Origin of the sequence: Methylotuvimicrobium sp. KM1 (assembly GCF_044788715.1) — a bacterium.
Taxonomy (GTDB): Bacteria; Pseudomonadota; Gammaproteobacteria; order Methylococcales; family Methylomonadaceae; genus Methylotuvimicrobium.
Window position 1 is genome coordinate 749,006 of the sequence record NZ_CP173170.1, and the last position, 57,671, is coordinate 806,676.

Here is a 57,671-nt window from a genome sequence, read left to right on the forward strand (position 1 = left end):
CTTGTCCATGCCGGCGATTTCCGAAAGGAACAAGGTTCCGCCGTGAGCCTGTTCCAGCAACCCCGGCATCACTTTACTGTTTTCTTCCTTGCCGAAAAATTCGATTACCGAGTTTTCAGGGGAAAGACTACCGACCGCGACGTCGACAAACGGCCAGTCCCGTCGTACGCTGTTGTTATGTAGATAACGCGCATAGAGTTCTTTACCGACACCGGCATCGCCGACGAACAGGACGCGGGTATCGTGTTGCGCGAGACGCTTCAGTTGTTCTTTAATTCGGGCAACCGTTGCGCTTTTCCCGACCGGTTCGAAATCCAATGTTTGGTATGCCTTCGGAACAGGCAGTTCGGTTTGCAATTGACGCGATTCAAGTGCCCGCTCGACGATCAACAATAATTTGGCCAGAGACAACGGTTTTTCAAGATAGTCATAAGCGCCTAGTCGCGTGGCTTCAACGGCGGATTCGACTGATCCGTGACCGGACATCATCACCACCGGCGAGGCAAAACCGCCTTCGGCGATCCATTCCTTTAGGAGCGTTATCCCGTCTGTGTCGGGCATCCAGATATCCAGTAAGATCAAATCCGGGTTTTTTTCGTTCTTTAATCGCCTAGCTTGGCCTGCGTTTTCAGCGGTGCTGACTTCGTAGCCTTCGTCTTCCAGGATTTCATGAACCAGTCGACGAATATCCGGTTCGTCGTCGACCACTAAGATGTGTGCTGCTTTTGCATTCATAATTTAAGTAAGTAATAACGTTATACGGCTGGGAGTTGGATCACGAAGCCCGCCCCGGCTTTATAACCTGTATCGATCCAAATGGCTCCGCCGTGTTCCTCGATAATTTTTTTGACGATGGCGAGTCCTAAGCCGGTACCTTTTGCCTTGGTTGTCACATAAGGTTCGAATATTTTATCCAAATGTTCTTCTTTAATGCCTAGGCCGTCATCATGAAAAGCCATTTCGACGAACCGGGCATTATTTTTAAATCGGTTAGACACTGTGATTTTTACGTTGCCGTTTTTTTCAGTGGCTTCTAAGGCGTTTTTTATCAGGTTGTGCAGAACCTGTCGAATACTGATTCGGTCAGCGTTGATCATCATAATCTCTTCTTCGACCGAAGTGGTAAATTTCGCACCGCCCTGTGAGGCGTAAAGGGCTAGAACTTCCTGTATTAGCGACGGCAGGTTGATGTGCTCGGTTTGCTTTTTAGAGACTCTGGCATACTCGGAGAAATCATCCACCATTTCTTTCATCGCTTCGACTTGCTGGACGATGGTTTCGGTGGAGCGCTGTAATATCGCAAGCGATTTTGGTTGCAATTCATTGGCGAGCTTGTGTTGCAGGCGTTCGGCCGATAGTTGTATTGGCGTTAGCGGATTTTTGATTTCGTGAGCCAGGCGCCGGGCGACTTCACCCCACGCGGCATTTTTTTGCGCTTGTATTAGGTCGGTGACATCGTCGAACACGACGACAGCTCCTATGCTACGGCCTTCGGGCGAGTAGAGCGGGGTTCCTCTGCATAACAGTTCTTGCAGGCCGTTGGGACCCAGGAAGGCGATGCGTTGCTCCCAAATATCCTCGGCATTTTCAAGCAAATGTTGAATTTTTCGCAAAGGATCGGCTAAATCCGAGTGCTCTTTTGACAAGTCCAACAAAGTTTGCCCGTAAAATCCGCTGACTTGTAGATGAAAGATACGGTAGGCGGCCTGGTTGGCCGTGCGGATTCTAAAATCCTTGTCAAAACTTATCACGCCGGCCGTCAGGTTGGCTAGAATTGTTTCCAGATAAGCGCGTTGATTCTCCACTTCGATGCCGGCCAGACGGGTTTCGTCGCGGGCCTTGGCGATACGTTGGGCCATGTCGTTGAACGAGATAACCAGAAACCCCAAGTCGTCCTGGGTCAGAACCGGAAGCTGTTGGTTGTAATGGCCCGCTGCGATAGCTTGCGTACCTTTGACTAGCTCCTTGACCGGCGCGACGATGTTTCTGATGCTGATAAATGCGACCCAGATCGCTGCTAATAGACTCATCAACAATACCAGCGATAAGGCTAGCGAAAAGCTTAGTTTCAACGAATCCCGTAGAAAATTCATTTCCTGGTAGCGCACGAATGCGAATTCGACCGAATCGGCTAGGTCCATAATTCTAAGCGGGATCGGGTACAATGCCTGAAGATATTGAATGTCTTGAGTACTGACAGCGACGATGACGTGTACCCGCAGCTGTCCTTCCTTGGTCGAGTCGAGCGCGACATAATGGTCGTTGCGGCGCACGTTCAGCCAGGCATGTTCGTCGGGAAGATGAGGGATAATATCGCCGGGGTTGATGCTGCTCGAAGCAATGATGCGACCTTGCCTGGAAAACAAGGTCATTTCTGCTGCACCGGCTTGGGCGCGTATTTTTTCCAGGTCGTCCATGCGTTGCGTTTCGGACTTGGTTTCGTACAGTTGGTCGACGAGTTGCTGTGTCTGCCGTAAATGCCAGCGCATCCGTTGGTCAAGGGAGGCTTGGCTGAGTTCAAGCGAGTCTTCCATCGCCCGGTCGATTTCGACATTGAACCAACTATCGATACCCTGATGTAAAAATTGCATCGAAAAGAAGAAAACGATGCCGGCGGGCGCCAGCGCCAACAGTACGAACAGCGAGACCATGCGAATCGTTAGCTTAGACCCTGCTTCGCGTTTTTTGAGCTGTTGGGTAAGCGAGACGATGTTGACGCCAATCAACCCCAACAAGACGACCGAGCCCAGTGCATTGATAATCAGCAAAGATGAATACATCTCGTTGAGTTGCGAGGATTCTTGGGTTGCCGAACTCATTAATTGCAAAGACAGCAAAACCAATCCGAACAGCACCGCAATTAACGGGGCAAGGGGAAATCTCATTTTTGCACGGGCCATTGTAACCAATCGCTTGATAAATACCACTGCGGGTTGATGTATGCGGCGGGGCGTAGCGGCAAGGGTAGTGCTTCGCGGTCGAAACGAGTCTTGACGCCGACCTGATAGCTTTCGTCCTCAGCGATATCGCCTTCATTGAGTACGGCAATGTTACGAATTGTCGACATGCCGGCTAATGCCGCGGAAAGCGATGCATAACTCGTGCTGTCCGAGGAAGTGATATTAGTGACTCGGTAGTGGTTTAATAAGGCGTGATATTGAATGCGGTAACGAATTTTGAAATCGACCAGGGTTTTATTCCAAATCCAAGTACGTTCGCGAACCACTTTAATCAACACGTCCCAGTATAAAGGAATGCCTTTTTGCAGTGCTTCGCGAGCGGTTTGAGTCAATTGATAGTGGATATCTGCGGATAAGTAATATTGGCCGTCTCTCAATGCGAAGTCGATACTTCGGACTTCAATCTTCGAGTCGTCCGCGTGAAGAAAAGCCGGTCGAGCCAGCAGTCCGGCGAGTAGCGCGATCCATAAGCCTATCGAAAGTAGGCGGTTAGTGCTTACGAATACGCGCATAATAAAATCCGTCCATTGCCTGACTGCCGGTCAATATTTGCCTGCCATGAGGTCTTGCCATGCCCCAGTTACAATCAATAGGCCATTCCGTAGCATCTTGGTGATGATTTAAAAACCTTTGGATTTGCAGTTCATTCTCTTCCTTCAAAATCGAACACGTCGCATAAACCAGTAAGCCGCCCGGGGCTAACAAAGGCCATATGGCTTCGAGGATCTTTTGCTGGAGTTGTTGTAATGGGGCTATATCGCCGGGTTTGCGCAGTAATTTTATGTCCGGATGTCGGCGTATTACCCCAAGTGCTGAACACGGCGCATCGAGTAGAATGCGGTCGTACCGAACACCATCCCACCAGTCGTTAGGTTGGGAAGCGTCCGCGACAATGCATTCGGCATCGAGCCTCAAGCGCCCTAAAGTATCTCGGACTTTTTGCATGCGATTGGCATCGATGTCGATCGCCGTGAGCCCGAATAAATTCGTTTGCATTTCCAGAATATGTGCTGATTTGCCGCCGGGGGCAGCACAGACATCGAGCACTCGTTGGTTCGGTTTTAGGTCCAGTAATCCGGCCGAAAATTGCGCAGCGAGGTCTTGTACCGAAACTAAGCCTTCGGAAAATCCAGGCAATTGTTCGACCGGGACCGGCCGCTCAAGGATGAGCGCGGAAGGGCACTCGGAAGTCTCGATTGCACCGAGTTGGGCGGCGGCTAGTAGCTCTTTATACTCGGGTCGGCCGATGCGTGCTGAATTGACGCGCAGAGTCATTGGTGCCTGAAGGTTGTTTTCGACCAATAGGTGTCCGGCTTGTTCCGGCCAATTTGAGCCGATCGTGTCGATTAGCCACTGCGGATGATTGCTTGCCGCTACCGGGTCGTTGTCGGCCAGCGATTGTAATTCATCTCTGCGTCTTTGGTAGTTTCTCATGATGGCGTTGAGCAGCGGTTTTGCCCAAGCTTTTTTTCGAGGAGCGGCCGAAACCGTTTCGGAAACTGCGGCATGGGCTTTAACGCGCATGTATTCGAGCTGATAAAGACCGATAATGGCTAAGGCCTTGATCTCATCGTCTTTGATCGGTTTATTCAATAATTGTCCGAGCAGAAAATCGAGCCGGTAAAATTCACGAATGACACCATAGCATAGCGCTTGAACGAAAGCCTTGTCATTGGCGGATTCGATCGTGCCGGTCGATTGTTCGAGGGCTGCGGTTAGCGATTGGCCTTCCTTCAATACCCGGCTCACAATCCGGGCCGAGAGGTTTCTTAGGTTCACAGAGGATTAACCCAGGCTTTGCGCAGCTACATCGTGCGCATTTATAAAGGCGGAGGCGGATATGCGTTTGCCGCCGGGCAGTTGGACTTCAAGCAGGCGGAGCAATCCGTCGCCGGTGGCGACTTCAAGGTGTTTGCCGTTTTTGAGCAGCGTACCGGGTTCCGCATCGGTTCGACCGTCGAGCGGTTCGGCTAGCCAAATGCGTAAAACTTGATCTTTATAGTTCGTTTGAGCGACCGGCCACGGATTGAAGCCTCTGATTTTTAAATCCAATTGTTCGGCAGATTCGTTCCAGTCTAGATTCGCTTCGCTTTTTTCGAGCTTTGCGGCATAAGTGACTTGGCTTTCATCCTGTTTTACCGGACGCAGCGTATTATCTTCAATATTCGGTAATACTTTGCTCATGCCGAGTGCGCCTAGTTTAGCCAAGTTGTCATGCAGATCGCCCGCCGTGTCTTTGGGGGTAATACGATATTCTTCTTTATGTAGCATGTCGCCGGCATCCAACTTCAGTGCCATGCACATGATCGTGACGCCGGTTTTTTCGTCGCCAGCGATCAAGGCTCTTTGAATCGGCGCCGCGCCGCGCCAACGAGGTAGTAACGAAGCATGTACGTTGATGCAGCCGAATGTCGGCAAATCCAGCACCCTCTGCGGCAGAAGCATGCCGTAGGCGACCACGACCAGCAAATCCGGTTCGAACGCCGCCAGTCGTTGAAAGTGATGATCGGGTTTAAGAGATTCCGGCTGTAAAACCGGAATGCCGGATTGTATAGCCAGTTCCTTGACAGGGCTTGGTTTCAATTGCCGTCCGCGTCCTGCGGGGCGGTCGGGTTGGGTATACACCGCGCAAATTTGATGGCTCGAGGCAATCAGCATGCGTAGCGTAGGCACGGCAAATTCAGGGGTGCCGGCGAAAACGATTTTCATGAGGCTTTTTGTTCCAATCGATGAATTTTATTCAGTTTCTTTTTAATCATTTGGCGTTTCAGCGGCGAAATATAATCGACGAACAACTTGCCTTCTAAGTGATCCATTTCGTGTTGCACACAGACAGCTAACAGATCCTCGGCTTCGAATTCAAATGATTCGCCGTCGCGATTGAGGGCGCGTACTTTGATGTGTTCGGCGCGTTTGACTGTTTCGAAAAAACCGGGAACCGACAAACAACCTTCTTCGGTTTCTTCGATGCCGTCCTTGGCAAGGATTTCAGGATTGATTAGACACAGCGGAGATTTCTTCTCCTCGCTGACGTCAATTACAATGACTCGCTTGTGAACGTTGACTTGAGTCGCGGCCAAGCCGACGCCGCGAGCTTCGTACATGGTTTCGAACATATCGTCGACGAGTTTTCCGATATCGGCATCGACCGTTTCGACCGGAGTCGCCTTTTTACGCAAGCGCTCATCAGGGAACTCGAGTATAGTTAGAATGCTCAACAATTTCTCCACTATCATATTACAATTTTACAATGCTGGAATTTTATATGAATTCATCTAAACTTTGAATTCAGACAGCATATATTTCGCGCTGCCGCGTTTGCGGCTTTTATAGCAATGCGATTTTGTTCGGTAACAAGGCCTGAAAACAGACGTTAAGCTAAGCTATGTAACTGTTTTCGCAAAGTTTCCGTTCCGCTCCTGATCATGCCCGGTACCTACATTCAGTCGGTAACGTCGCTATCGGTCAATAGAGCGCTTCAGAAAACCGCAATTGCGACCGCGCGCAGTATATTTTCAGATTACCGGATCTCTAGTTTCAGGAACTCTCTATGGCTTTTCGACAAATTTTTGGACTGATCGTTTCGTTAGCAGTTAGCGTACCCGGTTGGTCGCAGGAAATAGAGGTCAATCCTTCTCACCCGGACCAATATACGGTAGTTAAGGGCGATACATTGTGGGATATTTCGGGAAGATTTTTGCGAAAACCTCATCAATGGCCTTTAATTTGGGAAGGTAATCCACAAATCGATAACCCGCATTTGATTTATCCGGGCGATACCATTTATTTTTCCGAAGTCGATGGTAAGCCCCGCTTAAGTTTGTCGCCGTCAGGATTTACCGGCGATTCAGGCTCGTCAAGAGAAGTTAAGCTCTATCCTCGTATTCGTGAAATGGATCTCGTCGACGCGATCGAGTTAATTCCTTCCGAAAAAATTGCCAAATATTTGGCCTCGCCGCGAGTAGTTGGGCAGGATGATTTGGAAAACTCGCCTTATGTCATCGATTTCGCAGGCGAACATCTAGTCGCGGGCCCGGGCGATCGTGTTTATGTTCGTGCGATCGAAAAGCCGGAAAGCTTGACCTATACGATTTATCGTAAAGGCGATACTTTCGTCAGTGCCGAGACCAAAGAAGTTCTGGGTTATGAAGCAAAGTTTGTTGCAAATACGACGCTACAAGAGCCCGGCGATCCTGCAACGCTGCTTGTTACGCGTTCGACTAGCGAGATTCGCATGGGCGACAGGCTAATGCCGCACCAAGAAGGCGATTTTACCCTGCATTACTTTCCTAAGTCGCCGGAAACCGAAATACAAGGTAGTATTATTAGTGTGCTGGATGGCGTTACTCAAATTGGGCGCTATAATGTCGTTGCTATCGATAAGGGTGCATCGGATGGCCTGAAAGTCGGGCATGTGCTCGATATTTACAAGAAAGGGAAGTCCGTTAGAGATCCTTTTAGTAAAATAAGGAACGATACGATTCAATTACCCAATGAGTTGGCCGGAACCTTGATGATTTTCCGAACCTTCGATCGGATTAGTTATGCGTTGGTAATGGATGCGCGTCAAGCGATTCACATATTAGATAAAGTTCAAACCCCCTGAAAAATTTTCAAATTTCCTCCGATATCAAATACTGGCTTGCCTTATTGCGCACGCCGGGTTTTGGCTGTCGGTCGTTTCTTAAAACGCTCGATAGCCATACTCCTCAGCAATTGTTTTCCGAGTCAAGCAGTGGATTGGCCGCTCTCGGGCTAAAGGATTCGGTCGTTCAAGCGATACGCAATCCCGATTGGACAACGGTAGAGCAAGATTTGCGTTGGTTGGAGCAACCTGGGCATTTGGCGGTGACTTTAGCCGACCCTTGTTATCCAACGCAGTTAAAGGAAATCGCCGATCCGCCGCCACTATTGTTTATTAGAGGAAATCCGGATATTTTGGCGCTTCCGCAAATCGCGATCGTAGGTAGTCGAAATCCTTCCCATTTAGGTGTCGAAACCGCCACCGAATTTGCTAAAGCCTTGGCAAGAGAAGGCTTTGTGATCACCAGCGGATTGGCTTTGGGTATCGATGCCGCCGGGCATCAAGGCGCCTTGCAAGCTCAAGGTTACACGATTGCCGTAGCGGGAACCGGCTTAGATAGAGTGTATCCGGCGCGTCATAGAGCATTGGCCACTGAAATTGTTAATCATGGCGCAATGATTTCAGAGTTTCCTCCCGGAACCGGGGCGAAAGCCGATCATTTCCCTAGGCGTAACCGGATTATCAGCGGTTTGTGTGTCGGACTACTGGTAGTGGAAGCAGCTAAGCAAAGCGGTTCTTTGATTACTGCGCGCATGGCTTTGGAGCAGAACCGAGAAGTGTTCGCGATTCCGGGCTCGATTCATAACCCCTTGGCAAGAGGATGTAATGCTTTGATCCGGGAGGGTGCAAAACTCGTTGAAACCGCGCGCGATATTCTTGAAGAATTAAATCAGTATAATCAGAAGGATGAAAATATTTTTACGGAATTGAGACAAACAACGCTTGACCTCGAGCAGCAAACATTATTGAATCTAATTATGTTCAGCCCCACTTCCATTGATAGTTTGGTGGAAAATACCGAATTACCGGTCGAAGTCATATCGTCGATGTTGCTGGTTTTGGAATTGCAAGGTTACGTAGAATCCGTTTCGGGAGGTTGTTATACCCGAATCAAATAAACGCCGAATGACGGCGCAGTACAGGGCGTGCTGCCGTTTTTTGCCGATACCGGCTTAGAAAACGGAGGAATCGGATCGATTCCAAAAAGGAACCCCCTCACGGAGTGAAGGGGTTCCGTATAGAAACTTTTTTAAAGAAGACCCGCTATGAAAGAAAATATTTTTGATGTAATTATGTATCTGTTTGAAAACTATATGGAAGATGAGATCGATATCTTACCGGATAACGAGTTGATAAAAACAGAGTTGGAAGAAGCGGGATTCGATCAAATCGAAGTGGTCAAGGCTTTTGATTGGCTCGAATCGCTTAGCCTGCAAGGGCAGATTACGCCGACGGTACCGACCGCATTTCGGATTTTTTCCAGTCAGGAACAAGAAAAACTGGATTTGGAATGCCGTAATTTTCTGATGTTCATTGAACACAGCGGCATCTTATCGCATGCCAACCGCGAAATCGTAATCGATCGCGCGATGGCATTAGAAAATGAAGAAATTTCACTGGAAAAATTGAAATGGATCGTACTGATGGTGTTGCTCAGTCAGCCTGACGAGGAAATCGCATTCTCAAGAATGGAGGACATTGTCTATGATCTCATCCCGGCTTACTTACACTAATCGTATTTTCCTAACTGAATGAGTAATAATCTCGTTATTGTAGAATCGCCTGCAAAAGCCAAAACCATTGAAAAATATCTCGGCAAGGACTTTCACGTGCTGGCCTCTTACGGACATGTTCGCGACCTGATCCCGAAAGAAGGTGCAGTCGATCCCGAGCATGACTTCGCGATGAAATATGAAATCATCGATCGGAATCAGCGCCATGTTCAAGCGATAACAAAGGCCATTAAGAACGCTCAGGCACTTTATCTTGCAACCGACCCGGACAGGGAAGGTGAGGCGATCTCCTGGCATTTATACGAATTGCTCAAGGATAAAAAACTGCTCAAGGATAAGCCGGTTCATCGCGTCGTGTTTCATGAGATTACCAAAAAAGCCGTTACCGAGGCTATTGCGCATCCGGCCGAGCTGTCGATCGATTTGATTAATGCGCAGCAAGCCCGTCGTGCCCTGGATTACTTGGTGGGATTTAATTTGTCGCCGCTGTTGTGGAAAAAAATCCGCAGAGGCCTTTCGGCCGGGCGCGTGCAAAGTCCCGCGTTGCGCTTGATCGTCGAGCGCGAATTGGAAATCGAAGCATTTAAAAGCCGCGAATATTGGACGATCGATGCCGAATTGAGTGCTGAGGAGCAAGCCTTCAAGGCTAAGTTGACTCATTTCGACGGTGAAAAAGTCGAGCAATTCACGATCGACAATGAGGAGCGTGCGCTACAGGTCAAGCAAACGTTGTTCGATGCTGCCGACGGCAAGTTGTTGGTCGCGAAGGTCGAAAAAAAGCAGCGTAAACGTAATCCCGCGCCGCCGTTCATTACGTCGACGTTACAGCAAGAAGCCGCGCGTAAACTCGGCTTTACGACCAAGCGCACGATGATGGTTGCGCAACAATTGTACGAAGGCATCGATATCGGGGGCGAGACGGTTGGTTTGATCACCTATATGCGTACCGATTCGGTTAATCTCGCTGCCGAAGCGATTGCCGAAATTCGCGAATTGATCGCTGAAAAATACGGGGCTAAGAATGTGCCGAAGAGCCCGCGCGAGTACAAGACTAAATCGAAAAACGCCCAAGAAGCGCACGAAGCGATACGTCCGACTTCGGCGAGACGCATTCCGGCCGAGCTGCAAAAATTTTTGAGCCCCGAACAATTCAAGCTTTACGACTTGATTTGGAAACGTACGATCTCGAGCCAAATGATTCATGCGACGATTAACACCGTAGCGGTAGATCTGCATTGCGGTAGCGAGCGTAATGTATTTCGGGCAACCGGTTCGACGATCGCGGATCCTGGCTTCATGGCTGTGTACCTGGAAGGCAAGGACGACACTGCCGAAGGTGATGACAAAGAGAATTTTTTGCCGTCATTGGAAGAGGGGCGTCCCGTGCCGCTCAACGATATCATCGCCGGTCAGCATTTTACCGAACCGCCGCCGCGCTACAGCGAAGCCAGTTTGGTCAAGGCGCTCGAAGAATTCGGTATCGGCCGACCTTCGACCTATGCATCGATTATATCGACATTACAAAACCGGGATTACGTCACGTTGGAAAGCAAGCGCTTTTATCCGACCGATGTGGGTCGTATCGTCAATAAATTTTTGACCGAGCATTTCAATAAATACGTCGACTATGATTTCACCGCGAACCTAGAAGATGAGCTCGATGCGGTTTCGCGAGGTGAAAAAGACTGGATTCCATTGATGCGCTCTTTCTGGGAGCCTTTCAATACGCTGATTCATGAAAAAGAAGAAAGCGTACAGCGCAAGGATGTCACGCAAGAGGCGATTGATGAAAAATGTCCGGAATGCGGCAGTCCTTTGTCGATTAGGCTGGGAAGGAATGGGCGCTTTATCGGTTGCACCAATTATCCCGAATGTTCCTATACGCGCAACTTGAACGAAGACGCCAGTAAATCGTCCGAGCCGGAAGTCGTCGAAGGGCGCGTTTGTCCGAAGTGTGAGTCGCCGTTGGTAATTAAAACCGGACGTTACGGTAAATTTATTGGCTGCAGTGCTTACCCTAAATGCAAACACATCGAGCCGCTCGAAAAGCCGGTCGATACCGGCGTCGAGTGCCCGCAATGCAAAAAAGGCAATTTGCTTAAGCGTAAATCCAGAAACGGCAAGATTTTTTATTCCTGTTCAGAGTATCCGAAATGCAGTTATGCAATATGGAATGCCCCGGTTCAAGAAAATTGCCCGGAATGTAATTGGCCTATTTTGACACTAAAAACCACCAAGCGCCGGGGTACCGAAAAAGTGTGCCCGCAAAAGGAATGTAGTTATGCCACGCCTTATGAGGGCGATCCCGATGATGTTTTAGGGCCTAAAGGATAGTGCCGCAAAGCATTTTCCGATTACGGATTTGAGTTATACCCACATATCGTCATTGTAGGTCACCCCGGCGTCTCCTTAAACACTGCCGAAATTTGAAGTGTGAAAGGTATAACTCCTGATCATATTTTCTAAACCTTAATCAGCCCGGGTACTTTCATTACCCGAAGTGTTGAGAGTATCCACATGATCATTAGGTATGTGGTATGTTTGACGAGAATGTTGGCAAACATACCACTGATCTTTTGATTATCAGCCGTTTTTTCAATCAAAAAGGAAGCAGCCCGAAGATTAAGACGAACGTGTCGAGTTCTTTTTCAACAGGCTTCTAGCCAAAATAATCAAATAAATACAATACGAAGATGAGCGAATTACCAAATTGTCCGCAGTGCAACTCTGAATACACTTATATCGATGGAAGCATGTACATTTGTCCGGAGTGCGGACATGAATGGTCGCAAGACTCGGAGGACAGTAGCGGAAACGAAGACCGGATAATCAAAGACGCCAATGGCAATATATTGCAAGATGGCGATACGATTTCGGTGATCAAGGACCTCAAGGTAAAAGGTTCGTCTCTTGTCGTTAAAGTCGGCACAAAGGTCAAAAATATCCGGTTGGTCGAAGGCGATCACGACATCGATTGTAAAATCGACGGCATAGGCGCGATGAAATTGAAATCGGAATTTGTAAAAAAGGTTTGATTGAGTTTATGAATCGAAGGCCGGATTAGCGTAAGCCGACATCCTCGCCTCCAGGAAATTAGACGCTTTTTCGATCAGATTAGGAGTAGTTGGTTATGTTTGAATCACGGCTTAAAGCCGCATAATGTAAAGCTAATCGGGCGACCTGGAAAGATTGCAAAAGGCAGGCAATGTGCTAAATTTTCAGTATGAAGCACTTTGTTTGGAATGTCGAAAAGAACGCTCAGCTGATTGCAGAGCGGGGAATGTCATTCGAACGAGTCGTTCATCAAGGGTGTTTTGGATGTGATCAAACATCCGAATCCTTCAAAATACCCTAACCAGCGCATGTTCATCATAAATATTGAAAATTACGCATATTTGATTCCATTCGTTGAAGATGAAAAACAGATATTTTTGAAAACCATAATCCCAAGTCGTAAAGCTACAAAACAGTATCTTGAGGTGAATAATGGCTAGCAAACTCGATCAAGAAGAGAAAGATCTGCTTGAATCATATGAAAATGATGAATGGGTTTCAGTTATGAATCCATCAGATATTGCAGAATATACAGCAGCAGCAAAAAACATATTCAGAAAAGACAAGCGTGTAAATATACGAATGACGGAAATGGATCTTGAGCTTTTACAAGAAAGGGCATAAATTGAGAGATTGCCTTATCAAGTTCTTATGTCAAGTATTCTACACAAATATGTAACCGGTCGTTTGGTTGAAAAAGGTGCATAACAAAATCGTAAACTCGACCGGCGCGCCTTTCGCTATGCTACAGACAAGCCGCATTGGTCACCTGTGTTTCTTTGATATTCAAAAAGTCCTCAAGCCCCCCAGTATTGTTTGGAAAGCGGGGATCAAGTTTTTGATTTATGGATTTTATCGATTTCACTCGCGTTAGAAATTTACGATCCTATAAAGCGCTTTTCTTCTTCAAGTTAAAACCGCTATGGAAAAGAGGGCGGATTACCTTTTACGGTTAATGATAGCCGATAAGAAAAGTAACCAAGCGTCCTTTTCACTTTAGAGAGTAGCAAATGTATAGTGAAATAATCGGAAATGGATGGGGTAAATGTCAAATGTAAGGCTTGACTCCGATCCCTCTTTTACAGTCGTTGGTAAAGTTATCAGAGCGGCTAGATCAAAAAGAAAGCTATGAGTCTAGACCTGACCCCGTTGGTGCGGCAGGCTAATGGGTGGCCCCGTTTTTTCTAAAATCAATCTAAGTTTCATCGTGAGCAAATCATATCTTTTAGCTTACAAGCCTCATTAAATAGTTCAATTTGCCAATCCCTATTACTCCCTATAGTTCTTCTTATTCTGATCCTGCCAGTACTGCAACGAATAGACCTGAGATCCATAATGTTTTTTTTAATCATTTTCTCAACTGTAGGTGTTCGTTTTTTTCTCTTTACAGAAAGATTTTTCACAGTTGAATACGCGTTTTCGCAAAAACTAACAATTCTATTTACGTCCAATTGTGAAGGGAGTTTTCTACCTTTATTATATGGGGTTAGAATTGAATAAGCATTTTTCTCAATCATCTCATTCCAGACAGCATCAGAATGACCGGTAATAGAGCCATGATGAGGGATTTTGAAAACATTAGCTTTTGCTAATGGCTTCTCATTAGATTCAACTATTACTGACCAACCAGTTTGTTGATCCTTAGTTTCTTCTAGGTCCGAACCAAGTAAAAAAATATGATCTTCTATTTTTATGTGAACAACTACTGACACATTATTTCTTGTTACGGACATTCTTCTTGAATATTCGTGCTCGATTGGAATAATATTTTTTATTTCTTGTAAAAAAAGATCTATTTCTTTGTCAGAAGGAGACAAAGACCAAATTTCACAATTGTGAGCATCTTCAGGTTTACTCTGATATATTCTCCTATTAGTAATGGCTCTAATTGGGTTAGCTTCTTTGGTAGCCAACTCAGTTAATATTTTTTTATATTCTTCGACCCCTGAAGAAAATACATATGGATTGTTCTCTTCAAATCTTGTTACATTTGCAATAAACTCATCACTTGTTAAGGCGGTAGAACAACAAAATTTTGCATTTTTGGATACTTTTACCAGCTCTGATAGCCCTTTTACATGATCATCATGCCAGTGAGAAGCAATAATCAAAACTATGTTATTAGGGTCAACATTAATACTTTTTAAATATTCAAGAGGAGAGCATTTTTTGCTGTCTATATCGATACATGAATCAATAATAACCCACTTATTACCCCCAATATGAATAACAACTGATTCGCCATAACCCGGCCCTAACAATGTAACTTCTATTTCATTTTTTGCGGGTGCCAAACTATGAATTCCATTCATTCCCAATTTATTTTCTTAAATTCTTCAGCTTTTTTGTTAGCGTTAGTTATATTTTGAGTTGTCCACCTGGCATTTCTTCTAAATACCACTTTAGACGAGTTCTTTTTTGAACCATTAGGAAAACGTTCATATCCTAATATCCATCTAAAAATCGCGCCCTCATGAATAAACAGTCTATCTTCATTTGGAATACTATTTATATCGAAATCAGCTTCTTCAGTTGGTATTGTCTCTTCTTCAGTTATGTCAATTAAAGCAGCGGTAAAGAAAGTTTCTTCTACTTGATTTATACAACCTTCCCATTCATATAGCTCTTGAAAAGAATGTATTTTCGTCTTTTTTGTTTCTTGGTAGTTGGGAATATTTATATACTCAATTATTCTATCTTTTATTGATAGAACAGTGCTATATTCAAATTCGCTATCTGTATCTGAAGAATTTTTTAATAATTCAATATTCTTGTTTATGTTTGAAACAACGTTATTTAGAAAAAGACTCTCTTTATCAATTTCTAAATCAGAAAAAACTGTATATTCAGTCATATTAGCTATTCCGTTAATGCCATTACTTGATCAATTATCCAATCAGAACGTTTTATAGATTTCTCAAAGTTATTTTTAACAATTGAAATTATTTTTTCGCAACCGATAACGTTATTACAATCTTCAACTTCGTAGTGATCATTAATATCTACAATTACACCATTTAGCATACTTTTAGATGGTTCAACCTTTGCTTGAATATGTCCTCTGTATCTATCATCTAAATTTCTTTGCTCCATGATTATCATCCTTAAACCACCGTGTTTATCACCGCTTGATGGCCCTTCTATTTGGTCGCCCCATTCCCCCCAAGCAGTTTGTGGCGCTAGAGACTTTCCAAGCCGGTCAATTTTAGATTGGTCGTCAAGTCTAAAATGAACGGATCTGTTAATGCCTACGCGACCAATTGGCGTATGATTTAGAAAATTTCCGAATGTATCAACAACAAAATCGCATACTCTGATCAAAGGTGGCATTGTTGATTCAGCAACAAATCGCTTTTTTTCAACACGCACTTTAACCCATTCCGTTTCAAATATTGCTATTTCGGGATGCATAATTTCCACTTCGGCTTTTTCGGCTTCATCCTGAGTTAATATCTTGTTGTTAGAAAACCATAAGGGATGAAAAATCTTTGGATTGAAATCACCAGTTAGGACAATACTTGCTGAACTGATTTCAGGAATAATACGCATTTTGGACATATTCAGCTTTCCCTTTCAAATAAGCACTACAGAAAAAAACTATGACTAGTTCATGTTAGTTAATCATGTAACAAAGCTTGCATTCAAGTCATTAAGTGCAATTGTAGACTTCATGCGGCTTTACGCTCTGACTGTACAAAAAATATTAAATAAAGATAAAAGAAAAAAACGAGGTCAAGACTTCGATTTATGGTTTTTTACCGATTCCACTCGCGTTAAAAAATGCAATCCAAAAAAATCGCCTATTTCAGGTCAAAGCGTCTAACGCCGGACGGGTTTTACAACACCTTCAGTACAATTGATTCACTTTTTAAATCGTTATCTCAAATTTAGGATACCAAGCGCCAGCCTCGGCTCGAGAGTCCACAGCCTTCTTCGGTTATCCGTATTCAACCTTCGGTTTGCCTTCCGATGATTCACACGTTCCTATCGAAAACGCTGTTTCGCCGGCTTCCGCTAAAATTCGCAGCGTTGCTGCCTCGTCTTCTTCCGCGACACAAACGACCATGCCGATGCCGCAATTGAAAGTGGTCAGCATGTCGGTATCGGAAACCTTGCCTTGTTGTTGCAGCCAATCGAAAACTTTCGGGCGTTTCCACGATCCTAATTTGATGTGTGCGGCTGTGTCTTCCGGTAGTACGCGCGGCAGATTTTCGGTGATGCCGCCGCCGGTGATGTGAGCCAGCGCATGAACCGGGACGGATTCCAGTAATTTCAACAGCGGTTTGACGTAGATGCGGGTCGGTTCCAACAGTGCTTCGCCGAGCGTTTTGTCGAGGAAAGGCTCCGATAGCGGCATATTGCCGTGCTGCAGAATTTTACGGACTAGCGAATAGCCGTTCGAATGCGGTCCGCTTGATGCGATGCCGATCAGCTTGTCTCCGGCTTTGACCTTGCTGCCGTCGATGATGTTGCTTTTTTCGACGATGCCGACGCAAAACCCTGCTAAATCGTATTCGCCGTCCGCGTACATGCCGGGCATTTCGGCGGTTTCGCCGCCAACCAGCGCGGCTCCTGCCAATTCGCAGCCTTTACCTATACCTTCGACGACTGTTGCTGCCGTGTCGACATCGAGTTTGCCGGTGGCGAAATAATCGAGAAAGAATAAAGGTTCCGCGCCTTGAACAATGATATCGTTGACGCACATTGCGACTAAGTCGATCCCGACCGTGTTATGGATGCCGAGATCGATCGCCAGTTTGAGCTTAGTGCCTACTCCGTCGGTCCCGGAAACCAGTATCGGTTGGCGGTAGCGGTCGAGAGGGAGTTCGAACATCGATCCGAAACCGCCGAGTCCCGCTAATACACCGGGTATACGGGTTCTGGCCGCGATCGGTTTGATCCGTTCGACCAGTGCATTGCCGGCTTCGATATCCACGCCGGCACTCTTATAATTCAAGCCGTCTTGATTTTGTGCGCTCAATGTGATGTTCTCTTAAAGTAAAAATTTTATTGACCGATATTGTACAAGACATCGTCGGATTTGTGTGAGGGATATGAAGTCACTATTTAGGGTTCTTGTGGTTATCGTTTATTTGTGCGGTTCGTTAAACTGGGCCGCCGAAGTCAAAGGCTTGTTCGAAACGGAGGTCATTGCAAAAAGCCAGCGACCGGAAGATATTGAGGCCGCGATCAAGGAAGCGATGACCATTGTTTTGCAACGGGTATTATCTGGCAGCGGTGTTCTCGATGACCCTGTTGCTAAGACAGCTTTAGCCCAGGCGCGTTTTTACGTCAAGCAGCACCAATATTCGTTGGTTGAGAAATCGAGTGATGCCTCCGGTCAGGCTCGAGTCATGCGGGTTTTGTTTGACGAGACGCGGCTACTGAATTTGCTCAGTACCGGACGATTGGGGATTTGGAGCGAGATTAGGCCGGAAACATTGCTTTGGTTAGTCGTCGACGAACACGGCAAGCGGCGTTTTTTCAAACCTGAATTGATGCCGTCTTTGGAGCATGCTATCAGCCGTGCCGCGAAACAGCAGGGATTGCCGCTGATTTTTCCTTTGCTTGATCTTGAAGAGCGCGCCCAAATTGCCGTGCATGATGTTTTGAGCGCTTATCCTGAACAGCTATTGGATATTTCCGGGCGCTACGATGTGGTGTCGATACTGGCGGGCAGAGTGGCCCGGCAAGCCGATTGTTGGCAGGCGGATTGGGCTTTTTATTTCGACGGAGGCGTGCAGCAGTGGTCAAAGTCTTGCGGCACATTGCATGAAGCGTTGTTGAGCGGTATGCGGGGCATTTATACGCGCTTGTCTCATTATTATGGCGTTAAACCGGATATACTTGAACAAGGCATGATGATGCTTAATATCGCCGGGATTGCCGGTATGAACGATATTTCTCGAGTTACGCGTCATATTGAATCGCTGCCGATGGTCAAATCGGTGGCTTGGCTCAGTGTGAAAGACGGCTTTAATCGCTATAGAATCAATTATGAAGGTGATTTCAGCGTGTTTCGGCATTCGCTCGGTTCCGGTGGCGTCTTAGAGCCAATGGGATCAGTCGGATTGGGCTCTGATGAATTAAGTTCCGACGAATTGAGTTTTAGACTGCTTCCCATGCGGTAAAGTCGTGATATATTCTTGAGTGTTGTATTCAATTTAAAAACTATTTAACCCAGCCTTTACAAATGTAGTGCCTACGTCTAAGTTATTGAAGCATAAGAATTAAAAAAACGTGCTAAAAATAGCTTTGTAGCGCCATAATATTTTTATTGTCTTAATTTTCAGTGGTTTATAATAGGCAAATGTTAAAGCTGGGTTAAGGTTAAGCAAGGATAAGGCTTTTGCATACGCCAATTAAAATAACTATAAATGTGAGAAGGTTATGATGATAAAGAAATTATTGAAACTGACTGTCTTTTCGATTGCCGCATCATTGACAAATGGGGCTTTTGCTTATTCCGAAGATATGGATAAGCCCGCATGCAAAACACCAAAATTCAGGGATTTTAATCTGCCGGTTTATAGTGCGGAAAACAAAGCCGAGGTCGCGCCCGAATCCGAACTGATGTTTACGATTTCCAATTGGATAGCGCCGGAATCTGTTAGTGTAACGGCAAAAGGTATTCCTCTGGAGGTGGAGGTCGAAAATAAAAACAGTTTTTTTAGAGTCAGCGCAAAATTACCGGCTTCATTAAACGGAAAATTTGCTCGAATCAACGTAAGAGCCGATGCCGTTCTTGGCTGTAAAGGCATGGATGGGTGGTTGATTAAGATTGCCGATAGTCCTCAAATTTTGGCCTCCGAGCCCGAAGCCGATGAAAATGTTGGCAAGACTGCTCCAGAACAGTTTGTCGACAAAGTTGAAGAAGAGAAAGTCGAGGCTATAGTCGAGAAAGTGGGCGAATAATCCGCTGGCCGTTGCGTTGGCTAATAAAGGATCTTATCGGGTTTAGCATTCCATAGCTCAAAAGGCTTGAGATCGTTGTCTTGTTTGAGGCTTAACATGACGATGCGTCTTTCATTCGGCGGTAGCGGAATTTCATCATAAATGAAGCTGTCGTCGAATCCGGCAGCGGCCGCGTCTTCTCTGCTGCAGGCGTAATAAACATTGTCGAGACGAGCCCAATAAATCGCTCCTAGGCACATCGGGCACGGTTCGCAACTGGTGTACAAGGTACAGCCGGTCAATTGAAAGTCGTTCAGAGCTTGGCAGGCTATGCGAATGGCCATGACTTCGGCATGAGCGGTCGGGTCGAGCCGGCTGGTGACTTGGTTGCCGCTGGCGGCAATGATTTTATTTTCTTTAACGATCAGTGCGCCGTAAGGGCCGCCTTGTCCAGATTCGACGTTTTCGGCAGCGAGGTCGATCGCATGTTGTAAATAGCTCGAGTGTGTGCTCATAAACCTAAAGGATTGTTGGGGTCGATGCCCGGCATAAACGGAATACGTCGGTCTTGATCGGTGATCTGATAAATTTTTCCGAGCCAGTTGTTAAAGACCGCTCGAGCCGTATCCCGCCAAGTGTTGTCGATGTCATCGAGAACAGCGGCTTCCGGAAAAGGTTCGATCGGTTTATCGTCTCGTCGTGCCGCTAGGACATGATCGCGGTAGTCTGTGAAAATGCGCTGGACTTTGGGGCTGAAATAATGCTCCGGAAAAGGCGGATAGTCTTCTATGTCGCCGTTATAATAACGAGTCACCTCGCGCTTGTATTCTTTCAGCAGGCTGATGTCGTCGTACTCCGGGTGGCCTTGAAAGAATACGATTCGGAAACCGTCCGGACTAACCGCCAGATGTACGCCTGCCTCCTTGCTCGCAACTAATACTTTTAAGCCTTTTTGTTCTATGTCTTCGCGAAAGATTTCGTTAAAACGCGAATGCGGGACATCGAAGCGGGTATTGATTTCCGAGACCAAGGGATGTTTGCGATCCAGTACTTTGTGCGGAAACACGCCCCAGCGTTTAGCCGGTAAACGGGTTCTTTCGATGCCGTAGCAAAACTGTATGACGGCGTGCGTTGCCAGGCACGAACATAAAACGGACGGAACATTCTGTTTGGCCCACAAGAACACTTCGGTCAACGGTTGCCAAAAATCTTCCTGCTCTAGTTTCGGTTGCGTGACATTGGCGCCGCTGATGATCAAGGCGTCCAGTCCGTCGCGCTTGATGGTTTCGAACGATTCGTAATAACGTTCTATGTGTGCTTTTGCTTCCAAGCTCCGGGGCAATCCGTCGACGGTAAACGGGTGGACATGAAACTGCGTGATTTGGTTACACGCGCCGACCAACCGGAAAAATTGGCGCTCGGTGGCTTCAAGCGCTGCATCCGGCATCATATTCAGCAAGCCGATATGCATTTCTCGAATATCTTGGTGGCGCGCCCGCTCCGGGTTCAGAATTTCTTCGCCTTCTTCACGCAGACGCTGGAATGTCGGTAAATCGGTGTGTGCGACTAAGGGCATTAATCCTAACCTTGTTTAAGCCTATTGTTCTGCGATCGCATCTGCGATCAGCCGAATGAAATCGTCTTCGTTGTTGACCCGTGCGGCATCGTTGGCGTCGATAGTATAGCCGTACTGCCGGGCTATCGCTTCATAGCGAGGTAAGCGCGACCTGAATAATTCCGGGAAGACCCAGGTGACGAACTCATCGGGCGGAATCTTTTCGGGGTCCGAATAGTGGTGTTTGACCATGAATTCGGCCAGTTTTTCATCCAAAAAGGCTTCACGATAATAAAGCGGCTTCGGGTCGGTTTTAGCGCGCTCGATAATAGTTTTTTCGAGATCCGGCGGAATCTTGATATAGAGAATTAGCGTATGACTGGCGAGCGTTTCTAGTACAGCCGGGTTGTCCAGTTCGCATAAACTGCCGCCGGCATCATTAATGAAATGTTTGTAGCCGTAGATGTCCTCGGATTTTTTTATGAAATCGGGAACATCGAGCATTGCTGCGATTTCGGCTTCATGATGCAATTGTTGGCGGCGTTTGAATTCCGTTAAAGACAATCCGCCTAGCTCGGGGTTGCCGATTTTACCAAGAAAACTCGATACCGGAGTTAGGTTGTCGACGGTAACGTTGTTGCATATATAGATGGAGTCGGATAGCAGTAACTCTCGCAAAAATGGTACATCCATCGCTCGACGCTTGATGTTGTCCAGGATGGGTTCATCCAGATACTTGGTGCCGATCCGATAGTCGCCGGAATAATGAAACCATTTTTGTCTAGGTAGCTTATTGGCCAGTGTGGTTTTGCCCGCGCCAGACATGGCCATTAGTGTAATGCTTTTGGACTCCCAATCCAAGAATTCCGGTGCACTCATTTTCATGCGAAGTGTTTCCGTTAATCGATATAATCGTCAAAGTTTAAATTGTCCATATTGCGACGGTGTTCGTCCGTGTCGCTGTAACCGAGATCTTCGTCGTCCAGTTCGAAAGGCGCACTCCAATCCTCGGGTTCCTCAATATAGTCGAAGGTCGAATTATACCAACTGTCGTTGTCGTATTCGCCAATCTCTCCGTTTAAATATTGTACTTCGATTGAATCGTCGCTTTCATCGATCGCAATGATTTTGAACGTTAAATTATTTTCGACATCTTTGTACCATCTGTCGATGACGGGGTCTGCTATTGTCGTCATGTTAAATTCCTCAAATAATTAGGGTATTCCGTATAAACCTTCATAACCTGATTAATAGATTGTTATCGGCTGGTTATCTAACCGGCAATCGTTTGCAAGCCGGCCGGTTGTAAAAATTATGATCGCCGTTACCATCAAAGCTAGCTGAAATTGTCTGTAAAGAAAAGAAGTTTTTAACGGTCGTGGCAAATAAATAAATTCATGGTTTGGTAAGGAATAGCGTTGTCTTTTGTGAGATAAAGGTTTGCCGAAGGCAGTTGTTTTTGGCCAATCGGCAGCAATATACTCATCGTTGATCAAAATTCGGCACCGGGGGGCCGTCAAAGGACGCCGTGAATACATCCATGTAGGCTCTATGCCAGCATCCATGCTGGCAAAGCCTTTGCCGAGCACCCCGGCGCCTCCTTAGGCACTGCCGAAATTTGAAGTGCGAAAGGTATAGTTTGCGGATGAATTGTTGAGCTTCGGTTGGATCCGATGAGTTGATCGGGCCTTAGCTGAACTTGCGAGGCTTTTTCAAGCGGTACAATGCCGAAATGTCCTCGTCACCAAAGCCTTGATCCATTAACTGTTCGTAATTGAGCAATGTCATTTCGGCCAAAGGAATAGGCGTCTCAGCGTTTTCGGTCATCGCGCGGCAGATTTCCAAATCTTTGTGATGTAATGCCAATTTGAAGCCCGGTGCGAACGTACCCTGCATCATTGTCGGCCCTCTATGTTCGAGAAACCAATTGCCCGCAGCGCCACCCGAGACGACTTCGATGACTTTATCCATCGGCAGGCCTTGCGCTTCGCCGAAGGCGAGTGCTTCTGTCACGGCTTGATTGATGCCGGCGGCCATGATTTGATTGACCGCCTTCGTGGCTTGCCCGCTGCCGACCGGTCCCATGTGCAGAATGCGCGAGGCGATCGCGGCAAGAATAGGCCGGATTTTGTCCAAAGCTTCGTTACTCCCTCCGACCATCATTGCCAATGTGCCTTTTTTCGCGCCTTCGACGCCGCCCGAGACCGGCGCATCGAGAAATTGCGCTTGTTTTTCGGCGAGTATCGCGGCAGCTTGTTGTGCGGTTGAGCTGCTGACCGTTGACATATCGACGACGACCGCGCCCGGTTTAACCGTCTGAGCGACGGCAGCAACCATTTCGAGCACGTCTTCATCGCGCGAGACGCAAATCAAAATGAGCTCGCACGCGGCGGCGAGTTCGGGCGGGGTGTCGAATGCTGCGACAACGAGTTCGCCGGCCAACGCTTGCGCCTTGCTAGTAGTGCGGTTATAGACGCCGGCTAAAAAACCTGCCTTCGCGAGATTTCTCGCCATGCCGGCGCCCATTGCGCCGAGTCCGATGAGTCCTGTACTAGTCATGATCTATCCGTTTTATTATTTGATTTTCAAACATGCATGTGTTGTCTCGTTCCCAAGCTCCAGCTCTCGCCGTTATACACAAGTGCCAAAAACACTTATAAATCAATGCTGTTGCTAAACAGCAACAGCATTGATTTCATTGGCTTATTAAGACTTATGTATAACGATGAGAGCTCCAGCTTGGGAATGCCTACCTTCAAGCTCTGCTTGACGAAGCTCACAGGTGTTATGTCGGGTTACGCTGCGCTAACCCGACCTACGCGGCTTACGTTCCTTGCGCTGATAGGCCCTGTCTTTAATTAACTTCATTTCTTAAAGCGGCAATATGCGCATCGACATCATCAATTTCAGTGAAATCGGTCATGTCGCCTCGTTTGACTTTGGCCAAAGTTTGTAAGCAAAGGGTTTTGTCTATTTTCGAGTCCTGTTCGCTCAACAAGCCCAGCCTAAAGTAATGAATTAAATCGTATAATTCGACCAACTTGGCTTCAGGGATTTGTTCCAGTTCCTCAATAATATCGTCTTTTATCATAAATACCTCGTTATTCAGTCGAGCCGTTATTTTTCCAAATAAGTATAAGCTCGAAGCCCCGCCTCGAGTTCTTTTTCATATTCGTAGCGCTCTAGTTCGCCGATACCGCTTTGCGTTAGCTTTGCATGATAGGCTTCCTTCAATTCTTCGGGATTGATATGGACATAATCCAATAAATCGGAGACATGCTCGCCTTCTTGTAAATCAGAAAAATGATAGCCGTTAGCATCGAGTTCGATATTGATCGAATGCGTGTCGCCGAATAGATTATGCATATCGCCGAGAATTTCCTGATAAGCGCCGACCATGAAAAAACCGATAAGATAGGGTTCGTTCAAGTCGATTTTGTGAAGCGGCATCGTATTTTCGATATTCGGCCCATCGACGTAGCGATCGATACGGCCATCCGAATCACAGGTTAAGTCTTGCAGTACCGCGCGGCGGGAGGGTTGCTCGCCGAGACGGTGAATCGGCATGATCGGGAATATTTGGTCGATACCCCAAATGTCAGGCAACGATTGAAATAAAGAGAAATTGCAAAAGACCTTGTCGGCGAGCTTTTCATTAAGTTCTTGCAAAATCAACGCCTCGCTGTGGTTGTTCGGGTTCAGGTGCGTTTTGATTTGACGGAATAGCCGGACGTAATCGCGCTCGGCATCGGCGAGTTCGATCAGCCCGAGTTTACCTTGTACGAAGGCGCTTCGCGCTTCGCTTAGATTGAATTGGGCGTCGTGATAATGTTCGGCGATGTTGTGCGAAGAAATCGGCGTGTCGTGTACGTCGAGTTCGGTATCGATCGATTCGATATCGGTGACATTGCTGATTAGCACGGCATGATGCGCGGTCAATGCTCTGCCGGATTCGGTGATGATGTGCGGTTGCGTTAAACCGTGTTCGGCGCAGGTTTCGGCGAAGCTGCGTACGATGTTTTGCGCATATTCGTCGACGCTGTAATTGATCGAGCAGTCGCGGCGCGAACGGCTGCCGTCATAATCGACGCCTAGTCCGCCGCCGGCATCGACAGTATCGATTAACGCGCCTAAGTGGTGGAATGCGGCATAAAACTGTCCGGCCTCCTTGAGCGCGGTTTTGATATCGTGAATATTCGCGATTTGCGATCCCATGTGGAAATGCATCAGTTTCAGCGTGTCCAGCAGGCCTTCCTTGTCGAGACGCTCGACTAATTGCAGGACTTCGCCGGCGTGAAAGCCGAATTTGGATTTTTCGCCGCCGCTGTTTTGCCATTTGCCGGCGCTGATGCTCGAAAGCCGCACTCTGACGCCGAGCAGCGGCTTGATGCCCAGTTTTTGCGATTCCTGGAGAATCATTTCCAGCTCGGATGGTTTCTCTATGACGATATAAACCTTCAGGCCCATGCGCAAGCCGATCAAGGCAAGACGAATATAAGCACGGTCTTTATAACCGTTGCAGACGATCAACCCGGGCGACAAGGCTAGGATCGCCAGCAATTCCGGTTTACTGCCGGCTTCAAGGCCTACATTGCCTCCGGATAAAATGCCTTCGATGACTTTACGCTGTTGGTTGACCTTAATCGGATACACCGGCGTGTAATTACCATTGTATCGATGAGTCTTGCGGGCCTTGTCGAATGCGTCATGCAATTGCTTGACCCGGTTTTTCAGAATGTCGGTAAAACGTACTAACACCGGTAACGATAGATTTTTTTCGTTCAAGGTCTGAGCGATTTCGTATAAGTCCAGCTCGACATTTTGATCGGGGCAGGGTTTAACGGTCACTCGTCCGGCTTTGTTGATCGAAAAAAAGCCTTCGCCCCAATTGGCGATGCCGTAAGTATGTGCCGATTGTTCAATGGTCCAGGGTTGTTCAGGCTTGGCTTGCACAGGGCTTCCTCGATTTTAAGTATTGATTCAGAGTTGGAAATGGGTACGAATAATACGGATTTACACCGATTTTCTAATGCCGTGTACTCGTAAAGGCTTAGGCTTTGCAAAGTTATTGAAGCGACTCGCGTTGATGTCATAGGAAAACTAAGCGCAGGCCTTAGGATTTGGTCATAAATAACTTCCCTATTTTTGGAGGGTTCGGTTGCTCGATTGGCAGGTGTCGGCGGCAGGGAAAGCCGCCGTCAAGCCTACAAGGACGTATTCACGGCGTCCTGCCAGGCGAGTTACCGAACCCTCGACAAAGCTCATAACTCCAAGAAGTTATTTTTCGCGAAATCCTTAGTTATCGGTTTTCATGCGATAAATCGGCCTTATTCGAGCTGCTATTTTTTCTAGCTACTGAGTCATGAGCAAATTTCTAATATAATGGTGCCATTTTAAACGTTTCCAACAGGATTACCCAATAATGAACCCAACTGAATGGTTTACCGAACAAGCTCCCGGCGCAGGATCGGCGTTTTCGTTAAAAATCAAACGCAAGTTGCACGAAGAACAATCCGATTTTCAATTTCTCGAAATCTATGAAACCGAGGATTTCGGAAATCTGATGGTGATCGACGGCTGCACGATGGTCTCGACCCGCGACAACTTCTTCTATCACGAAATGATGAGCCATCCCGTGTTGTTCACGCATCCCGATCCGAAACGGGTCTGGATTATCGGCGGCGGCGACTGTGGAACTCTGAGGGAAGTTTTGAAGCATCCGGGGGTAGAAGAAGTCGTGCAGATCGACATCGACGAGCGCGTGACGCGGCTGGCCGAAATTTATTTCCCGGAATTATGCGAGTCGAACGACGATCCCCGAGCCGAGCTGAAGTTCATCGACGGCATCAAATGGGTCAAAGACGCCGCGCCCGGTTCGGTCGACATCATCATCGTCGATAGCACCGATCCGGTAGGACCGGCCGAAGGCTTATTCGGTGAAGCATTTTACCGAGATTGTTTGAATTGCCTGTCCGAAAACGGCATGGTCATACAGCAATCCGAGTCGGCCCTTTACCATTTGAATCTGATGCAAGCGATGCGCAATGCCATGAGCGCGGCCGGCTTCGAGCACCTGCAAACGCTGTTTTTCCCGCAATGCATTTATCCATCAGGCTGGTGGAGCGCGACGATCGCCGGTAAGGAAGCATTGAACGGTTTCAGGCAGGAGGATTCGGCGAATAAACCGTTTACGACCGAATATTACAACGTCGACATCCACCGCGCGGCATTGGCACAGCCTGAGTTTGTCAAACGGGCGTTCGGCGGTTGATGTATGCATGGCAAGGCGGGCAATAGAGTTGTCCGTCTTCAATACTAACAATGAATACGAACAAAAATCGCGGTGTCGGTTGCCTAACTTAGGATTTCGTGAAAAATAACTTCCTGGAGCTATGAGTCTTGTAGCGGGTTCGGTAACTCGCTTGACAGGACGCCGTGAACCCAGCACCTAAATTATCCAAGATAGTTAACCATATTCAATGGACTATGGAATTCATCCAGCACCTAAATTAGCCATGATATTAAACATAGCCAATGGGCTATGGAATTTAGGTGCTGGATTTAGGTGCTGGGTGAATACGTCCGTGTAGGCTTGACGGCGGCTTTCCCTGCCGCCGACACCTGTCAATCGAGCAACCGAACCTGCTACCGCGTATTAAAAATAGGGAAGTTATTTATGACCGAATTCTTATTCCCTTTCGTTATGTGTCTTGCGTCTCATAACTAATGTGCATATTATATGCGCATTAGTTATCGAGGAGATATGCGCATGCCCCAGGTCTTTGACACTCACGCCCCAAAAAAACCAACAAACGTCAGTATCAACAGTGATTTACTTGTTAAAGCGAAAGAACTAAAGATCAATTTGTCGGCAACCTTGGAAACAGCTCTAACCGAATTAGTAAACGCTCGGCAAAGAGAACTTTGGATGTGCGAAAACAAGAGTGCCATCGAAGCGTACAATCAATTGGTAGAGGATCATGGAAACTTTAGCGACGATTTGAGGAGATTTTAGTGGCTCAGTTCAGGGCTTACGAGAATTCAAACAAAGCAACCATGAAAGCCTACTCTTACCTTTTGGATATTCAATCCAACTTGCTTGACGAGTTACGGAGCACAGTCGTCATTCCGCTTTGCCCTACTAACCTTGCAGGTAAAGCTGCAATTACAAAGCTATGTCCAATCTTAAAAATTGATGGCAGATCTTTTATTGTGCTCACCCAGCAAATTGCCGGCATAGATCGAAAATATCTTGGTAAAGAAATTTGCGACCTTTCGCAGTATCGCTCTGAAATTATTGCCGCATTGGACTTCATCATTTCCGGCATTTAACGGCATAAAAGCCTAGGCGGTAGCCGGCACTAAATACTTTGCTGGAACAATGCGCACCGGATTTGATTTGATCGGTGGTTCAAAAAAAGCTATGTATGCGGTAATAGTCGAAAACACCCGCCTTTGTCGGAAGCACTTATAAATCCAAAGTGAATCGGTACGCTGCGCGTACCTAATGTCGGCACAAGGCACACATGAGTGCAAGTTAAACTACGGCTGATACTGCCGTGGTATGCACAGCGTACCCTACAGCCCTCTTAACGTGAGCATGGCCAAAAAAAGGCCGGTTGCCCGGCCTTTTTTCTTTGCTTATTTCAACAATCCCTGCAGCAGTTCGTTCAATTTATGTACGAATGCCGACGGGTCGTCCAATTGTCCGCCTTCGCTCAGGATCGCCTGGTCGAACAGGATGTTTGTCAGGTCTGAGAAGCGCTGATCGTCTTGTTCCTCTTTCAGGCGCGTGACCAGCGCGTGAGTCGGATTCAGCTCGAAGATCGGTTTGCTGCCCGGCATTTTTTGGCCGGCTTCTTTCATGATACGCTCCATGTTCAGGCTCATGCCGTAAACATCGCTGACCAGGCATGAAGGAGAATCGGTTAGACGGTGCGACAAACGCACTTCGCTGACTTTGTCTTTCAGCACTTCCTTGATTTGATTGACGACCGACTCGAAGTCTTTGTTGACTTCTTCCTGCTGTTTTTTCTCTTCTTCGTCTTCCAGTTTGCCTAAGTCCAGATCGCCTTTCGCGACCGATTGCATAGGTTTGTCGTCGAATTCGGTCAGGCTTGAGACCAGCCATTCGTCGATACGATCGGACAATAGCAGCACTTCGATGCCTTTTTTGCGGAAAATTTCCAAGTGCGGGCTGTTTTTCGCGGCCGCGAAGCTGTCTGCCGTGATGAAATAGATTTTTTCCTGGTCTTCTTTCATGCGGCCAACATAGTCTTCGAGTGAGACGTCCTGTTTTTCGCTGTCGGTGTGGGTCGAAGAAAAACGCAGCAATTTTGCGATGCGGTCTTTGTTACCAAAGTCTTCGATAATGCCTTCTTTGATGACATTGCCGAAATTGGACCAGAAGGTTTCGTATTTTTCAGCTTCGTTTTTAGCCAGGGCTTCGATCAGTCCCAGCACTTTTTTGACCGCGCCGGATTTGATTGTGCTGATTTGTTTACTTTGCTGCAAGATTTCTCGCGAGACGTTCAACGGTAGCGAATTCGCGTCGATTACGCCGCGGATGAAACGCAGATAACGCGGCATCAATTGTTCGGCATCGTCGGTGATGAAGACTTTTTTGATATACAATTTCACGCCATGTTTCGCGTCGCGGTCCCATAAATCGAATGGCGCGCGGGAAGGAATATAGAGCAATAGCGTATATTCGTTGGTGCCTTCGACTTTGCTGTGAATATGGGCAAGCGGGTCTTGGAAGTCGTGTCCGACGTGTTTGTAGAATTCGTTGTAGTCCTGTTCGGAAATATCTTGGCGAGCTTTGGTCCATAAAGCCGATGCGCTGTTGGCCGTTTCTTCCTCTATGCGAGCGGGGGCTGTTTCGTTGCCGTCGTCGTCGGTTTCAGCCGGAATTTCCTTGTCCATTACGATCGGTAATGAGATATGATCGGAGTATTTACGCACGATAGATCGCAGGCGCCAATCGTCGAGAAATTCGTCTTCGCCTTCTTTCAGATGTAGAACGATTTCGGTGCCGCGTTGCGGTTTGTCGATCGATTCCAGCGTGTATTCGCCTTCGCCGGAGGATTCCCAAAGCACCCCCTCTTCATGAGATGCGCCGGCCTTGCGGGTTTTCAACGTGACTTTGTCCGCGACGATGAACGACGAATAAAAGCCGACGCCGAATTGGCCGATTAGCTCGCTGTCTTTGGCTTGGTCGCCGGTCAATGATTCGAAGAATTGTTTGGTGCCGGATTTGGCTATCGTGCCGATATGTTCTTGAACTTCTTGACGATTCATGCCGATGCCGTTGTCGATCACGGTGATCGTGCGTTTATCCTTGTCGAATTCGAGCCGAATTTTCAATTCGCTGTCGCCTTCGTAGAGTCCGTCGTTGGATAAGGCTTCGAAGCGCAGTTTGTCGGCGGCGTCGGAGGCGTTGGAGATGAGTTCGCGTAAAAAGATTTCCTTATTGCTGTACAAGGAATGGATCATTAGGTGTAGCAAGTGTTTGACTTCGGTTTCAAAGCCTCGGGTTTCTTTTTTTGCTTCAACGGTCATGCTTGATTATCCTCTTATCGATTCAAAAGAAATTTGCATTTGATGTGGGGGCACTTGGATTTTTTTCAAGTCATGAGCTAGACACTTTAGAAACTATGGTTAAAATTGCTTTCATGAATCTGAATCTAAAGTCCAAAAAATTTCTGATCGTCGAAGATCTGGCTAATATGCGTAAAGCGATACGCGAATTGTTATATACGCTCGATGTGCAACATATCGTCGAAGCGGCCAATGGTCTAACTGCGATTGCCGCGATGAAAAGGGAGCGTTTCGATGTCGTTTTGTGCGATTACAATTTGGGCGAGGGGAAGAACGGACAGCAAGTATTGGAGGAAGCCAGGTTTCGTAAATTGTTACCTTACAATGCCATCTTTATTATGGTGACGGCGGAACAAAATCAAAGTATGGTCTTGGGTGCTATGGAGAGTAAGCCTGACGAGTATTTGACTAAGCCTTTTAACGGTCAACAATTACTGATGCGGCTGGAAAGAAATCAAACTAAAAAAGAGTTTTTCGCCGATATAGAACAGGCAATCGAGGCCGAAAATTATAGTCTGGCGATACAGTATTGCGATAGCAAGCTCCAAGAAGACAACCGGAAAATGCATTTGCATTTGCAGAAAATTCGTGCCGAATTGGCTGTTAATACCGGCGATTTTAAAAAAGCGGATAATATTTACCGCGAAGTGTTGGCCGCGCGAGAGCTTAATTGGGCACGTCTGGGATTGGGCGTTATCGCTTATTTGCAGAACGATTATGAATCGGCGATTGATGTTTTTCAGAAGCTAGTCGACAGTCAGTCGATGATGTTGGAAGCTTATGATTGGTTGGCCAAGGCTCATGAAGCAAGCGGCGATTATCTAAATGCCCAAGCCGCGTTAGATAAGGCGACCAATATTTCTCCGCAGGCCATTTTGCGGCATAAGAAATTAGCGACTTTAGCCGATAAAACCGGGCATCTGGAAATCGCCGAAAAGGCTTATCGATCGGCCGTCAATTTAGGCAAAAACTCCGTTCACAAGTCTTCCGGAGATTTTTCCGGGTTGGCCAAAGTCTATTCAAAGACCAATAATAGCGCCGCTGCGCTGAATACTCTGAAAGACATGCGCAAACAGTATGTCAACGACCCTGAAGCCGAACTTCGAGCGGCGGCATTGGAGACCGAAGTCTACCAGCAAATCGGTGATGAAGAAATGTCGGAGCAGGCTTATCGGACTGCGCAGGAGTTGTGCGAAAAGTTGGGTGATAAAATTCCGAATGACTTGCGCATGGATGTCGTTAAAGCGCATTATTTAAAGGGAAACGATGAGTCGGCGAACGCGATACTGGATCAATTGATCAAGAATAATATCGATGACGAACATTTTATCGGCAACGTCAAGGCAATGTTGGGTAGTATCGGCAGCGAGCACCATGCGGATGCATTGATTGCACCGATTAAGCAGGCCTTGATCGAAATCAATAACAAAGGGGTCGATCTGTTTAAGCGAGGGAAGCTATTGGAAGCGATGCGGGTCTTTGAAGAAGCGGCCGAGATTATGCCCGAAAATAAAACGATTATGATCAATATGATCAAGATTTTGATTTATGATTTGAAAAAATCGGGATTTAATCAACACAAATTTGCAAAGGCTCAAGACTTGATCAAGAAAGCCGCCAAATATGGCGTTAATCCGGACAAAATCGGGAATATGTTGATGCAATTGGAAAAAATGTCTGCCGTGAACGAATCCAAGGTCTAATGTCTACATCCCCCATCAATAATTTTCCGACGATTTTGGCCGCGTCGATTCATGACATCAAAAATTCGTTGTCGACCGCCCGCGAATTGATTGCACAATTAGCTAAGCTTGATGGTGTTGCAGAAACGCCTGAGTTTCGGCAGTTGGAGTTTGAAGCAACTCGTATGAATAGCAGTCTGATGCAATTGTTGATATTGTACAAAATCGATTCGTCGCTGTTTAGTCCGGTAATCGATGAGTATCAGGTCAAAGATATACTCGATGATGTGGTGGCTCAACAGAAGGGGGTGCTGGCTTTGGGTGGTATAGGCCTGATCGTTGAATGTGCTGACGACCTGTATTGTTATTGCGATAGTGGATTAATTAACACCTTGCTGAATTCGATCATTAATAACGCCCAGCGCTATTGCCGCAAAACGATTGTGTTGTCGGCTTATCAATCCGGCGATTCGGTTTGTTTTCAGGTCGAGGACGACGGCGAGGGTTATCCAGCGGAATTGATAGCGGATTTGTCGCATCCGGTTGCGAATGGGCCGGGTAATACCGGCCTTGGATTGTTTTTCGCGGCAACGATTGCCGAGTTGCATGGCAATGGAACGAAAAACGGTATCGTGCGAATCGATAACGACAGTCGTTTTGAGGGAGCTCGGTTTAGATTGTTTCTGCCATGACTTCGGCGCCTCCGATCAGTAGGCAGATTTGAGTTAGTGTATCCCAAGCGTTGCCCTTGGAAGCCCCTTTGATTCGCCGGTCAGCTTCCGTACTCATCAGCAGGGCTTTATTCAATTGCGCTAGTTTAAGGCGTTGTTCGGCTCCAAGGATCAAGCCCTTTCGGTTTTCCCATACGTGGGCGTTTCTGAGCGCCTGATCTTTGGAAAAGCCTTGATTTCGGGCGGTTTTGACCGATATTAGTAAACGGATGTCCCGGGTCAATGCCCACAACACAAGGGGTTCCGCAGTGCCTTCCGACTTCAAGCCTTGCAGCATTTTCAGAATGCGTCCGATTTTTCCGGCCAGCATTACATCGCAAAGATTAAAGACATCGTAACGCGAGCTATCCGCGACGGCCGATTCGATATCGTGTCGGCTCAGTTGTTTGGGGCCGTACAGCACAAAAAGCTTTTCGATTTCCTGTGCGGCAGCCAGCAAATTGCCTTCGACCCGGCCGGCCAATAGGCGCACCCCCTCTCGGTCGCCGGATAATCCTTTAGTCGCCATCCGTTTTTGCAACCAGTTGATGAGGTCTTGCCCTGATGGAGGCCATATTTGGATGATGATGCCAGCCTTATCCAAGGCTTGAGCCCATTTGGATTTTAATGAAGCGCTGTCGAGTTTGCCGGATGTGATGAGCAGTAATGTGTCTTCGGGCAGGCGTGAGCAATATTCGGTCAATGCTTTTGAGCCTTCCGCGCCGGGCTTGCCGGAGGGTAGGCGTAAATCGATGATTTTTTTATCGGCAAAAATACTGAATGAATCGGCGGATTCGCCGAGCGAAGCCCATTCAAAATGAGCGTCGACGGTCAACACTTCGCGGTTTTCGAATCCGGCTTTTTTGGCTGCGCGCCTTACGGCGTCGGCGGCCTCACCCAGTTGCAACGGTTCGTCGCCTGCAATCAAATAGACTGGCGCCAAATTTTTGTTCAGCGCCGCTTCGAGTTGTTCTGCTTTTAAACGCAAGGCTTAGGGACGAGCATGAAATAATTTCGACAAATTTTGGAAGGGGGGTTGGTGGCTCGATTGACAGGTGTCGGCGGCAGGGCAGATTTTTGCTCCTGCAAAATCTGCATTCACGCCATCCCTGGCGTTCAGATAGCCGCCTTTAAGGACGTATTCACGGCGTCTTGTCAAGCGAGTCACCGAACCGCCACAAAGCTTAATGCTTATGGAAGTTATTTTGTGCATATTCCTTACTAGTTATGAAGTTGGGTTCGTGCGAGGTCGAGAATTGATCGTACCGCTTGTTTGTACATTTCGTTAATAATGACTTGTTCCTCGTTGGCTTGAGCAATGACCGCTTCCTGGTCGTTGTAATATTCCCGGATAATTTCGACCGATTGATTGCGAGCCAAAACGGCTCCTTGATTATCCAAAAGTTCGTATTCCAATTTGTAATTTAATTCGAACTCGTTTGCTTTGCCGATGGAGCTTAGCGACAAAACGCGCCTATCCAGTCTTTCATTCAACGTATTAATCACCAACTCGGCTTGGCCGGCCGATTCGACGATGCGCACGGGAGACGATCTCAATGTCCGAGTAAAGTGGTCGCGCAGATTGCCCGAAGCCCCCTGTAGATAAACCTTATTGATATTGTCGGGGAGGTCAACCGTTCCTTGTAGTCGGTATCCGCAGGCGCTTAACGCCAATGTCAGTAAAATTAGCAGGGCTATTTTCAATCTCATACGCGACCTCGGTTCATACGACGATATTGACTAATTTATTCGGTACGACAATGACTTTTTTGACAGGTTTGTCTTCGATAAAGCGTATGACATTATCATCGCCGAGTGCAATGGCTTCAATTTGCGCTTTCGAAGCGCTGGCGGCCACTGAAATTTTACCGCGTAGCTTGCCGTTGACCTGCACGACGATTTCGAGCGTGTCGAGTTGCATGGCGTTAGGGTCTGTTTTGGGCCATTCGGTATCCAGAAGACTGCCGCTTTGTTCTAAATGTTCCCAAAGCCGCTGACAGATATGCGGAACGATAGGAGACAGCATCAGTACGATCGCGCTGAGCGCTTCTTGACGTATAGCCTTGGCGTTGTTCGAGTCGGTGGTAAATTTGGCAATGGCGTTTAAAAGTTCCATGTTCGCGGCGATCGCGGTATTAAAGGTATGTCGCCTGCCCAGGTCGTCGGTGACTTTTTCGATGGTTTGGTGCAGTTGCCGGCGAAGGTTTTTTTCATCGTCGGTCAATGCATTGCGGTCGAGTCCAGGCGTCGGAAGATCGTTTTGAACATGCTGATGGACCTGTTTCCAAAGACGGCGTAGAAAACGGAACGCGCCTTCGACGCCGCTGTCGGACCATTCGAGCGATTGTTCGGGCGGCGATGCAAACATGATGAACAAGCGTACCGTGTCGGCGCCGTATTGATCGATCAAGGCCTGCGGGTCGACCGTGTTGCCTTTCGATTTCGACATCTTGCTGCCGTCTTTCAGCACCATGCCTTGCGTCAGCAAGTTCTTGAACGGCTCGTCGGGTACCGGCATGCCCTCGTCGCGCATCAATTTAGTAAAAAAACGGGCGTACAGGAGATGTAGGATTGCGTGTTCGATGCCGCCGATGTATTGATCGACCGGCAGCCAGTATTTCGCGGCTTCGTCGACCATCGAGTCCGCCTTGGGGCTTGCGAAACGCGCGAAATACCATGACGATTCCATGAAGGTATCGAAGGTGTCGGTTTCGCGCCGGGCCGGTTTGCCGCATTTCGGGCAGTCGACATGCGAAAAGGTCGGATGCGCGACCAATGGCGATTGCGAACCGTCAAGCACGACATCGCGCGGTAATGTTACCGGCAGTTGATCTTCCGGAACTGGGATCGTGCCGCAGTCGTCGCAATAGATAATCGGAACCGGCGCGCCCCAATAGCGCTGTCTCGAAACGCCCCAGTCGCGTAGTCTGAAATTGGTTTTGCGGGTACCGCGATTTTCTTTTTCGAGTTTTTCGGCGATCGCGATGAAAGCTTGTTCGGAGGTCAAGCCGTCGAATTCAACCGAATTGCGCAGTATCCCTTTGTCGGTAAAGGCTTGTTCGGCGCAGCTGTCGTCGGAATCGTCGAGCGAATGAATGACCTGCTTGATAGCAATGCCGTATTTGTGCGCGAATTCGAAATCGCGCTGGTCGTGCGCCGGCACCGCCATGACCGCGCCGGTGCCGTAACCCATCAACACAAAATTAGCGATCCAAACCGGTACTTGTTCGCCGCTGATCGGATGCACGGCCTTGATGCCGGAATCGATGCCTTTTTTCTCCATGGTTTCCATCGCCGCTTCGGAGGTTTCCATGACTTTGCATTCCTCGACAAAGCGCGCGATTTCGGCATTGTTTTCGGCGGCTTTAAGAGCCAATGGATGTTCGGCGGCAACGGCCAAGTAAGTCACGCCCATCAAGGTGTCGGGGCGGGTCGTGTAGATTCTGAGTGCTTCGATTTCGCCGGGAACCGAAAAATCCATTTCGACGCCTTCGGAGCGACCGATCCAGTTAGCCTGCATCGTTCTGACCTGTTCCGGCCAGCCGTCCAGAGTTTCTAGGGCATGCAGCAATTCATCGGCATAAGCGGTGATTTTCAGGAACCACTGCGAAATTTCTTTGCGTTCGACCGGCGTGTCGCAGCGCCAGCAGCAGCCGTCGATAACCTGTTCGTTAGCGAGCACTGTCAGGTCGTGCGGACACCAATTGACCGGTGCGGTTTTTTTGTAAACCAAGCCTTTTTCAAACAGTTTCAAGAAAAACCATTGCTCCCAGCGGTAATAATCGGGATCGCAAGTCGCCAGTTCTCGGTTCCAGTCGTAACCGAAACCGAGACGTTTCAACTGGTCGCGCATGTATTCGATGTTTTCGTAGGTCCAGTCGGCCGGGTGAACGCCGTGCTGCATCGCGGCATTTTCGGCCGGCAAACCGAAAGCATCCCAGCCCATCGGTTGTAGGACGTTCTTGCCTTGCATGCGCTGAAATCGACTGATCACATCGCCTATCGTATAATTCCGAACATGGCCCATATGCAGTTTGCCGCTGGGGTAGGGGAACATCGATAGGCAGTAATATTTTTCGCGATTCGAGTCTTCATGGGCCGCAAAGGCGTTGGTGTCTTCCCAGGATTGTTGAATCGCTTGCTCGATTTCTAACGGCTTGTAACTTTCTTCCATCCTTCTCATCTTTTCCGGTCAAATATATTAGAATACAGTACACTTGTTTAAATCTAAAGCCTCATTTTAAGGAGTTCATCGTATGAGTGACAATAAATTAATTAAAGCCTATAACAATTTGATGGAACACCTTTATGAGGTGATGGATGACGGTATACATTCTTTGGCTCATGCGCTCGAACAAGCCAAGGAAAAGACCAGCGAACTTGGCGGTTTGACGCAGGAAGAAATTAATAAAGTATCCGATTACGTCAAGCGCGATGTCGTGCATGCGGCGCATTCGCGTAATGAAAGTGAGGATGATGACGATTTGTCCGAATGGCTGAAATTCGATATCGATTTACTCGAAAATTTCGCGCTGGAGGAATTTATGAGTTTGGCCGATAAAACTAGCGTCGAATTAGCCAAATTCAGGGCGATTGCCGAAGTCAATACCTATCATAGCGGTGAAATTGCCAGTCCCGGCACGTTTGTTTGCGATCAATGCAATAAGGAAATTTCGTTTAAAACGATCAGCGAGATTCCAAAATGTCCGGCCTGCGGAGCCGATACTTTCGTTCGGTGTTGATATTATCCTGTCAAACCTTATAATGCCGACTTTAACTATTTGATTTTATGGAGCATAGCATGCGCAGGGTCATTTTCAACCAGAAAGGCGGAGTCGGCAAGTCTACTATTTCTTGCAATTTGGCAGCAATCAGTGCGGTCGAAGGCAAAAAAACGTTAGTCGTGGATTTGGATATGCAAGGCAATGCGACTCAGTATCTACTGGGCGGAAAAGTCGCTAATTCGGATCAAACCATTGCCAAGTTTTTCAAGGATTGTTTAGGTCTCGGTTTGTTCGGCAGTAATAATCCGGGGCTTGAGGACGTGATTCATGAAACGCCTTTTCCGAATCTTTTTGTGATTCCTTCTCATCCTGAACTTGAGCCTTTACAAGCCAGGCTGGAATCCCGATACAAGATTTTCAAATTGAAAGAAGCCCTGGAAAAGCTGGAAGGATTCGATGCGGTTTATATGGATACTCCGCCGATCTTGAATTTTTATAGTCAATCAGCATTGATTGCGGCGCATAAGTGCTTGATACCCTTCGACTGTGATGCATTTTCCCGCGAGGCTTTATATACGTTGATGCAAGCCTTGGCGGAAGTTAAGGTCGATCATAATCCAGGGTTGGAAATCGAAGGCATTGTCGTCAATCAATATCAAAAACAAGCCAATCTGCCAAGGCAATTGGTCGAGGATCTGATTACCGAGGGTCATCCTGTGCTTGACGCTAAAATTTCACCGTCGGTAAAAATTAGGGAATCGCACAGCGAATCGAAACCGTTGGTCTATTATGCGCCGTATCATAAACTGACCGATGAGTTTCGGGCGCTGCACATCGAAATTACCGGCAAAGTTTGATCTCAGTATTTCGCGATAAATAGCTACCGCGCTATCGTATTGGAAAGCCATTATCCTAAATGCTGCAGTTTAACCATGAATTGCATGAAGTCTTTTAGCAGCTTGTCCTAAAATATTGAATCACCTTTTAGAAGGGCAAAAATGGTTTGAATAGGTAGATAAGTTATTGAATTAAATTATTATTCTTCATGGTGAAATGCTTTTTCTAGGTTTAAAAAAGTCTATAAAAACGGTAGGGATTCGTGTGTGCCGCCGTAGGATGGGTAGCAGCGAAGCGGAAACCCATCGCTTTGTTTGAGCGCAGGTACACGGTTGTGATAACGCAGCCATTCGCCAACCCCACGATTTATTGCAATGATTCTCTTGACGTTCCATGATGGGTTTCGCTCCGCTCTACCCATCCTACATTAGCTGCCTATCATACTTTCGTCGCCTTCTATCGGAGAGGCGTAATCAAGATCAAGCGACGATTGCCGCATTCAGTATTCCCTTTTGGTAATATTGGATCACATCTACATTATAGGTGTCAGGGCGTTCAATCTTACGAATGCTATAAGCATGACCGCTAGCATCCAAATCCAACTTCGAGAGATCGATCAAGCGTTCTTGGCGCGGTTGTTTATGTTCATCCAATAACAAGATGATTTTCGGGCGGATCTTGGCTTTCGGGTTTACCTCGACGACAATCCCGACTTCTCCGGTGTTCAATTCGACAACACTTCCAGGCGGGTAAATACCCAGGCATTCGATGAATTTAATCGTCAGCGAGGAGTCGAGATGCGAACCGGAATTTTTGGTTAATATACTGATGGCTTCGAGATGCGCGCGGCCGTTTTGATAAATTCTATCGCTGGTGATCGCGTCGTACATATCGGCAATGGCGACGATGCGTGCATAAGGTGTTATTTGTTCTGCTTTTAATTGGCGCGGATAGCCGGTGCCGTCCAGCTTTTCATGATGGGTATGAGCAACGTCGATGGCGCCGCCATACATGCCTGGCGAGGCCATCAATAATTTCCAGCCCAGCGTCGTATGACCTTGCATGATTTTCAGTTCCTCGGAAGTAAATTTTCCGGGCTTATTTAAAATTTCCAGCGGTATTTTCATTTTGCCCATGTCATGCATCATTCCGCACAAACCGACATGGTGCAATTCGGCTATCGGTAGATTGATATGTCTGCCTAACGCGATTGAGTAAATGCAAACATTCATGCTGTGCTGAGCGGTATATTCGTCGCGTTTTTTCAATTGCGTCATCCACATTAACGCATCGGGAGCATTGATAATGCTTTCGACGCATTCGGCGACGGCTTTTTTAGCGAGCTCGACATTGATGGTCTTGCCGAGGCGAACTTCCTCCATGAAGCTTTTGACTAAATTGCTCGTTTTATGATGAACATATTCGGCATTCTTGATTTCTTTGGCGAATGTCGAGCGTTTTTCGGGCGGCGTGTGTTTTTCCAAAAAATCCTTGGAGTAAGCTGTGCTCTTGGCATAGATTTGCGGGGTTTTCGATTGTTTCGTGACATCGATATAGACATAGTCGCATTGTTGCTGGACGGCTTTGACGTCGTTTTCGTTTTTCAGCTCGAAGCCTTGAAACAAAAAATTCGTTTCCAGCCAGGGGCGGTCGAGTTTCGAGACATACATGCCGACGCGCAAGTCCTTGACGTCTATCTTAAATAGGTCGATTGACGAGGCGAATTCGTTACTGCTCCAGTCAGTCATAATAGCTTCCTCTTTTGTATTGATCCCGCCGAAGATTATGAGTGCGGCGGTTGTATTTTATTTGAGTCGACATGCTTGCTATTAATAGAACAATGAGTACCGAGATCGCCGTAGTGTCTCCGGTTTTGGCATAGGGCGTCAGCCCTCCCATCGGCTCTATTATGCCGCTGATCGCCGCCGTTTCGAAAGGTATTGCTTGTTTAACGATGCCGCCCATTGGTGAAACAATGGCTGTTACACCGGTATTAGTGGCCCTCAATAGATAACGGCCGGTTTCGAGTGCGCGCATTCTGGCGATTTGCAGATGCTGAAAAGGCTCTATCGATTGTCCGAACCAGGCGTCGTTGGTAACGTTCACTAAAAAAGCGGCATCCGGCAATTTCGTTCGCGCTTCGTTGCTAATGGCGTCTTCATAGCAGATCGAGGCCGCAAACGGATATCCTGCCGCGATTGGCAACGTTTGATCGTCTCCACCCGGTGTGAAGTGTCCAAGACGCATGTTTAAAAAATCGAGAATTTTTCCGGACCAAGGTTGCAAGGGCAAATATTCGCCGAAAGGCAGTAAATGGTTTTTATGATAAATTCTTCGCTGTTTACCGAGTACTAATATCGAGTTGTATTTAACGTGAGGTTGATCGCCTTTCATAGGGAGACTGACGATGATGTCGCTGTCGCGTTCGATGGCTTCGCGCTCCAGTGGCTCGATAAAACTTTCTTCGACTTCGGAATAATAAGCCGGAATCGATGTTTCTGGCCAAACGATGATGTCGGAATACCAATGTTTTTCCGTTAATTCGCGGTATTTCCGTAACGTTGTATCGCGGTTTTCCGGCGCCCATTTTTGTTCCTGCGGAATATTGCCTTGCAATAAGCTGACGCGAATGCTCTCTCCGATTGAATGGGTCCATGAGATGTTTTTGCATAGGGCGCCGCTCGCGAAAAGCACGGCAATCAGGATTAGATTCGTCACGATGTGCCGTTTACCGTGACGGCATTGCAGCGCGAGGCCAGCGCTTAGAGCCATCAAAAAACCGGTACCGTACACACCGATGATAGGAATATAGCCCGAAAAGGGGGTATCGAGTTGCGAGTAGGCGATTTGCAGCCACGGAAAGCCGTTAAGAAACCAATTGCCTCGGATATATTCCACTAAAATCCAGATGCAGGGCGGAATCAAGCTATTGATAGCGTGGTTTGAACGACGAGCGATCGCGCTGGTTAAGTATCCGGTCAGTGCCGGGAAGAGGGACCAGACCGATACAAATAACAGCGTGATCAATACGGAACTCAACAAATCGGCTCCGCCATAGACTCGAACGCTGACGAATACCCATGAAACGCCGAAGCCGAATAAGCCCAAGCCAAACAAAAATCCCCGCAAGGCGGCGCGGGCGGGAGTTAATACCTCCCAAGACGCAAATATAAAAGCCAAGGCGACGAAGCCCAGATAGGCATGATCGAAAGGAGCGAAAGCCAGCGCCATTGCAATACCGGCGGCCGGCGCGAATAAGTCGCCGTAAAACCCTTTGAAAAAAGCGTTTAAATTGTGATTGAAAGCAGTTTCCGGCATGTTCATTCTTTACAATATCATTCATGAAGGCCTGTCCATCGCCCCGGCAAATGAAAGTTCGAGGCGTGGCGGAGGATGCGGCATTTTCGTTGCTGAGGTTTTGCATATCGAAAAATTAGATAAAGAGTTCAAATTTACGAGCTTTCACTGTAACTATTGAATATAAAAAGCATTTTTCGTATGTCCATCCATCGGAGAAAATCCAAACGATGAATTTAAGTCGCCGTGTATTTTTACAAGCGCTTACGTTAGCACTGTTGTCCTCGAATTGTTCGAAACAAAGGCGTTTCGGCGATTTCGACATCGAAGGCCTATATTCGGCACAGCCCTTCGGCAATGTCAGATTGCTGCATTTTACCGATTGCCACGCGCAATTGCTTCCTGTTTATTATCGGGAGCCTTCGAATAATCTTGCCGCCGGCGAAAGGCATGGGCGCGCGGTTCCTTTAGGCGGGCAGGCATTACTCGATTATTACCGGCTAAAATTCGGCAGCCCCGAAGCCCATGCCTTCACGCATTTACACTTTATCGAATTGGCCGAAATCTACGGAAAAATGGGCGGTTTCGCGCACTTGGCGACATTGATCGAGCGGATTCGGGGAGAAAGCGGTCCGGGCAACACCTTATTGCTCGACGGCGGAGATAGTTGGCAAGGTTCGGCGACGGCATTGTGGACGCAAGGGCGGGATATGGTCGCGGCGTGCAATCTCTTGGGCGTCGACGTGATGACCGGGCACTGGGAATTCACCTATGGCAGCAAGCGTGTATTGGAAAATCTCAAACAGTTTAACGGCGAGTTCGCCGCGCAAAATATTGCGTTGACCGATGCGGCCCGATTCGACAGCGATGATGATAATTCGTGTGTGTTCGAACCCTATGTCATTAAAACCTTGCAACACGCTCGAGTTGCCGTCATCGGACAGGCGTTTCCATACACGCCGATAGCCAATCCCAGACGCTTCATTCCGGATTGGCAATTCGGCATTCAAGAATACAATTTGCAAGGTGTTATCGACCGGATCAAAACCGATAAAACCGCCGATGTCATCGTACTGCTGTCTCATAACGGCCTCGATGTCGATTTGAAATTGGCGTCGAGAGTCAGTGGGCTGGATATTATTTTAGGCGGTCATACGCATGATGCCTTGCCGCAACCGGTGTTAATCGACAATTCAGGCGGCAAGACTTGGGTGAGCAATGCAGGCAGCCATGGCAAGTTTTTGGCGGTGTTGGATTTGGATGTTGGCAAAGGACGACTGAAAGGCTTGAATTATCGTTTATTGCCGGTATTCTCGAATCTGCTGCCGCCCGATCCTAAGATGCAACAATTGATTGAAATCGTTAGAAATCCTTATATCGATCAATTGACTCGTCCGTTGGCGACGGCTGACCGGCTATTATATCGGCGCGACCGTTTTCACGGTACTTTCGATCAATTGATTCTCGACGCCTTGCTGGAAGTTAGTGGTGCCGATATCGCCATGTCGCCGGGATTCCGTTGGGGTAATACGCTACTGCCGGGGCAAACAATTACGCTGGAAGACGTGATGAATCATACGGCGATCACTTATCCCGAAACTTACATGCGCTTCCTATTAGGACGAGAAATCAAAGCGATTCTCGAAGATGTTGCGGACAATTTATTCAACCGCGACCCGTATTATCGTCAAGGCGGCGACATGGTGCGCGTCGGCGGCCTCCGTTTTAATTGCGATCCGAACGAGGAAATCGGCCGTCGTATTTCCGGCCTTAGAATGCCGAACGGAAAGCCGCTTGATTCTGATAAAACTTATAAAGTCGCCGGTTGGGCTGGTGTCGGCGAACCGTCTTCGGGAAAACCGGTTTGGGAGGTTGTTGTCGAGTATTTGGAGGATAAGGTGAAAGGTGAAAGGGGGAGGATTTTCTAGCTTCCCGATACCAGCTAAGGGATTTGAGTTACGGGGCGATTGCAATCGATGCGAGCCTGGAAAGCCATATAGTGCCTCAAATCTCTTACATCAAGATTCTAAAACACCCAAAATATCGTATTCGCGCAGCACGACGAGTTCGGCGCCGCCGACTTTGACATCGGTGCCGGAATATTTGCCGATCAAGACCTTGTTGCCGACCTTGACCGTCATTGCGTGTTTATCGCCATTAGCAAACAATTTACCGTTGCCTAGCGCAATGACTTCGGCGGTGATAGGTTTTTCCTTCGCATTATCGGGAATCACGATGCCTCCCGGCGTGGTTTTCTCGCTTTCCAAGCGCTTAACGACGACACGGTCATGTAAAGGACGAATACTCATAAGAATGTGTACCTCATGAATCAATTTATAAATGAAATGAATGTTGAATAAAGTTTCATATCGCTGTTGACTAGTGCAGCTATTATTTTGCTATGACGAACTAGAGGATAGAATAACTTCTGATTCATCAGATAACCTTCCTATTCCAAATCATCATTGTAAAAATGGTACTGTGCTAGCTTCGACGCGAATTTAGGGGTGATTTTTTTGAATTTCAAGGCCGTTTTTTTAAATTTTTAGGCTCTGTTTCTTGAAAATTTATAGAAGGCGGCCGTTAACCACAAAACCTGTGGATAACTTTGTGCATATCTTGATGTCTGAGACGATAAAGCCGCATGTTTATTACAACTTTGTTAAATTGGTTAATTTTTATACAAAATGCGGTCAAATTATGATATCAATGACTTACATGCGTAATTGAAGACGTATCTGTATTTAAAATCCGCCTTACCGGCCAAATTAAAGCCAAGATAGAACAATGTGCATAAAAGCCCATGCCTAAGCCTTCCGCCTAGGCCCATTGAAGACTAGAACACCTCAAAGAATAACGAATGCCACACTAGCTCGAGGTACTAAGCAAAAGCGAAGCAGAAGAATAGTATGAGGAAAACCGAATATGGCAGCTAAAGAAGTTCTTTTTTCAGATGATGCGTGTCACCATATGTTGGCTGATGCGGTCAAGCAAACGCTCGGACCGAAAGGCTGCAACGTCATTTTGATCTACGATGGGTATAATGGCAGTGATTGATAGGACTGTATAAAAATTAGGAGCGCCTAATGGCTAAAATCAACCGATTATCACAGTTAGATCTTAATCAACACTACAGTTATGCCGATTATATGACTTGGCAGCTTGACGACATGATCGAGCTAATCAAAGGCAAAATCATGCTGATGTCGCCCGCGCCGAATGTTAAACACCAAGGCATCTCGGTTAATTTTACGCGGTTATTGGCTAATCATTTTCGTCATAAACCTTGCAAGGTATTTGCCGCGCCTTTCGATGTCCGGCTGTATGACAGAAAAAAATCGGTATTAACTAGCCAAGACATTCACACGGTAGTGCAACCTGATTTATGTGTCATTTGCAATCCCGAGCTATTAGATTCGCAGGGCTGTAACGGCGCGCCTGACTGGATTATCGAAATATTATCGAAAGGTAATGCCAAACGAGAAATGAAATTAAAATACGAAATCTATCAAGAAAGCGGCGTAACAGAATATTGGCTTGTTTATCCGGAAGAGCAAGCTATTTATCAATTTGTCCTAAACGATGAAAGACAATACCGCCTTAAGCACATGTATGCCAATGACGATATTGCCGTCCCGCATCTGTTCCCTGATCTACAACTTGATGTGAATGAAATATTTGACCTGTAAGCCGAAAATACCCGAAGCGACAAGCCGTTAAATTACGTTAGAATAACCTAACTTCCGATTTCTTAACGGCAAACGCTATGGACAACGATTTTTTTCTTTTCGATACCGAACGACTGCATGCCGTCGCGGCCGATGACCGCGTAAAGCAAGGTCTGGCCTATTTTTCCGAGAACCGTGTGTTCGATCTCGATCTTCATGACGGCATTTTGTCGGCACAGGTCGAAGATGAGGAGGCCGATTTGCCGTATTCTGTGGAGTTGTCCGAAGGCGTGGATATGCAGCTTAAGGTCGATTGTCACTGCGGCGATCATCAGCTGGTTTGCAAGCATGCTGTCGCGGCCTTGTTCGCTTTCGCCGATCAGTTCGGAGGCGATGAAGAGACTCTACTCGGTAGCGCGGTCGAGGAAGCGATCGCCGAACGCGTCAAAAAAGGCCGCAACGAAGTCCGTGTTAAATTGATCAGCGGCAATCTCGGTTTCGGCATTTGGCAAGCGTCGTCGATCCAATCGGCGACGCATTGGCAGCAAACCTATCAGGTGCAGATTCGCTCGCTCGATCAACGTATGAATTATTGCACCTGTCCCGATTTGGCCAGCAACCGACTCGGCACTTGTAAACATATCGAAGCGGTCTTGCATTATGCGAGCAAACAGCCCGACTATAAGAAACTGAAACAGGCCGGTTGTCCGGTGTCTTTCGTCTACCTATCTTGGGAATCGGCCACGCATCCGGTGCTGCGCTTACATCACAGCCCGCACATCGAAACGGATCTCGCCGAATTGCTCGTGAATTATTTCAATGCCGACGGCAGTTTCAAAGGGCGCTTGCCGGAGGATTTTTTCAGATTGTCGGAACAAGTCTTCGGACGAGAGGATTTGCAATTGGGCGACGATGCGGTGCGTTATGCCCGGCAATGTGCCGAGGATGCCGTGCAAGCAGAGCGAGGACGACAGATTGCTCAGGAAATTCTACGTGCGAATGGCGTGTTGCCTGGCATCAAGGCGCGTTTGTTTCCTTATCAAACAGAAGGTGTGGCGTTTTTGGCGTCGCGGGGCAGGGCGCTGCTTGCCGACGACATGGGGCTGGGTAAAACCTTACAGGCAATTACCGCGGCATCCTGGATGGCCGACAATCTCGGTATTCGGCGCGTCCTGATCGTTTGCCCGGCGTCGTTGAAATCGCAATGGGCGAGGGAAATCGAAAAATTTACTTCGCATACCGCCCGCATCGTGCAAGGCCCGGCCGAAAGCCGTTCGGTGCACTACCGAGCCGATGCCTTGTTTTTCATCGTTAATTACGAATTAATCTTGCGCGATCTTAGCGTCATCACAGAAACGCTGAAGCCTGATCTGGTGATTCTCGACGAAGCACAGCGAATCAAGAACTGGCGTACCAAAATCGCTTCTTCCGTTAAATTGATTCCGTCGCGTTATGTGTTCGTGCTAAGCGGTACGCCGCTAGAAAATCGTCTCGAAGACCTGTACAGCTTGCTGCAAGTGATCGATGCTCGTGTGCTGGGACCTTTATGGCGCTGTTTGCTCGATTTTCATGTGACCGACGAACGCGGCAAGGTGATCGGTTACCGTAACTTATCCGAATTAAGGCGTCGAATCGCACCGGTCATGTTGCGGCGCAATCGCAGCCTGGTCAGCGATCAATTGCCGGATCGGACCGAAGTGCGCCTGGATATTCCGATGACGCCTCAGCAAATCGAATTGCACGGATCTGCGCTGTCCGCGGCAGGTTATATCGCACAAATCGCAAAACGCAGGCCGTTAACGCCGAGCGAACAAAACCGCTTCATGGCGGCATTACAACAGGCACGCATGGCCTGTAATGCGGCTGGTCTTGTCGACAAGGAAACCGAGGGTTCGCCGAAACTCGACGAAATGGTGGGCATCCTCGAAGAAATCTGCCTCGAAAGCAGCCGCAAGGTGGTTATCTTCTCGCAATGGGTGCTGATGACAGAAATGGTCGAAGCGAGGGTCCGCGCGATGGGACTCGGCTGCGTGCGATTGCACGGCGGCGTGCCTAGCGAAAAGCGCGGCGAATTGATGGAACGCTTCGAAAAAGACGATTCGGTGCAAGTGTTCATTTCGACCGATGCTGGTGGAACCGGCTTGAATCTGCAATCGGCGACCGTGTTGATCAATCTCGACATGCCGTGGAATCCTGCCATACTGGATCAACGCATCGCGCGTATTCATCGTTTGGGGCAGAAGGAGAATGTGCTGATTTTTTTATTGTTATCCGAGGATTCTTACGAACAGCAAGTCGCGAAATTGGTGCAAAACAAGCGCGATTTGTTTGACAATGTCATCGATCCGGAAGCCTCCGAAGATGTCGTCGGCGTTTCGAAAAAAATGCTGCAAACGTTGATTGAAGGCTTGGCTGAACCGGCACCCCCCAAACCGGCACCCCCCAAACCTGGCGAGCAAATGCCGCCGCCTCTAATTGAGTTAGAAGAACGCCTCGAAACCGAAGCTGTCGAAAAACCGGAAAAGACGGACATACGACCGGAGCCGTTAGCTAAGGAAGATGAGTCCGATAGTGCGGTTCGGCGATTGATCGTAAACATTCAAGACCAATTCGGGTCGCGTATCGAACGTATTTTAGGCGCCGGCGGCGGTTTGTTGGTCGTGTTGAACCGGGTCGACGATACTGACGAAGAGGCCGCACGCGACCTGTCCGAGCCCGATGTGCCCGTGGCGGTGATCGATCGACGGACCTTGACCGGCTTGCAGCGTCTCGGAGCTGCTTCGCCGGTCGCGCAAACCGAAGTATTGTTCGAGCCTAGCGAGAGCGAAGCCGAACCGGTCAACCCGTTGCATCAATCGGCCGAAGACAAATTGAAATCGGCTGAATTGCTGTGGTCGCAGCATGCGAATGCCGGCGTGATGGACTTATTGACGGCGGCTTTATTGGCGAAAGCCGCGGCGGTCAGCGGTAAGACTCAGTCGCCACCGGCTGAACAGGCAACCGTTTGGCTGTACGGCGAATTATTGCCTCAACAGCTCGTCACGCAAGAACAAGCTGCCGCGTTTGCCCGGGTATTTTCGTTAGGTCACGCGCCTTCGGTGCCGGATGCCTTGATCGAGCAGTGCTTGACCGATGTGCGTTGGTTGTTTTCGGTATTGGCTTGATTGATAATTCTAAGCAGAAGGTGAGCGTTATGAGACTAAACACTGCTGAAAGCCGCTTGAGCGAAGCGGATTATCTGGAAGGCGAACGAGACGGCCAACTCCGGCATGAATTGATCGACGGGGTTGCCTATGCAATGACCGGGGCGAGCGATAAGCACAATAAAATAGCCGTCAATTTGACCTTTCAATTGATGGCGGCATTGAGAAAAAAAGGCTCCGGTTGTTTTCCTTATTCGATGGATATGAAAGTCAAAGTCCAAAACGACTTTTATTATCCGGATGTGATGGTGGTCTGCGACCGGCAGGATCACGAAAGCGACTATTACAAAACCCATCCGGTCGTCATTGTCGAAGTGCTGTCGCCGGGGACGCGGCGCATCGACAAAACCTTGAAACGCCAAGCCTACCAATCATTGGAATCGCTGCAGGAATATGTGCTGGTCGAACAAGATAAGGCAGAAATCGAAGTGTTTACGCGGCAAAGCGGCTGGCAGGCGGCATATTATTATCTCGGCGATACGATTCATTTTGAATCGATCGATGCGAGTATTTCGGTCGAGGATATTTATTATCAGGTCGATAACGACGATGTTTTGGCATTCATTCAGCAAAAACAGCAATCTTGAATCCATCGAGCCGCTTATTTTTTATGCAGAAAGCACTTATCGATTGACAGGTGGACATTCTTTGCTAGCATGGATATACAGTTTGTATATCTCGGTAACGAGGGGGCTAGTATGGTTCAAACGACGGTGTTCAAGAATAACCGAAGCCAAGCGGTTCGGTTGCCCAAGGAAGTTGCATTGCCGGACGACATAAAATCGGTCGACGTGATTGCGGTCGGTAATAGACGCATTATTTCGCCGGCCGGCACGGCATGGGACGATTGGTTCGAAGGGCCGGGCGTCTCCGATGATTTTATGGGCGAAAGAGATCAGCCCGAAGCGCAACGAAGAGAGGCGTTCTGAGTTGCTGAAATACATGCTCGATACCGATACCTGCATTTTCACGATCAAAAGAAGACCGGTTCACGTCAAGCGCTTATTCAATGCGCACATCGGCCAACTCTGCATTTCTTCCGTAACATGGGGTGAACTGGTCTACGGCGCTGAAAATTCAGAGCAGGTTCAGCGTAATTTATTGGATATCGAAGGCTTTGCCGCGCGTCTTGAAGTTCTTCCTTTTGACGCGCATGCTGCAAGACAGTTCGGCCAGCTCAGGGCAGAGCTGTCAAACGCAGGTAGGACGATTGGTGCTTACGACATGATGATTGCAGGGCATGCGAGAAGTCTAGGCTTGATTGTCGTTTCCAATAATGTCAGAGAATTTAGTCGCGTGAGCGGGATTCGTTTGGAAAACTGGCTCGAAAATAACTAATGTATCCAAAAATCGAACATCACGGCGCAGTTGACGGCGTCACCGGCTCCTGTCATGAGTTGAAAATCGATGCCGACGATTCGGTGTTGATCGATTGTGGTTTATTTCAAGGCGCGGAAGTCTCGAACGACGGCGCGGCCTTCGACAAACTGCAGATCGAATTTTCGGTTCAGCCGGTCCGTGCGTTAATCGTCACGCATTGCCATATCGATCATGTCGGCCGCATACCTTATTTGCTGGCCGCCGGTTTTGACGGGCCGATTTATTGTTCGCAGCCGACGGCAGAATTGTTGCCGCTGGTGCTCGAAGATGCGGTGCAGGTCGGATTCACGCGCGATAAGGCGCTGGTCGAGCGTTTCATCGGCCTGATACGATCGAAGATAATCGCAGTGCCTTATGGTCGGTGGCAATCGGTACCGTTGAACGGGAAAACCAGAGGCAAATTGAAAATCAAGTTCAAACCGGCCGGCCACATACTCGGTTCCGCCTATATCGAATGCGATGTCGGTAACGGCCTACAACATACACGCATCGTATTTTCCGGCGATTTGGGCGGACCTTATACACCGCTGCTGCCGGCACCGAAATCACCTTATCGGGCCGACGTGCTGGTGCTCGAAAGCACCTACGGCGACCGTTTGCACGAAAACCGGCGGCAACGTAAAGACATGCTGAAGCAATTGATCAGCCATTGCTTGCAAAATCGCGGCGCGATTCTAATTCCTGCATTTAGTATCGGACGGACGCAAGAGCTGCTTTACGAACTCGAAGAGCTGATTCATCGTTATCGGGAAGAAACCGTTGCGAAAGGCTTGGCATGGGATGATCTCGAAATCATCGTCGACTCGCCGCTCGCGAATCGTTTTACCCACGTTTACCGCAAACTAAAACCCTATTGGGACGCCGAAGCCAAGCGGAAACTGCGCGCCGGGCGGCATCCGTTGGCGTTCGAGCAAATCACGACGATAGACTCGCATCAAGATCATCTGAACACGGTCGATTATTTAAAGAAAACCGCGCGGCCTTGCATCGTGATAGCCGCGAGCGGCATGTGCGCGGGCGGTCGCATCGTCAATTATTTAAAAGCGCTAATCGAAGACGAGCGCACCGACATTCTGCTGGCCGGCTATCAAGCCGAAGGCACGCCGGGCCGAGCCATTCAGACTTACGGACCGAAAAAAGGTTATGTCGAATTGGACGGGCGGCGCTATACGATCAATGCCGGCGTGTATCAATTGAACGGCTATTCCGCCCACGCCGACAAAGATTCGCTGCTTCGTTTCGTCAAAGGCATGCGAGTCAAACCATCAGAAATTCGGTTAATTCACGGCGACGTAAAGGCCAAGTCGGCATTGCGACAAGTGCTGCTGAAAGTTGTGCCCGATGCGAACGTGCTGATTCCCTAAATCAACAAATCGCAAATTTCAGAAATCCCAAGAGTAATCAAGTTCAACGGAACCTGGCGCAACTCGACTGGCGAAAATTATGAATACATTAAAAAAACTGCCATTAGGCATACAAACCTTTGCCGAAATACGGGAAAATCCGTATTGCTATGTTGATAAAACGCCCTTGATAGCGCAACTGATTGACGCAGGCAAAGCCTATTTCTTATCGCGCCCAAGGCGCTTTGGCAAAAGCCTGTTGGTCGATACCTTAAAAGAACTGTTCGAAGGTAACCAAGCCTTATTTAAAGGCTTGTTTATTGAAGACAAATGGGATTGGGGGCAAAGCTATCCCGTCATCAAGTTTGATTTTGCTGAGGGCGTATTACAAAGCCGTGCGCAGCTAGATGAACAACTTTATGAAATGCTACATACACAACAACGTCGTTTAAATCTTAAGCTCACTGCCCGTAGCATTAACGGGCAGTTCGCCGAATTAATTCGTTATACTTACGAAACAACCGGCCAAAAAGCCGTTATCCTGGTCGATGAATACGACAAACCGATTTTGGACAACATTGATCGCCCCGAACGCGCCGCTGAAATCCGCGAAGGCTTGAAAAACCTGTACTCCGTACTCAAAAGCCAAGACGCGCACATCCAATTTGTCTTTATGACCGGAGTGACCAAATTTTCTAAAGTCAGCTTATTTAGCGGTTTGAACCAACTGCAAGACATTACCCTTCATGAAAACTACGCTACGATTTGCGGTTATACCCAACAGGATTTAGAAACCACATTTGCCGGGCATTTAGCCGATGTCGATTGGGTGCAACTAAAAGACTGGTACAACGGCTACCAATTTTTAGGCGAGCCGGTTTACAATCCTTACGATATTTTATTATTCATCAGCGGCAACCAACGCTACCGCAACTACTGGTTCGAAACCGGCAACCCCAGCTTTTTAATCAAACTGTTCCAACAAAAAGCCTATTTCCTGCCCGACTTGGAACAGCTCGAAGTTTCGGAAGAAATCCTGGATTCTTTTGACGTCGAGCGCATTAATCCCGTTACCTTATTATTCCAATCCGGTTATCTCACCATCAAAAAAGCCTATACCGACATCATGGGCGAAATGGCCTTTGTCCTGGCCGTGCCCAACCATGAAGTGAAAATGGCGCTGAACAACCAACTGATTGAAGGCTACTGCCAAATCGACACCGAGAAAAAAGCATACCGCACGGAACTTTACAAACTTTTACGCCACGGCGCGATAGCTGAACTACAGCCTATGTTACAACGCCTATTTGCCGCCATTCCTTGGCTCAACTTCACCCACAACGACCTGCCCAACTCCGAAGGTTACTACGCTAGCGTCCTCTATGCCTTCTTCGCCAGCCTCAACGCCACGATTATTCCTGAAGATACCACGAATCGGGGGCAGGTTGATATGACAGTCATGTTGGGCGACTGTATTTATGTCATGGAAATCAAACTCGACAAAAGCACTGACTATCAACCGCAAAACCCTAATTCTGCGTTGCAGCAAATTCGGGACAAAGGATATGCGCAAAAATATCAAGATAAAGCAAAACAGATTTATGAGGTTGGGATGATTATTAATCAAAATCAACGGAATTTGACACAGTTGGACTGGCGATACGCGTAAAGAACGGAAAATTAAAGCGCCAATGCTATGTTCCGATACAGACATAACGCATTTATCGGGCTATACTTTACGGGTAATCGATTATTTCGGTTTTTAATCAAATGGTTATATTTATCGTAGATCAAAAATAGACACCGGGTGGCTCGTCAAAGAACGCCATGGATATATCCTTGGAGCTAATCAATCGTGAGGAGCAAAAATCGACCTAACACCTTAGCGCCGAAATTTGACTAGCAACGGGTATATCTATGGGGGCGTCAAACGCTTGCATATCGCTGCCCTAATGAGCCGGGCCGGATAGACTCGCTAAGCATAGTGCTTTGCCGGAACAATGTTTTCAGCAAATGCGGGCAATTAGCTGAACGATATTACAAGTCAGGACATGCTTTCAAAGCAAAAAAATAAAGAACAGAATCATGCTACAAGGAAAAAATATATTGATAACCGGTGGTACCGGGTCGTTTGGAAAGCAATGCGCGAAAGTTTTGTTGGAGCGTTACGACCCAAATAAACTGGTTATTTTTTCCAGGGATGAGCTCAAGCAATATGAAATGCGGCAAGTTTTTAATCAAAAATGCATGCGGTATTTTATTGGCGATATTAGGGATCAAAGTCGTTTGAAGAGAGCGCTGGAAGATATCGATATTGTCATTCATGCAGCAGCGCTCAAGCAGGTGCCGGCGGCGGAATATAATCCTTTTGAATGTATCAAGACCAATGTGTTGGGTGCGCAAAACCTGATCGAAGCCTGTTTAGATACCGGTGTGCAACGGGTGGTGGCGCTTTCGACCGACAAAGCCGCTGCGCCGATCAATCTCTATGGTGCTACCAAGTTATGTTCCGATAAACTGTTTGTGGCCGCCAATAATATTAAAGGTTCTAGGGATGTACGCTTTAGCGTGGTGCGTTATGGCAATGTCATGGGTAGCCGAGGCTCGGTGGTCCCGTTTTTTTTGCAACAACGTAAAACCGGTATTTTGCCGATTACCGACCCGGAGATGACGCGTTTTAATATCAGCCTTCAAGAGGGTGTGGATATGGTGCTTTGGGCGATCGAGAACGCCTGGGGCGGTGAAGTGCTGGTGCCGAAGATTCCTTCCTATCGAATTACCGATTTGGCGATGGCCATTGGTCCGGAATGCGAGCACCGGATAGTCGGAATTCGTGCCGGCGAAAAAATCCATGAGGAAATGATCACCGTCAGCGATAGTTTCAATACGGTCGATTTAGGTTGTTATTATGCGATTTTGCCGGCGGGAGCCGCATACAACATGAAAAATTACTGTGCTCGCACCGGCTCACAAAAAGTTTCACCCGGATTTCGATATGATAGCGGTAGCAATGACCGCTTTTTATCGATCGATGAATTACGCTTATTGGTCGACAATTGTAAGGATTATGAATAAGGTTATGTGGAATGATACCCTATAGCCGGCAAAGCATCTCCGAGGACGACATTCAAGCGGTGGTAGAGGTGCTAAAGTCCGATTTTTTGACACAAGGACCTGTTGTTCCTCAGTTTGAGCAATCCGTGGCCGATTATTGCCGAGTCGGTCATGCTGTAGCGGTCAACAGTGCTACGTCAGCCTTGCATCTCGCCTGTCTGGCGCTGGATGTCAAGCCGGGCGATATTGTTTGGACGAGCCCGATTACTTTTGTAGCCAGTGCCAATTGCGCGCTGTATTGTGGCGCCAGTGTCGATTTTGTCGACATCGACCCCGATACCTATAATCTGAGCGTCGAATGCTTGACGAAAAAATTAGCCGAGGCCGAGTGCCAAGGTCGCTTGCCCAAGGTTGTGATTCCAGTGCATTTCGGCGGGTTGTCTTGCGGTATGGTAGCGATCCGCGAATTAAGTCGGCGCTACGGTTTCAAAATTATCGAAGATGCCTCGCACGCGATTGGTGGACAATATTGTGATGAGCCGATCGGATGTTGCCGTTATTCCGAAATCACCGTATTCAGTTTTCATCCTGTGAAAATTATTACAACCGGTGAAGGCGGCATTGCCGTCACGAACGATATCGACCTCGCCCGAAGAATGGCTTTGCTGCGTAGTCACGGTATTACCCGCGATGCAAATCAAATGACGCACGAACCGGATGGTCCCTGGTATTATCAGCAAATCGAGTTGGGTTTCAATTACCGGATGACCGACTTGCAAGCCGCGTTGGGGTTAAGCCAGCTTAATCGGTTGGATGCGTTTGTCGAGCGTCGGCATCGGTTAGCCGACCTTTATCGGCAAAGGTTGATAGATTTGCCGGTAAACTGGCAATTGCAACCGGATGACTGTCGTTCTTCTCTGCATTTATTCGTTATTAGGTTGCAAAATTCGGGAGTAGGCAAACCCCATTTGGAAGTATTTCGTCTGTTGCGTAGTGCAGACATAGGCGTCAACCTGCACTACATACCTGTTCATTTACAACCTTTTTATCAAAACAAAGGTTTTAAGCCAGGCGACTATCCGGAAGCCGAAAAGTATTACGCCGAAGCAATCTCATTACCTCTTTATCCCGATTTAACTGAATCGCAGCTTTGCGAGGTAGCTAAGGTTTTGGGGGCAAGTTTAAATTGAGTTCGGCTGCACGAATGACTGCAAGCAAATTTAAGCTGCCAGTTATTATGAGACTCTACCCTTATGAAACTCTATCCTGATGAAATAAAGGCGTTCAAACAGATTATTCAAAATCTGGATGGTGTTGTGTATTTATATGGCAATTGTCTTGAAGACGATAAGAAGGCTAGAGGTATCGATGTATTACTATGAAAGTGCGCGAACAGTTGCTTGATTGACAAGTGTCGTCGGCAGGGTCGAAAGTAGCTTAAATGGAGGTCGAGTGAAAGTAGCTGTAATACCCGCACGGGGCGGAAGTAAACGTATCCCGCGTAAAAACATCAAGGATTTTTGTGGCAAGCCGATAATTGCTTGGTCGATTGAGGCTGCAAAGACATCCAAGTTGTTTGAGCACATTATTGTATCGACTGACGATGTTGAAATTGCCGAGGTAGCGCAGAACTGGGGTGCTGAAGTCCCATTCATGCGGCCTGCGGAATTGTCCAACGATTTTGTCGGTACCGGTGCGGTTACCAAACACGCAATTGAATGGGTTGTCGAACACTATGGGGAAATAGACTATGTATGTACCATCTATGCGACGGCTCCATTTATTAAACCGAACGATTTAGTTGCCGGCTTTGAGCGGATGGTGAAATTCAATAAATCGATCGCGTTTACCGTGACCAGTTTTCCTTTTCCGATACAGCGAGCCATTCGCATTGACGAGTCCGGAAACGTATCAATGTTTCAGCCTGAACATTTGATGACGAGGTCTCAAGATTTAGAGCCGGCGTATCATGATGCCGGACAATTCTATTGGGCCAATTTTGATGCAGCTCTGCATGAAATACCGGCGTTTTCCGATGCTTCTGTAGCATTGATTTTACCTAGATACCAAGTGCAGGACATCGACACTCCCGAAGATTGGGAGCGGGCCGAATTGATGTTTTCCGCATGGCGGCAATCCTTATAATGCCTCGTAGCAAGACTGTGCCAAGAACCTAGAACTACTGACTAAGTTATGCAAGAACCCTCACAAATTAAAAAATGGCAAGAACATGAAGGTGTTGTTGTTGCTTCGGCTAACGGTTTTGATGTTATCGACTGTGGTTCATGCGGTTTTAAACACATTGTCGCTCTGCCCGGTATCGAGGAATTAGAGCAAATTTACCGTCATGATTACTATAGTCGCGAAAAGCCGTTGTATATTGAACGCTATCGCGAGGATATCGATTGGTGGAATACCGTTTATGTGCAGCGTTATGAGAGACTCGAACGCTATCTGCCGGAAGGTCGTCGCCGGTTGCTTGATATCGGCTCGGGCCCCGGCTTTTTTTTGCTCAAGGGCAAGCAAAGAGGCTGGCAGGTTAAAGGTATCGAACCTTCGTCACAAGCCGTGGAGTTCAGTCGTGGCTTGCAGCTGGATATCGAGTGCGGTTTGTTTTCCACGCAAACGGCGCCCGAACTAGGATATTTTGATGCTATTAATATGAGTCTGGTGCTGGAGCATATTCTCGATCCCGCCGCATTTTTGGCATTGATACACGCTAGTTTGAACGATAACGGTTTAATCTGCATTGTGGTGCCGAATGATTTCAACCCATTTCAGTGCGTGTTGCGTGATCATCTAGGGTTTGATCCTTGGTGGGTTGCTCCACCCCATCATATTAACTATTTTGACTTCATTTCTCTTGCCGGTTTGGTAGAACGTTGCGGTTTTCAGGTTTTGCACAAAGAATCAACCTTTCCTATCGATATGTTTTTATTGATGGGAGATCAATATGTAGGCAGCGATGAAATTGGACGGGCCTGTCATAAAAAGCGAATGAACTTCGAGTTGGCATTGACCCGTGGTGGCCGCAGCGATGTACTGGAACATCTGCAGGCGGATTTCGCTCGTCAGGGAATTGGGCGGGAAGTAGTGCTGTACGCAAAGAAAATTTAATTCGGTTTGGAGTTCATGGTACGAAGAATGATGAAAATAAGGCATACCGGAGGGTGCGATGCGTAAATCGTTGCGGGATCAAGAGCTATACCAACCATTGTTTTCGCCATGGCTCGATCAATCAAGCAAGTTCGCTAATTTAATGGCAGATATAAAACCATATACCGTGGTTTCGCCTGACCGGGTCTGGATGCTATATAGCTTAGCTCGTCAGGCTTGCTATTTGGCGGGCGATTTTTGGGAATGCGGGGTATATAAAGGAGGAACCGCGATGA

General features: G+C 47.6%; 54 protein-coding genes (2 of these 54 running past the window's edge). 29 read left to right on the plus strand and 25 right to left on the minus strand.

Annotated elements, in window-relative coordinates; all coding sequences use genetic code 11:
• The 6 genes in view from ACINK7_RS03325 to def are tightly spaced (at most 20 nt apart) and all read right to left on the minus strand, a layout consistent with a single transcriptional unit that may run on beyond the window.
• On the minus strand, positions 1-735 hold the 5' portion of the coding sequence (locus tag ACINK7_RS03325; RefSeq protein WP_404359882.1) for a sigma-54-dependent transcriptional regulator. Its footprint begins 627 nt before the window's first position; the window shows 735 of its 1,362 coding nt (coding positions 1-735); the start codon lies at positions 733-735; its stop codon lies off the left edge, out of view.
• A 20-nt stretch (positions 736-755) separates the two neighbouring features.
• On the minus strand, positions 756-2,900 hold the full coding sequence (locus tag ACINK7_RS03330) for an ATP-binding protein (RefSeq protein WP_404359883.1): 2,145 nt from the start codon (positions 2,898-2,900) through the stop codon (positions 756-758).
• The gene (locus ACINK7_RS03335) at positions 2,882-3,472 is read right to left on the minus strand and encodes a DUF4390 domain-containing protein (protein ID WP_404359884.1); all 591 of its coding nucleotides are present in this window, start codon (positions 3,470-3,472) and stop codon (positions 2,882-2,884) included. Before ACINK7_RS03335 ends, ACINK7_RS03330 begins: the two co-directional genes overlap by 19 nt.
• Positions 3,450-4,739: a 16S rRNA (cytosine(967)-C(5))-methyltransferase RsmB gene (rsmB, locus tag ACINK7_RS03340; RefSeq protein ID WP_404359885.1), complete on the minus strand. Its 1,290-nt coding sequence runs from the start codon at positions 4,737-4,739 to the stop codon at positions 3,450-3,452. Before rsmB ends, ACINK7_RS03335 begins: the two co-directional genes overlap by 23 nt.
• Before the next feature lie 6 nt (positions 4,740-4,745).
• On the minus strand, positions 4,746-5,669 hold the full coding sequence (fmt, locus tag ACINK7_RS03345) for a methionyl-tRNA formyltransferase (protein WP_404359886.1): 924 nt from the start codon (positions 5,667-5,669) through the stop codon (positions 4,746-4,748).
• Entirely contained in the window at positions 5,666-6,178 is a 513-nt protein-coding gene (def, locus tag ACINK7_RS03350) for a peptide deformylase (RefSeq protein WP_404359887.1), read from the minus strand. The genes fmt and def overlap by 4 nt, the downstream gene beginning before the upstream one ends.
• Before the next feature lie 332 nt (positions 6,179-6,510).
• Between def and ACINK7_RS03355 the strand changes: the two genes are divergently transcribed.
• The 6 genes from ACINK7_RS03355 (at position 6,511) to ACINK7_RS03380 (ending at position 12,956) form a co-directional block, all read left to right on the plus strand.
• Positions 6,511-7,566, plus strand: coding sequence for a LysM peptidoglycan-binding domain-containing protein (locus ACINK7_RS03355; protein WP_404359888.1), 1,056 nt, complete (start codon positions 6,511-6,513; stop codon positions 7,564-7,566).
• A 44-nt stretch (positions 7,567-7,610) separates the two neighbouring features.
• Entirely contained in the window at positions 7,611-8,663 is a 1,053-nt protein-coding gene (gene dprA, locus ACINK7_RS03360; RefSeq protein WP_404359889.1) for a DNA-processing protein DprA, read from the plus strand.
• A 147-nt stretch (positions 8,664-8,810) separates the two neighbouring features.
• Entirely contained in the window at positions 8,811-9,278 is a 468-nt protein-coding gene (locus ACINK7_RS03365) for a DUF494 domain-containing protein (RefSeq protein ID WP_125218287.1), read from the plus strand.
• A gap of 18 nt (positions 9,279-9,296) precedes the next feature.
• Complete coding sequence (gene topA / locus ACINK7_RS03370; protein WP_404359890.1) at positions 9,297-11,612, plus strand: type I DNA topoisomerase; 2,316 nt, start codon at positions 9,297-9,299, stop codon at positions 11,610-11,612.
• Between the two features lie 359 nt (positions 11,613-11,971).
• Positions 11,972-12,313 (plus strand): zinc ribbon domain-containing protein YjdM, encoded by a 342-nt coding sequence (locus ACINK7_RS03375; RefSeq protein WP_404359891.1) that lies wholly within the window; start codon positions 11,972-11,974, stop codon positions 12,311-12,313.
• Between the two features lie 451 nt (positions 12,314-12,764).
• The gene (locus ACINK7_RS03380) at positions 12,765-12,956 is read left to right on the plus strand and encodes a hypothetical protein (RefSeq protein ID WP_404359892.1); all 192 of its coding nucleotides are present in this window, start codon (positions 12,765-12,767) and stop codon (positions 12,954-12,956) included.
• A 578-nt stretch (positions 12,957-13,534) separates the two neighbouring features.
• On the opposite strand, the gene ACINK7_RS03385 is transcribed toward ACINK7_RS03380, so the two are convergent.
• The 4 genes from ACINK7_RS03385 to purM form a co-directional block, all read right to left on the minus strand.
• On the minus strand, positions 13,535-14,644 hold the full coding sequence (locus tag ACINK7_RS03385; protein WP_404359893.1) for an MBL fold metallo-hydrolase: 1,110 nt from the start codon (positions 14,642-14,644) through the stop codon (positions 13,535-13,537).
• A complete protein-coding gene (locus tag ACINK7_RS03390; RefSeq protein WP_404359894.1) occupies positions 14,641-15,186 on the minus strand; it encodes a hypothetical protein in 546 nt (181 codons plus the stop codon). The genes ACINK7_RS03385 and ACINK7_RS03390 overlap by 4 nt, the downstream gene beginning before the upstream one ends.
• 5 nt (positions 15,187-15,191) lie before the next feature.
• Entirely contained in the window at positions 15,192-15,890 is a 699-nt protein-coding gene (locus ACINK7_RS03395; RefSeq protein WP_404359895.1) for a hypothetical protein, read from the minus strand.
• Positions 15,891-16,269: 379 nt separating this feature from the next.
• Positions 16,270-17,313: a phosphoribosylformylglycinamidine cyclo-ligase gene (gene purM, locus ACINK7_RS03400; protein ID WP_404359896.1), complete on the minus strand. Its 1,044-nt coding sequence runs from the start codon at positions 17,311-17,313 to the stop codon at positions 16,270-16,272.
• A 73-nt stretch (positions 17,314-17,386) separates the two neighbouring features.
• Here purM and ACINK7_RS03405 point away from each other — a divergent pair, with 73 nt between their 5' ends.
• Positions 17,387-18,463: a DUF2066 domain-containing protein gene (locus ACINK7_RS03405; protein ID WP_404359897.1), complete on the plus strand. Its 1,077-nt coding sequence runs from the start codon at positions 17,387-17,389 to the stop codon at positions 18,461-18,463.
• Between the two features lie 259 nt (positions 18,464-18,722).
• Positions 18,723-19,247: a hypothetical protein gene (locus tag ACINK7_RS03410; RefSeq protein WP_404359898.1), complete on the plus strand. Its 525-nt coding sequence runs from the start codon at positions 18,723-18,725 to the stop codon at positions 19,245-19,247.
• A 20-nt stretch (positions 19,248-19,267) separates the two neighbouring features.
• On the opposite strand, the gene ACINK7_RS03415 is transcribed toward ACINK7_RS03410, so the two are convergent.
• The 8 genes from ACINK7_RS03415 to speA all read right to left on the minus strand — a co-directional run bounded on the left by ACINK7_RS03415 (position 19,268) and on the right by speA (position 25,734).
• Positions 19,268-19,741, minus strand: coding sequence for a nucleoside deaminase (locus ACINK7_RS03415; RefSeq protein WP_404359899.1), 474 nt, complete (start codon positions 19,739-19,741; stop codon positions 19,268-19,270).
• Complete coding sequence (locus tag ACINK7_RS03420; RefSeq protein ID WP_404359900.1) at positions 19,738-20,802, minus strand: homoserine O-succinyltransferase; 1,065 nt, start codon at positions 20,800-20,802, stop codon at positions 19,738-19,740. Before ACINK7_RS03420 ends, ACINK7_RS03415 begins: the two co-directional genes overlap by 4 nt.
• Positions 20,803-20,823: 21 nt before the next feature.
• Positions 20,824-21,666: an ATPase gene (locus tag ACINK7_RS03425; RefSeq protein WP_404359901.1), complete on the minus strand. Its 843-nt coding sequence runs from the start codon at positions 21,664-21,666 to the stop codon at positions 20,824-20,826.
• A 14-nt stretch (positions 21,667-21,680) separates the two neighbouring features.
• Positions 21,681-21,977: a DUF6763 family protein gene (locus ACINK7_RS03430; protein WP_404359902.1), complete on the minus strand. Its 297-nt coding sequence runs from the start codon at positions 21,975-21,977 to the stop codon at positions 21,681-21,683.
• A 51-nt stretch (positions 21,978-22,028) separates the two neighbouring features.
• Positions 22,029-22,370 carry a hypothetical protein gene (locus ACINK7_RS03435; RefSeq protein WP_404359903.1) on the minus strand — a complete coding sequence of 114 codons (342 nt, stop codon included), beginning with the start codon at positions 22,368-22,370 and terminating at the stop codon, positions 22,029-22,031.
• Between the two features lie 100 nt (positions 22,371-22,470).
• Positions 22,471-23,340: an NAD(P)-dependent oxidoreductase gene (locus ACINK7_RS03440; protein ID WP_404359904.1), complete on the minus strand. Its 870-nt coding sequence runs from the start codon at positions 23,338-23,340 to the stop codon at positions 22,471-22,473.
• A gap of 295 nt (positions 23,341-23,635) precedes the next feature.
• Positions 23,636-23,872, minus strand: coding sequence for a hypothetical protein (locus ACINK7_RS03445; protein WP_404359905.1), 237 nt, complete (start codon positions 23,870-23,872; stop codon positions 23,636-23,638).
• Positions 23,873-23,898: 26 nt separating this feature from the next.
• A complete protein-coding gene (gene speA, locus ACINK7_RS03450) occupies positions 23,899-25,734 on the minus strand; it encodes a biosynthetic arginine decarboxylase (RefSeq protein ID WP_404359906.1) in 1,836 nt (611 codons plus the stop codon).
• Between the two features lie 469 nt (positions 25,735-26,203).
• On the opposite strand from speA, the gene speE reads away from it, so the two are divergent.
• The 3 genes from speE (at position 26,204) to ACINK7_RS03465 (ending at position 28,113) form a co-directional block, all read left to right on the plus strand.
• Positions 26,204-27,052: a polyamine aminopropyltransferase gene (gene speE / locus ACINK7_RS03455; protein ID WP_404359907.1), complete on the plus strand. Its 849-nt coding sequence runs from the start codon at positions 26,204-26,206 to the stop codon at positions 27,050-27,052.
• A gap of 498 nt (positions 27,053-27,550) precedes the next feature.
• Entirely contained in the window at positions 27,551-27,796 is a 246-nt protein-coding gene (locus ACINK7_RS03460) for a type II toxin-antitoxin system CcdA family antitoxin (protein ID WP_125218304.1), read from the plus strand.
• The gene (locus ACINK7_RS03465) at positions 27,796-28,113 is read left to right on the plus strand and encodes a CcdB family protein (protein WP_404359908.1); all 318 of its coding nucleotides are present in this window, start codon (positions 27,796-27,798) and stop codon (positions 28,111-28,113) included. The genes ACINK7_RS03460 and ACINK7_RS03465 overlap by 1 nt, the downstream gene beginning before the upstream one ends.
• Positions 28,114-28,422: 309 nt before the next feature.
• Here ACINK7_RS03465 and htpG read toward each other — a convergent pair whose 3' ends face one another.
• Positions 28,423-30,342, minus strand: a complete 1,920-nt coding sequence (gene htpG / locus ACINK7_RS03470) for a molecular chaperone HtpG (RefSeq protein ID WP_404359909.1) — start codon at positions 30,340-30,342, stop codon at positions 28,423-28,425.
• Positions 30,343-30,455: 113 nt separating this feature from the next.
• Here htpG and ACINK7_RS03475 point away from each other — a divergent pair, with 113 nt between their 5' ends.
• Complete coding sequence (locus tag ACINK7_RS03475; protein ID WP_404359910.1) at positions 30,456-32,084, plus strand: response regulator; 1,629 nt, start codon at positions 30,456-30,458, stop codon at positions 32,082-32,084.
• Positions 32,084-32,755, plus strand: coding sequence for a sensor histidine kinase (locus ACINK7_RS03480; RefSeq protein WP_404359911.1), 672 nt, complete (start codon positions 32,084-32,086; stop codon positions 32,753-32,755). The genes ACINK7_RS03475 and ACINK7_RS03480 overlap by 1 nt, the downstream gene beginning before the upstream one ends.
• Here the strand turns inward: ACINK7_RS03480 and holA are convergent.
• The 3 genes from holA to leuS all read right to left on the minus strand — a co-directional run bounded on the left by holA (position 32,736) and on the right by leuS (position 36,947).
• On the minus strand, positions 32,736-33,761 hold the full coding sequence (gene holA, locus ACINK7_RS03485) for a DNA polymerase III subunit delta (RefSeq protein WP_404359912.1): 1,026 nt from the start codon (positions 33,759-33,761) through the stop codon (positions 32,736-32,738). The genes ACINK7_RS03480 and holA overlap by 20 nt on opposite strands.
• 233 nt (positions 33,762-33,994) lie before the next feature.
• The gene (gene lptE, locus ACINK7_RS03490; RefSeq protein ID WP_404359913.1) at positions 33,995-34,483 is read right to left on the minus strand and encodes an LPS assembly lipoprotein LptE; all 489 of its coding nucleotides are present in this window, start codon (positions 34,481-34,483) and stop codon (positions 33,995-33,997) included.
• A 13-nt stretch (positions 34,484-34,496) separates the two neighbouring features.
• Positions 34,497-36,947 (minus strand): leucine--tRNA ligase, encoded by a 2,451-nt coding sequence (gene leuS, locus ACINK7_RS03495; RefSeq protein WP_404359914.1) that lies wholly within the window; start codon positions 36,945-36,947, stop codon positions 34,497-34,499.
• A gap of 82 nt (positions 36,948-37,029) precedes the next feature.
• Between leuS and ACINK7_RS03500 the strand changes: the two genes are divergently transcribed.
• The gene (locus ACINK7_RS03500) at positions 37,030-37,515 is read left to right on the plus strand and encodes a zinc ribbon-containing protein (protein WP_341326324.1); all 486 of its coding nucleotides are present in this window, start codon (positions 37,030-37,032) and stop codon (positions 37,513-37,515) included.
• Positions 37,516-37,574: 59 nt separating this feature from the next.
• Positions 37,575-38,354, plus strand: a complete 780-nt coding sequence (locus ACINK7_RS03505; RefSeq protein ID WP_014149818.1) for a ParA family protein — start codon at positions 37,575-37,577, stop codon at positions 38,352-38,354.
• A gap of 459 nt (positions 38,355-38,813) precedes the next feature.
• Here ACINK7_RS03505 and ACINK7_RS03510 read toward each other — a convergent pair whose 3' ends face one another.
• Positions 38,814-40,082, minus strand: a complete 1,269-nt coding sequence (locus tag ACINK7_RS03510; protein WP_404359915.1) for an HD-GYP domain-containing protein — start codon at positions 40,080-40,082, stop codon at positions 38,814-38,816.
• Complete coding sequence (lnt, locus tag ACINK7_RS03515) at positions 40,075-41,652, minus strand: apolipoprotein N-acyltransferase (RefSeq protein WP_404359916.1); 1,578 nt, start codon at positions 41,650-41,652, stop codon at positions 40,075-40,077. The genes ACINK7_RS03510 and lnt overlap by 8 nt, the downstream gene beginning before the upstream one ends.
• Positions 41,653-41,861: 209 nt before the next feature.
• On the opposite strand from lnt, the gene soxB reads away from it, so the two are divergent.
• Complete coding sequence (gene soxB, locus ACINK7_RS03520; RefSeq protein ID WP_404359917.1) at positions 41,862-43,559, plus strand: thiosulfohydrolase SoxB; 1,698 nt, start codon at positions 41,862-41,864, stop codon at positions 43,557-43,559.
• A 90-nt stretch (positions 43,560-43,649) separates the two neighbouring features.
• On the opposite strand, the gene ACINK7_RS03525 is transcribed toward soxB, so the two are convergent.
• Positions 43,650-43,940: a co-chaperone GroES gene (locus ACINK7_RS03525; protein WP_404359918.1), complete on the minus strand. Its 291-nt coding sequence runs from the start codon at positions 43,938-43,940 to the stop codon at positions 43,650-43,652.
• A 616-nt stretch (positions 43,941-44,556) separates the two neighbouring features.
• On the opposite strand from ACINK7_RS03525, the gene ACINK7_RS03530 reads away from it, so the two are divergent.
• The 13 genes from ACINK7_RS03530 to ACINK7_RS03590 all read left to right on the plus strand — a co-directional run.
• The gene (locus ACINK7_RS03530) at positions 44,557-44,688 is read left to right on the plus strand and encodes a hypothetical protein (protein WP_404361503.1); all 132 of its coding nucleotides are present in this window, start codon (positions 44,557-44,559) and stop codon (positions 44,686-44,688) included.
• Positions 44,689-44,717: 29 nt separating this feature from the next.
• Positions 44,718-45,320, plus strand: a complete 603-nt coding sequence (locus ACINK7_RS03535; RefSeq protein ID WP_404359919.1) for a Uma2 family endonuclease — start codon at positions 44,718-44,720, stop codon at positions 45,318-45,320.
• Between the two features lie 77 nt (positions 45,321-45,397).
• Complete coding sequence (locus tag ACINK7_RS03540) at positions 45,398-48,463, plus strand: SNF2-related protein (protein ID WP_404359920.1); 3,066 nt, start codon at positions 45,398-45,400, stop codon at positions 48,461-48,463.
• Between the two features lie 29 nt (positions 48,464-48,492).
• The gene (locus tag ACINK7_RS03545) at positions 48,493-49,089 is read left to right on the plus strand and encodes a Uma2 family endonuclease (RefSeq protein WP_404359921.1); all 597 of its coding nucleotides are present in this window, start codon (positions 48,493-48,495) and stop codon (positions 49,087-49,089) included.
• Positions 49,090-49,200: 111 nt separating this feature from the next.
• A complete protein-coding gene (gene vapB, locus ACINK7_RS03550) occupies positions 49,201-49,431 on the plus strand; it encodes a type II toxin-antitoxin system VapB family antitoxin (protein WP_404359922.1) in 231 nt (76 codons plus the stop codon).
• Complete coding sequence (gene vapC, locus ACINK7_RS03555) at positions 49,376-49,840, plus strand: tRNA(fMet)-specific endonuclease VapC (RefSeq protein ID WP_404359923.1); 465 nt, start codon at positions 49,376-49,378, stop codon at positions 49,838-49,840. The genes vapB and vapC overlap by 56 nt, the downstream gene beginning before the upstream one ends.
• Positions 49,840-51,246 carry an MBL fold metallo-hydrolase RNA specificity domain-containing protein gene (locus ACINK7_RS03560; RefSeq protein ID WP_404359924.1) on the plus strand — a complete coding sequence of 469 codons (1,407 nt, stop codon included), beginning with the start codon at positions 49,840-49,842 and terminating at the stop codon, positions 51,244-51,246. The genes vapC and ACINK7_RS03560 overlap by 1 nt, the downstream gene beginning before the upstream one ends.
• Positions 51,247-51,325: 79 nt before the next feature.
• Complete coding sequence (locus ACINK7_RS03565; protein WP_404359925.1) at positions 51,326-52,894, plus strand: ATP-binding protein; 1,569 nt, start codon at positions 51,326-51,328, stop codon at positions 52,892-52,894.
• A 416-nt stretch (positions 52,895-53,310) separates the two neighbouring features.
• A complete protein-coding gene (gene pseB / locus ACINK7_RS03570) occupies positions 53,311-54,300 on the plus strand; it encodes a UDP-N-acetylglucosamine 4,6-dehydratase (inverting) (RefSeq protein WP_404359926.1) in 990 nt (329 codons plus the stop codon).
• 11 nt (positions 54,301-54,311) lie between these two features.
• The gene (pseC, locus tag ACINK7_RS03575) at positions 54,312-55,469 is read left to right on the plus strand and encodes a UDP-4-amino-4,6-dideoxy-N-acetyl-beta-L-altrosamine transaminase (RefSeq protein ID WP_404359927.1); all 1,158 of its coding nucleotides are present in this window, start codon (positions 54,312-54,314) and stop codon (positions 55,467-55,469) included.
• Positions 55,470-55,731: 262 nt separating this feature from the next.
• Complete coding sequence (pseF, locus tag ACINK7_RS03580) at positions 55,732-56,424, plus strand: pseudaminic acid cytidylyltransferase (RefSeq protein WP_404359928.1); 693 nt, start codon at positions 55,732-55,734, stop codon at positions 56,422-56,424.
• 48 nt (positions 56,425-56,472) lie between these two features.
• On the plus strand, positions 56,473-57,396 hold the full coding sequence (locus tag ACINK7_RS03585) for a class I SAM-dependent methyltransferase (RefSeq protein WP_404359929.1): 924 nt from the start codon (positions 56,473-56,475) through the stop codon (positions 57,394-57,396).
• Between the two features lie 58 nt (positions 57,397-57,454).
• Positions 57,455-57,671: the start of a TylF/MycF/NovP-related O-methyltransferase gene (locus tag ACINK7_RS03590; RefSeq protein ID WP_404359930.1), read on the plus strand. It continues 443 nt past the right edge of the window; 217 of the gene's 660 nt are visible here — the first part of the coding sequence; it begins with the start codon at positions 57,455-57,457; its stop codon lies beyond the right edge, outside the window.

Excerpts from the sequence above, each read along its gene's own strand:
- ACINK7_RS03330 (WP_404359883.1), bottom strand. The coding sequence starts at position 2,900 with ATGGCCCGTGCAAAAATGAGATTTCCCCTTGCCCCGTTAATTGCGGTG.
- ACINK7_RS03335 (WP_404359884.1), bottom strand. The coding sequence starts at position 3,472 with ATGCGCGTATTCGTAAGCACTAACCGCCTACTTTCGATAGGCTTATGG.
- fmt (WP_404359886.1), bottom strand. The coding sequence starts at position 5,669 with ATGAAAATCGTTTTCGCCGGCACCCCTGAATTTGCCGTGCCTACGCTA.
- ACINK7_RS03355 (WP_404359888.1), top strand. The coding sequence starts at position 6,511 with ATGGCTTTTCGACAAATTTTTGGACTGATCGTTTCGTTAGCAGTTAGC.
- ACINK7_RS03365 (WP_125218287.1), top strand. The coding sequence starts at position 8,811 with ATGAAAGAAAATATTTTTGATGTAATTATGTATCTGTTTGAAAACTAT.
- topA (WP_404359890.1), top strand. The coding sequence starts at position 9,297 with ATGAGTAATAATCTCGTTATTGTAGAATCGCCTGCAAAAGCCAAAACC.
- ACINK7_RS03375 (WP_404359891.1), top strand. The coding sequence starts at position 11,972 with ATGAGCGAATTACCAAATTGTCCGCAGTGCAACTCTGAATACACTTAT.
- ACINK7_RS03380 (WP_404359892.1), top strand. The coding sequence starts at position 12,765 with ATGGCTAGCAAACTCGATCAAGAAGAGAAAGATCTGCTTGAATCATAT.
- ACINK7_RS03385 (WP_404359893.1), bottom strand. The coding sequence starts at position 14,644 with ATGAATGGAATTCATAGTTTGGCACCCGCAAAAAATGAAATAGAAGTT.
- ACINK7_RS03390 (WP_404359894.1), bottom strand. The coding sequence starts at position 15,186 with ATGACTGAATATACAGTTTTTTCTGATTTAGAAATTGATAAAGAGAGT.
- ACINK7_RS03395 (WP_404359895.1), bottom strand. The coding sequence starts at position 15,890 with ATGTCCAAAATGCGTATTATTCCTGAAATCAGTTCAGCAAGTATTGTC.
- ACINK7_RS03405 (WP_404359897.1), top strand. The coding sequence starts at position 17,387 with ATGAAGTCACTATTTAGGGTTCTTGTGGTTATCGTTTATTTGTGCGGT.
- ACINK7_RS03410 (WP_404359898.1), top strand. The coding sequence starts at position 18,723 with ATGATGATAAAGAAATTATTGAAACTGACTGTCTTTTCGATTGCCGCA.
- ACINK7_RS03415 (WP_404359899.1), bottom strand. The coding sequence starts at position 19,741 with ATGAGCACACACTCGAGCTATTTACAACATGCGATCGACCTCGCTGCC.
- ACINK7_RS03420 (WP_404359900.1), bottom strand. The coding sequence starts at position 20,802 with ATGCCCTTAGTCGCACACACCGATTTACCGACATTCCAGCGTCTGCGT.
- ACINK7_RS03425 (WP_404359901.1), bottom strand. The coding sequence starts at position 21,666 with ATGAAAATGAGTGCACCGGAATTCTTGGATTGGGAGTCCAAAAGCATT.
- ACINK7_RS03430 (WP_404359902.1), bottom strand. The coding sequence starts at position 21,977 with ATGACGACAATAGCAGACCCCGTCATCGACAGATGGTACAAAGATGTC.
- ACINK7_RS03440 (WP_404359904.1), bottom strand. The coding sequence starts at position 23,340 with ATGACTAGTACAGGACTCATCGGACTCGGCGCAATGGGCGCCGGCATG.
- ACINK7_RS03445 (WP_404359905.1), bottom strand. The coding sequence starts at position 23,872 with ATGATAAAAGACGATATTATTGAGGAACTGGAACAAATCCCTGAAGCC.
- speE (WP_404359907.1), top strand. The coding sequence starts at position 26,204 with ATGAACCCAACTGAATGGTTTACCGAACAAGCTCCCGGCGCAGGATCG.
- ACINK7_RS03460 (WP_125218304.1), top strand. The coding sequence starts at position 27,551 with ATGCCCCAGGTCTTTGACACTCACGCCCCAAAAAAACCAACAAACGTC.
- htpG (WP_404359909.1), bottom strand. The coding sequence starts at position 30,342 with ATGACCGTTGAAGCAAAAAAAGAAACCCGAGGCTTTGAAACCGAAGTC.
- ACINK7_RS03475 (WP_404359910.1), top strand. The coding sequence starts at position 30,456 with ATGAATCTGAATCTAAAGTCCAAAAAATTTCTGATCGTCGAAGATCTG.
- ACINK7_RS03480 (WP_404359911.1), top strand. The coding sequence starts at position 32,084 with ATGTCTACATCCCCCATCAATAATTTTCCGACGATTTTGGCCGCGTCG.
- lptE (WP_404359913.1), bottom strand. The coding sequence starts at position 34,483 with ATGAGATTGAAAATAGCCCTGCTAATTTTACTGACATTGGCGTTAAGC.
- leuS (WP_404359914.1), bottom strand. The coding sequence starts at position 36,947 with ATGGAAGAAAGTTACAAGCCGTTAGAAATCGAGCAAGCGATTCAACAA.
- ACINK7_RS03500 (WP_341326324.1), top strand. The coding sequence starts at position 37,030 with ATGAGTGACAATAAATTAATTAAAGCCTATAACAATTTGATGGAACAC.
- ACINK7_RS03505 (WP_014149818.1), top strand. The coding sequence starts at position 37,575 with ATGCGCAGGGTCATTTTCAACCAGAAAGGCGGAGTCGGCAAGTCTACT.
- ACINK7_RS03510 (WP_404359915.1), bottom strand. The coding sequence starts at position 40,082 with ATGACTGACTGGAGCAGTAACGAATTCGCCTCGTCAATCGACCTATTT.
- lnt (WP_404359916.1), bottom strand. The coding sequence starts at position 41,652 with ATGCCGGAAACTGCTTTCAATCACAATTTAAACGCTTTTTTCAAAGGG.
- soxB (WP_404359917.1), top strand. The coding sequence starts at position 41,862 with ATGAATTTAAGTCGCCGTGTATTTTTACAAGCGCTTACGTTAGCACTG.
- ACINK7_RS03525 (WP_404359918.1), bottom strand. The coding sequence starts at position 43,940 with ATGAGTATTCGTCCTTTACATGACCGTGTCGTCGTTAAGCGCTTGGAA.
- ACINK7_RS03530 (WP_404361503.1), top strand. The coding sequence starts at position 44,557 with ATGGCAGCTAAAGAAGTTCTTTTTTCAGATGATGCGTGTCACCATATG.
- ACINK7_RS03535 (WP_404359919.1), top strand. The coding sequence starts at position 44,718 with ATGGCTAAAATCAACCGATTATCACAGTTAGATCTTAATCAACACTAC.
- ACINK7_RS03540 (WP_404359920.1), top strand. The coding sequence starts at position 45,398 with ATGGACAACGATTTTTTTCTTTTCGATACCGAACGACTGCATGCCGTC.
- ACINK7_RS03545 (WP_404359921.1), top strand. The coding sequence starts at position 48,493 with ATGAGACTAAACACTGCTGAAAGCCGCTTGAGCGAAGCGGATTATCTG.
- vapB (WP_404359922.1), top strand. The coding sequence starts at position 49,201 with ATGGTTCAAACGACGGTGTTCAAGAATAACCGAAGCCAAGCGGTTCGG.
- vapC (WP_404359923.1), top strand. The coding sequence starts at position 49,376 with ATGATTTTATGGGCGAAAGAGATCAGCCCGAAGCGCAACGAAGAGAGG.
- ACINK7_RS03560 (WP_404359924.1), top strand. The coding sequence starts at position 49,840 with ATGTATCCAAAAATCGAACATCACGGCGCAGTTGACGGCGTCACCGGC.
- ACINK7_RS03565 (WP_404359925.1), top strand. The coding sequence starts at position 51,326 with ATGAATACATTAAAAAAACTGCCATTAGGCATACAAACCTTTGCCGAA.
- pseB (WP_404359926.1), top strand. The coding sequence starts at position 53,311 with ATGCTACAAGGAAAAAATATATTGATAACCGGTGGTACCGGGTCGTTT.
- pseC (WP_404359927.1), top strand. The coding sequence starts at position 54,312 with ATGATACCCTATAGCCGGCAAAGCATCTCCGAGGACGACATTCAAGCG.
- ACINK7_RS03585 (WP_404359929.1), top strand. The coding sequence starts at position 56,473 with ATGCAAGAACCCTCACAAATTAAAAAATGGCAAGAACATGAAGGTGTT.